Origin of the sequence: Kitasatospora sp. NPDC088351, assembly GCF_040685575.1 — a bacterium.
Taxonomy (GTDB): domain Bacteria; phylum Actinomycetota; class Actinomycetes; order Streptomycetales; family Streptomycetaceae; genus Kitasatospora.
The window spans coordinates 1-57671 of sequence record NZ_JBFBIL010000042.1; the positions used below are offsets into that span (position 1 = coordinate 1).

Here is a 57671-nt window from a genome sequence, read left to right on the forward strand (position 1 = left end):
ACTGCAGGGGGGACCCTGTGGGAGAGTAGGACGCCGCCGAACAATCATTCCAGAGAACCCCCACCCGATTCCGGGTGGGGGTTCTCTGCGTTTACGGCTGTGTATTGCTGTGTATTTACGGCAGCGCGCGCAGGGCACGGCGGCAGCGGGGGTGGTGCTAAGTCCACCTCGGAACTGGGGTAGGACGGCCAGTGCCTCGGGCCGGCGGTGCAGGGAACACTGAGTCAGGACGATCGGTACCGGCATCAGGAGCACCCTTGACAACAGCGAGCCGAATGAGCGGCACGACGATGCGCGCCCAGACCGAGGCAGCCTTCCTGTCAGGTCGCCGGGCGCTGGCCCGGCTGGCACTGCTGGCGGTGGCGACGGTGCCGGCCATCGCGGTGCCGCTGGCGACGGCGCTGCTGGTGGGCGGGGCGGTCGCGTCGATCCTGCAGTACTACCTTCCGGCGGCGGTCCTGGTCGGTGTGCTGGTGGGGACGACCGCGGGGCTTGCGGCCGGCGGCCTGTTCGTCCGGCGCACGGCGAACCGGACGCGTGCTCAGCTGGAGCGCTGGTACGGCATCCGGCTGCCCGTCGAGTACGGCCCCCGGCCGGCGCTGGAGCTGGACGAGCGCGGTTACTGGTGGACCGGGTACTCGTATCACCGGTCCCACGCCGTGGCGAAGGTCGGGCAGCTGTTGCACTGGGCGGCCCGGGACCGGGCGACGCGCGCCGAGATCGGCTGGCTGGTGGTCAACCCGCTCGCGGCGGCCGCCCTGGCGGGCCCGGTGGCCGCTCTGCTCCTGATCGGTGCCGGCTACACCGTCGCGCAGCCGGTCTTCATGAACGGATTCGGGCCGTTGCCCCCGACGCTCGTCGGTCTCCTGGTGAACTCCGTGCTGGGGATCGCGCTGATCGTGCTCGGTGTGCTGGTGGCGCCGTACGCGGTGCGGGCCTACGCGGAGCTGGCGCGCAGGGTCCTGGACCAGGACGGGTGGTCCTCGCACGCCCAGCTCGCCAAGCGGGTGGCGGAGCTGACCGAGACCCGGGCGGACGCGGTGGGCAGCCAGGCGGCCGAGCTGCGGCGGATCGAGCGGGACCTGCACGACGGTGCGCAGGCCCGGCTGGTCGCGATCGGAATGACCCTGGGCACGATCGAGCACCTGATGGACACCGACCCGGCCGCCGCCCGGGAGCTTCTCTCGGAGGCCCGGCAGTCCTCCGCGCGAGCGCTCCAGGAACTGCGCGACCTGGTCCGCGGCATCCACCCGCCGGTGCTCGCGGAGCGCGGACTGGGCGATGCCGTCCGGGCGCTGGCGCTGGACAGCGCGCTGCCGACCGAGGTCTGCGTGAGCCTGCCGGACCGCCCGCCGGCGCCGGTCGAGGCGGCTCTGTACTTCAGCATCAGCGAGCTGCTGGCCAACGCCGCCAAGCACTCGGCCGCGGAGCAGGTCTGGGTGGACATCCTGTACCGGGCCGGCACACTGCGGATCACGGTGACGGACGACGGCATCGGCGTGGCGGACCCCACCCGGGGTACCGGCCTTCGCGGGATCGAACGGCGATTGGGTACCTTCGACGGTGTCCTCGCCATCGACAGCACGTCGGGCGGTCCGACCACAATCACCCTGGAGCTGCCGTGCGAGTTGTCCTCGCCGAGGACCTCTACCTCCTTCGCGAAGGCCTGATCCGGCTGCTGGAAGCGCACGGCTTCACCATCGCGGCCGCCGTCGAGACCGGCCCTGAGCTGCTGGACGCGCTGCTGACGCACCGTCCCGACGTGGCGGTGGTCGATGTGCGGCTGCCGCCGACGCTCACCGACGAGGGACTGCAGGCCGCGCTCAGCGCGCGCCGGGAGATCCCGGGCCTGCCGGTGCTGGTGCTGTCGCAGCACGTCCAGCAGCTGTACGCACGGGAGTTGCTGGCGGACGGCACCGGTGGGATCGGGTACCTGCTGAAGGACCGGGTGTTCAATGCCGGCCAGTTCATCGACGCGGTCCGCCGGGTGGCGGACGGCGGTACGGCGATGGACCCGGACGTGATCGCGAAGCTGATGCAGAGCACCGCCCGCCGCCCCGGTCCGCTCCAGCGCCTGTCGCCGCGCGAGCGGGAGGTGCTGGAGCTGATGGCGGAGGGCTGTTCCAACTCGGCCATCGCGGGCCGACTGGTGGTCAGCGACGGCGCGGTGGCCAAGCACATCGCCAATATCTTCACCAAGCTCGAACTCGCCCCGGCCGACGACGCGAACCGCCGGGTGCTCGCCGTGCTGGCCTATCTCAACGGAACGGTGGAGCGGAGCGGCTGACACCCCACCGGGTCCGCGTCCCCCGCGTGCGGCGGGCAGTGACACCCCGGGCTGCGAGAACGCTGAAACAGGTGTGCGAGTAAACTCCGGGGGGCCGAGCCCGGAGGTTGCTCAGCCGTCCGGCGCCCCGACACGTGGGAATCGGCAGCCGAGGCAGCGTACGGCAGCAGCCGACATCCAGGGGTTGATAGACGTAATGGCACGCCCATCGCTCACCAAGGCCCATCGGGTCCTGCTCGGCATGGTCGCGGCAGGGGCCTGCCTGATCTCGGGCATCGGTTTCGCGGGCTCGTACAACGCGGTGCGGGACCTGGCGGAGGAGAAAGGTTTCGGCACCTTCTCCTACGCGTTCCCCATCGGCGTGGACGCCGGTATCGTCGTCCTGCTCGCGCTGGACCTGGTCCTGACCTGGCTGCGGATCCCCTTCCCACTGCTGCGGCAGACCGCCTGGCTGCTGACGGTCGCCACCATCGCCTTCAACGCGGCCGCCTCCTGGGGCGATCCGCTGGGGATGGGCATGCACGCGGTCATCCCGGTGCTCTTCGTGGTCGTCGTCGAGGCCTCCCGGCACGCCGTCGGCCGGATCGCCGCGATCACCGCGGACCGCCACATGGAGTCCGTCCGGCTGATGCGCTGGGTGCTGTCGCCGGTGCCGACCTTCCGGCTCTGGCGACGGATGAAGCTCTGGGAGCTGCGCTCCTACGACGAGGTCGTCCGGCTGGAGCAGAACCGGCTGGTCTACCGGGCCCAGCTGCGCTTCCGCTACGGGCGCGGCTGGCGCCGTTCGGCGCCGATCCAGGCGCTGCTGCCGCTCAAGCTGGCCAAGTACGGGGTGCCGCTCGACCCGGCGGTACTCGACCGGCTGGACGACGAGACGCGCGAGGCCCGTGAGGCCAGGGAGCTGGCCGAGGGCCGTCCGGTGGCCGCGGCCATCCCATCGGGCGCCGCCGCCGACACCCAGCCGCAGCCCGGGCCCTCTTCCCCGGAGCAGCAGTCCCAGCCCCAGCCCCAGCCCCAGCCCCAGCCCCGACCTCAGACCCAGTCCCAGCACCCCGAGCCCGAACCGGCTCCGGCCGCCGTCGCGGCGGTGCCCGCCGAGGTGGCCGCGCCGGTGCTCGCCAAGCTCGCCGCGGTACGGCTGCGCGCCGCCCAGGAGCCGGCCGGGGACGCGGAGCAGGCACCGCCGCCGCCGAGGGAGGAGCTGAACGTCTGGACCGAGCGTCCGGTGCGGACCACCGGTCACCAGGACGACGGCACGACGGGCGGCCGGGTGCCGGGCCAGGCCTCCCCGTGGTTCAAGCCGCCGCGCCCGTCGACCCCGCTGCCCGTCCAGCAGGGGGTGGCGCAGGCCGACACCGCCACCCACGGCCACCCGGACGACGCCGAGTACGCCGACTTCCCGCAGGAGCCCGTGCTCCCGCAGGGTCCCGGCTCTCCCGAGGACACCGACCACCCGCGGCAGCCGGGCCACCCGGAGGACTCCGCGCCGCGCACCGTGCCGTCCCGGCTCGACCCCGAGCTGTGCTTCGAGGCACTGGTGACGTACATCGACACCTTCGAGCACCATCCCGACCCGCAGCGCCTCGCGGACTGGCTGACCAGGGAGTACGGCGTGACCGGCACCCGTCCGGACGGTTCGGTGAACCCGAAGGACGTCGCCGAGCTCTTCCCCGAGCTGCGCGACCGCTACGCCGCCGCCGGGAGGGAGTGACGCGTCGCGGCCGCCCGTCCACCGGGCCGCGGGCCATTGACGCCCGATTCCGGCGGGGCTACCTTCGCCGCAACAAATTGTTGAACTGATGGTTCGGCATGGAGGAGCGCGGATGTCGCAGGTCGCGGCGGACGGTCAGGGGCCGGTGGGCGGAGCCTCGTTCTCCCGCGCCGCCCGGGCCGCCGTGGAGGCGCTGCTCGCCCCGGTCGACGCCGACCTGACGCGTCGCTACCCGGGCGACCCCGGTACCCGGCAGCCGGTCCACACCGTCTACGTCCCGGCCGACGCCTTCACCGCCGGCACCGTCCGCGACTGGGGCCGCCAGGCCCTGGAGGCCTTCGACACCCACGCCGGCACCCCGGCCGAGCTGGCCCGGGCGCTCGGTGTACCGGACGACGCCCTGCTCGCGGACGTGCACGCCCGGGTCCGGGCCAAGCTGGTGCGGGAACCGGTCGAGGACCTGCGGATCGACTTCGAGGACGGCTACGGGCCGCGGCCCGACGCCGAGGAGGACGCGGCCGCCGTCCGCGCCGCCGGGCTGGTCACCGCCGCCGTGGCGGACGGCGGCGCGCCGCCGTACCTCGGCATCCGGATCAAGTGCCTTGAGGCGGCCGTCCGTGACCGCGGCATCCGCACCCTGGAGCTGTTCCTCGCCACCCTGCTGGCCGACGGCGGTCTGCCCGACGGCCTGGTCCTCACCCTCCCCAAGGTGACGTACGCCGAGCAGGTCACCGCGCTGGTCCGGCTGCTGGAGGACTTCGAGCGCGGCGCCGGCCTGCCGGCCGGGCGGCTCGGCTTCGAGATCCAGATCGAGACCACCCAGGCCGTCCTGGGCCCCGACGGCCGGGCCACGGTCGCCCGGATGATCGAGGCCGCCGAGGGCCGGGCCACCGGTCTGCACTACGGGACCTTCGACTACAGCGCCTCCTGCGGGGTCGGCGCCGCCCACCAGAGCCTGGACCACCCGGTCGCCGACCACGCGAAGGCGGTGATGCAGGTGGCCGCGGCCGGTACCGGCGTCCGGCTCTCCGACGGCTCGACCAACGTCGTGCCGACCGGCTCCACCGCCCGCGTGCACGCCGCCTGGAAGCTCCACCACGACCTGGTCCGCCGCTCGCTGGCCCGCGCGTACTACCAGGGCTGGGACATGCACCCGGCGCACCTGCCGACCCGCTACGCGGCCGTGTACTCCTTCTACCGCGAGGGTCTGGCGGCCGCCGCCGCCCGGCTGGCCGCCTACGTCGCCCGGACGGGCGGCGAGGTGCTGGACGAGCCCGCGACCGCCCGGGCGCTCAGCGGCCATCTGCTGCGCGGTCTGGACTGCGGCGCGGTCGACCCGGCCGAGGTCACCTCGCTGACCGGCCTGGACCGCATCCGGCTGGAGACCCTGGCCGGCCGCTGACCGGCCGACCCGCCGTCGACACGGCTTAGGCTGGCGGTACCGCCCGGACGTACCCGGCCGGTACCGCCAGCCTTCGTCGTCTCCGGGAGAACCACCGCGCCATGTCCGCCACGCCGGAGCCGACCCCCAGGACGTACCTCACCATCCGGCGCGACGGCAGCCACGAGACCGAGATCAAGAAGTCCCGGTTCATCTGCCATCTCGCCCGGGTCGCCGACGAGGAGGAGGCACAGGCGTTCATCGCCGGCATCCGCAAGCGGTACTGGGACGCCCGGCACAACTGCACCGCCTTCGTGGTCGGCGACGAACAGCGGCGCGAGCGCTCCAGCGACGACGGCGAGCCGGGCGGCACGGCCGGCGTGCCCATGCTGGAGGTGCTGCGCCGGCGCGGGCTGACCGACACGGTGGCCGTGGTGACCAGGTACTTCGGCGGGATCAAGCTCGGTGCGGGCGGCCTGGTGCGGGCCTACGGCAACGCGGTGTCGGCGGCGGTGGACGAGGTGGGCCTGCTGGAGCGGCGGCCGGTGGCGCTGCTGGCGGTGACGGCCGGGCACACCCGGGCCGGCCGGGTGGAGAACGACCTGCGGGCGGCCGGGTACACGGTGCGCGACCTGGCGTACGAGGCGGCCGGGGTGCGGATCGAGGTCGGCGTGCCGGAGCCCGAGGTGGCGGACTTCCACACCTGGCTGGCCGAGGCGACCGGCGGTACGGCGGTTGCGGTGGCGGCGGGCCGGACGTATGTCGAGGTGCCGGTCTGAACGTCGGACCCGTCGAACCGTCGGGTCCGTCGAATCCGACGGATCCGACCGGCGCGATGGTTTCGGACAGACTTTCGGACAGATCGGGGCCGGCTGGTTTCGACTGGCCGTCGCGGTTGCCTAGCCTGGTCCGACCGCCGATCAGGAAGCCGACCGAGATGACCCTCGTTCAGACCATCACCCTGCCCCCGGGGGCCAGCACCGGCTGGCACTACCATCCGGGCCGGGTCGAGGTGGTGGTGCTGTCCGGGACGTTGACCCGGACGCTGTACGACGGGCGGGTCGAGGTCACCCGTGCCGGGGGCTCGCTGGTCGAGGAGGCCGGCTCGGTCCACATCCACGTGGGCCGCAACCACGGGAGCGTTCCCGTGGTGCTGATCGCCAGCTACGACACCCCGGCGGGCTGCCCGCTGGCCGTGCCGGTGGCGGAGCCGGCGTGGAGCCGCAGCGGTACCGGGCCCGTCGGCACCTGAGCCGACCGCTCCCTGAGTCGCCCCCTGAACCGGCCCGCTGAGCCGGACGGCGACCGAAGCAGATGACGGCCCGTTCCGGCGGGCCGCTTGAGCAGATTCACTCGAACGTATTGACGTGGCCCGGAGTTGGAACTTCCGCTCCGGGCTGTGGCGTTTCCTGGGCAAGGATCCGGCCGAACCGGACGAAATGACCTCATCGATGGAGGACGAGAGACCCCACCCCGCACCACGGAGGTATGCGCATGACCTCGGACCGCTTCCCGTCGCCCGCCCGAGCCGAGCTGTTCGCCCCCCGGGGGCCCGCGACGCCCTACCGGATGACCGTCACCACCGCGCTCCCGCACGCCGATGCCGTCGCCCTGGCCGACCAGGGCCTGGGCGCCTGGCTGAAACAGGAAGGCTGCGAGGAGCCCCCGCCGGCCGTCCGGGAGCCCGTCGGCCCCGACACCCCTGACGCCCCGGACACCCCCGCCGAGCGCCTGCGGCTGGGTGACCGTGTCCTGCTCGACCGCGACCACGGCCCGCTGCGCGGCGGCCCGGGCACCGGCCGGTACCACCGCCGCCGGCTGCGCACCCCGGCGCCGCACGGCACCCACCAGCTCACCCTCACCATAGCGACCGGGGCCGAGGGCCCCACCTGGGTCCGGCTGGAGGCCGAGACGCACACCACCGGAAGCGGTGTGCGGACACCCTGCCGAGTGCCCGTGCCCGAGCTCGCCCGTACCCTGCTGCCCCTGCTCGACGCCACCGACGGCCCGGCCGCCGTCCACCTCTCCCCGCAGGTGCTGACCGCGGGCCAGGTCGGCGGTCTGATCGACGAACTCTGCGACCCGGAGCGCCGGCTGCCCACCGTGGTCGCCAGCGTCCCGGTCAACCTCGGGCTCGACCAGTGGCTCGCCGATGTCGTCCGCCCGCTCTGTCACCAGCTGCCCGGCCTCGCGACCGCCTACGTCCTGGACCCGGGCGCCCGCACCGAGTTCAACGTCGCCCTGGAGTACCACACCGTGTACGGCGGGGCGGTGCGCACCTACCTGCCCGAGGTCGACCCGGCCTCCCGGCAGGACGGCGCCCGGCACCCGGTACTGGCCCGTCAGCGGATAGAGGAGGACATCCGCCGCGCGGCCGGGCTGCTGGCCCGCGAGCCGCGCCGGCTCGCCGCCGAACAGCCGCTGCCGCCACCGCTGGCCGCCGTCCCGGTGCTCCGCGTGGCCCCGCCCTCCGGGGCGCGGGCGGACGCCGACCGGGCCGCTGCCGACGCCCGGGCCGAGCTGGCGGCGCTCGTCCGTGAGGAACGGCAGGACCGCGCCGAGCAGCAGGCCAGAGCCGACGAGCTGGAGCTGGTACGGCACAGCCTGCGCCGTGAGCGCCGCCGCGACCGCCGGCGGCCGGCGCCGGGTGACGAACAGGCCGGGGCACGCCACGGCGGTGCCCCGGTGCGGGGGATGACCGGCCGGCTCTGCGCCGGCCCCGGCGGTGCGGTCCTGCCCACCATGCCCGGCGGGCACTCCGGTCCGGTCGGCCCGGCCGGTTCCCCCAGCCACTGGATCGACGCCCCCGGGACGTTCACCGAGCTGATGACCAGACTGGGCGAGTTCCCGCTGCTCTCCTTCACGGGGGACCAGAAGACCACGCTCGCCCTCGACGGACTGCAGTGCGCCGGGGCCTCCTGGGCCCGGCTCACCTGGGACGGCCTGACGGCCCTCCAGGAGTACGCCGAAGCGGCGGTGCGCGGCGAGGCGGGCGGCGACTTCAAGCAGTGGTGCGAACGCACCCCGGCCGGCTGCCACCGCTTCCCGCCCCGCAAGGCGGTGCGCGGGGAGTCCCGGACGGTGTTCAGCCACACCAAGTGGAAACGGGAGCGGATGCTGCCGGTACCGGAGTGCGTGGACGTCTCCCGGCGTGCCTTCATGGGCGCACACCTGAGGATCGGCGGCGGTCGCACCGCACCCCGGCTGCACTACCTCGACGACTGCTCGGGCAGTGGCCGGATCTATGTCGGCTACATCGGTCTGCACCTGACCAACACCCGGACCAACTGAGAGGCTTGGCTGCCCGGTGCGCCCGTTCGGTGGACAATGTCCCGCAGGGGCAGGGCCGCGGGGTCGCCGGCCGCCCCGGGCAGGCGCCGGACGAGCATGGGGGAACGACGACCGATGCAGTACTCAGCAGACGGCCAGTCCGACGGCACCGCCACCGTCCCCGTGCCCCAACCGGGCTTTCTGGCCTCGGTCTTCCGTGATCTCGGCGCCGACGGGCCGGGCGGTGGCGAGGGGGACGCCGACGCCGGCGGTCGCAGCGGTGGCCGGGCCGACAGCCATGACGGTGGCGGTGGTGGCGGTGGTGGCGGTGGTGACGGACCGTCCGGGGAGGGCGTGGACGAGTCCGTCGCCGCCCACGCCCGGGCCGCCGCCCTGACCCACCACCGCACGCTCGCCGTCCGGACCGAGCGTGAGCGGCTGGCCGACCTGCTGCGGCGGGCCGCGCTGCCGGTCTCGGCCATGGACTTCGAGAGCCAGCTGCGCCGCTACGAGCCACGTCCCTACCGGGCGGCCGGCCCGGAGGCGGAGGCCGACGGCGCCGAGCCGCGCTGGGCCGACTTCGCTCCCGCCGAGCCGCCCGCGACCGACCCCGACGCGGCGCCGACCCGCCGCCTGCTCGACTCCGGTTACCAGCGCGAACTGGCCCAGGCCCGGCTGGCCCACCAGCGCGCCCTGCGGGAGTGGCGCACCCGGCAGGCCGAGGCCGGCAGCCCGGCCGCGGACGAGTCCCGGCGGGTCCACGAGGAGGCCGAGCAGGCCAGAGCGCGCGCGGTGCGTGAGTACAACCAGACCCTGGAGGAGTGCCGGCGGGCGTACCGGCTGGCCGAGCCGGCCGCCGTGGAGTCTCTGCTGGAGCGAGCGCTGGCCGCCGCCGAGACGGCCACCCAGGACCTCCCCGCGCCCTGCCGGGCCGTCTTCCGCCCGCTCACCCGCACCGCCGTGCTCGACCTCGACCTGCCGCCGCTCGACCTGGTGCCGTCGCTGACCGGCTACCGGCTCGGCGCGGACGGCGACATCCTGCCGGTGCCGCGCCCGCCGGCCGACCGGGCCACCGACTACCTCCGGCTGGTGGCCCGGCTGGCACTGCGCGCGCTGCAGGCCGCCGACGCCGTCGACACCGACGAGATACTGGCCGGGGTGGTGCTCAACGGCTGGCTGCGCGACCCCGGCGGGGCGGAGCCGCTCTGCCTGGTGAGCGTGGACGCCGACCGGGACGCGCTGGCCAGGACCAGACTGCTGCCGCCCGCCGCCCCCTACGAGGAGCACGACGGCGAGGGCGTGTACGCGGACGCCGAACAGGACGAGGCGCTGGTCCGGCTGCGCCAGCTCGGCGCCGCCGTCACCCCTGATCCCTACGCCCGGGCGGGCGTCGAACCGGCCGCCGTGGCGGGGGCCACGGTGCCGTCCGCGCCGGACCTCTCGGCGAACGAGTTCGCCCAGCTGGTCCGCGAACTGCTCACCTGCGGCGGGCTGGCGCAGTGGAGCGTACGGCTGCGCGGCCCGGCCGGGCTGGTGGCCACCGGCGAGGGGGCACCGGACAGCGCGCTGCCCGGCCGCTGGGTGGTCTGGGCCTCCCGGGGGCCCGGGCCGGTGGGGGAGGAGGAGATCAGGACGCTGGCGGAGGCGGTCCGCGAGGAGTCCGCCGAACGCGGCCTGCGCCTGACGACCGGCCGCTTCACCGACGAGGCCCTCGACCTCTCCGGGGAGGACGGACACCAGCACATCCACCTGGTCGACGGCGAGGGCGTACGCGAACTCGCCTGTACCCACCTCGGCCTGCCGCTCGCCGTCGGCCGGTAGACCGGCGGGCGCCCGCCGGGCCGGACACCGTGGTGCCTCACCCCGTCGGCCCGTCCGACGGGCGCCGGGCCGGGAGCGGCGTGACGCTGGGGGCGCGGGTGCCGGGCTGACCGGGCCCGGCCGGGCGGCGGCGCCCCGGGTAGCGGCCCGCATGGCCCGGCCGAGGGGTTGCCCGGCACCGGTCGGTGGTCGGCCCGGGCCCGGGCGGGACGCGGGGGAGGCGGGATGGGCGCGGTACCCGGTACAGCGGTACCCGGTGCGGGGGAGCGGCGGTGACCGCCGTCCTGGTCGCCGCCGGGGCGTTCCTGATGAAGCTGATCGGCGGTTACGTCGCCCAGCGCACCGGTGACCGGCGCCATCTGGTGCTCGGCTTCGCCGCCGGGCTGATGCTCGGCGTGGTGGCCTTCGACCTTCTGCCGGAGTCACTGCACGAGGCGCCGGCCGAGATCCACGGAGTGCCCCAGGCCCTGCTGATGTTCGCGGCCGGGTTCCTGACCATCCATGTCATCGAGCGCGCGGTCGCCATCCACCGCGGCCACGAGGGCGAGTACGCCGCCCACACCCACGGCCACCACCACGTCCAGGACCAGGTGACCACCGCCTCCGGCAACGGCTACCAGGGCGTCGGAGTGACCGCCGCGCTGGCCCTGGTCGGGCACAGCGTGATGGACGGCTTCGCGATCGGCGCGGCGTTCCAGGCCGGGACCACGGTCGGGACGGTGGTCGCCATCGCCGTGGTCGCGCACGACTTCGCCGACGGCTTCAACACGTACACGATCACCCGGCTGTACGGGAACGACCGGCGGCGGGCGCTGACGCTGCTCGCGGCGGACGCGCTCGCCCCGGTGACGGGCGCCGCGATCACCCTGCTCTTCACCATCCCCCACCATCTGCTCGGCCTCTACCTGGGCTTCTTCGCGGGCTTCCTGCTCTATCTGGCGACCTCCGACATCCTCCCCGAGGCGCACAGCCCGCACCCCTCCCGCAGCACCCTGCTCTGCACCCTCGTCGGGGTGGGCTTCATGTGGCTGGTGATCGGCCTCGCCGGATAGGGCCGGTCCGGCGGATCTCCGCCGGGCCCGCCCCGACCGGCCGGTCAGCAGGCCGGGGCGGACCACCGCTCCCGCATCGCGGCCAGCGCCTCGGTGATCGCCGGGCGCCGGGAGGCCTGGGTGCGCCAGAGGGCGAACACCCGGCGGGCGGGCTCCGGTACCACCGGCCGGGAGACCACCCCGGGCGGGAGGGCGCCCCGGCCGAGCCGCGGTACCAGGCCCATGCCCAGGCCCGCCGCGATCAGCGCGATCTGGGTCTCGAACTCGCCGACCTGGTACCGCACATCGGGCTCCTCGCCGGCCTCGCGCAGGGTGCGAACCAGCCAGTCGTGGCAGATGTTGCCCGGTGGCACGCTGATCCAGGGCTGCCCGCAGAGCCGCCGCACCGGCACCACGGCCGACCCGGCCAGCGGATCCCCGGCGGGCAGCAGCAGATCCACCGGGTCCGCGCCGAGGTCCATCCGGGAGAGCCCTTCCTGCACCGGCAGCGGCACGGTCGGCCAGTCCTGGACCAGCGCCAGGTCCACCTCGCCCCGTGCCACCAGCTCGGCCGCCGGGTACGGATCGCTTTCCAGCAGCCGGACGTCCAGCTCGGGGCAGCGCGCGCGCAGGTCGGCGAGCACGCCCGGCATCAGCCCCCGCGCGCCGGTGGCGAAGGCGGCGACCAGCAGCCGTCCGACCGCCTGGCCGCGCTGCTCCTCCAGCCGTACCTCGGCCCGCTCCACCAGCCCCAGCACCGCCTGCGCGGTGGCGGCCAGCTCGCGGGCGGCGTCGGTCAGCACCACGCCGCGGCCCTGACGCTCCAGCAGCACCGTCCTGGTCTCGCGCTCCAGCTTGGCGATCTGCTGCGAGACCGCCGACGGGGTGAAACCGAGCGAGGCCGCCGCTCCGCCGACCGAACCGTGCACGGCCACCGCGTGCAGTGCCCGCAGGCGCCCCAGATCCATCATGCAGCAATGTTAAACGGTTACCTTCAGAACTCATCGCTGGTGCTACACGATTTCGGCGGCCATGCTCGACCCATGACCACCGCACCCGCCGCCCCGGGCGGCAGCATGAGCCCGCGTCACATCGCCCTGGCCGTGCTGGTGGCCGCCGTCTGGGGCCTCAACTTCGTCCTCATCCACGTCGGCCTGGAGAACTTCCCGCCGCTGCTCTTCTGCGCCCTGCGGTTCGCCGTCGTGGCCGTCCCCGCGGTCTTCTTCGTCGGCCCGCCCAAGGTGGCCCGGCGGTGGGTCCTCGCGGTCGGCCTCACGCTCGGGGTGGTCAAGTTCGGCCTGCTCTTCCTGGGCATGCACGCCGGGATGCCCGCCGGGCTCTCCTCCCTGGTCCTCCAGGGCCAGGCCGTCTTCACCGTGCTGTTCGCCGCCGTCCTGCTGCGGGAACGGCCCGGCGGGCAGCGGCTGGCCGGACTGGCGGTCGCCTTCTCCGGCATCGGCCTCAGCGCGGTCGACCGCGGCCTCGGCGGCCCGCTCGGCGCCTTCGTCCTGGTCGTCCTCGCCGCGCTGGCCTGGGGGCTCTCCAATGTGCTGACCCGCCGGGCCGCGCCGCCGGACGCCCTGCGCTGGATGGTCTGGGTCAGCGCCGTTCCGCCGCTGCCGCTGCTGGGGCTCTCCCTGCTGGTCGAGGGCCCGGCCGCCGACCTGCGGGCGCTGCGCGACATCACCCCCGCCGGCCTGGGCGCGATCGGGTACGTCGGGCTGGTCTCCACTCTGTTCGGCTTCGTCGCCTGGAGCTTCCTGCTGCGCAGCTACGACGCCACCGCCGTCGCGCCCTACTCGCTCCTGGTCCCGGTGTTCGGGATGTCCTCGGCCTGGCTGCTGCTCGGCGAGCGGGTCGGCCCGCTCGCCGCCGGCGCCGCGCTGCTGGTGATCGCCGGGATCGGGATCACCGCGCTGCGCCCGGGGGCGCTGTCCGCCGTGGTGGCGTGGCGGCCGCGTAGCGGCTCTCGGCGGAGCGCAGCACTCGCAGCAGCACGTCCTGGTCGGCGGGGCTGACCTGGCCGAAGTACTCCTGCGCCACCTCGTGCCGGACCTGCCCGATCCGCTCCACCGCCGACCGGCCGGCCTCGGTCAGCAGGATCCGGACGGCGCGTCGGTCGGCCGGGTCCGGGCTGCGTTCGACCAGGCCCGCCTCCTCCAGCGCGTCGACCACGGTGGTGGCCGAGCGGGGGGCGATGTGCAGCCGGTCCGCGAGGTCGCTCAGCCGCATCGCCCGGTCCGGCAGCTCGCAGCCGGGTGCGTGGGCGAGGGTGCGCAGGGCGCGGCCCTGACCGGGGGTGATGCCGTAGGGCTCCAGTCGCTCGCTGGTGCGGCGCCGGATCCGTTTGATCGCCCGGGTCATCGCGTCGGCGAGCTCGGCGGCGGTGTCCTGCGGGGCCGGCGCCGGGGCGTCCGGCGGGTCCGGGGTGGGGGAGGAGCTCGCCGCGTCGTCGGTCGGCGTGGTGGTCATGGGCGGTCTCCTCGGCAGGTGTCCGCCCCAGGGTATCGGCCGGTTCCGGCCGTGGGGCGGGGGCGTGGACCGGCCCCGGGCGCGCGGATCCGGAAAGATGTTGAGCAAGGCTCAGTATCTGGGTTAGCGTAGCCCCGAGTGAGGGCACCCTAAGTTCCCTCCCAGGATCCTGGAGGACCAGTGCCCCGCTCCGAAGCCCGCGTCACCACCGACCGTTCCGCCCGCTACGCCAAGCAGCTCGCCAGCCACATGGGCCGCAAGATCGAGGCCCACTGGTCCGAGGAGACCGGCCGCGGCACCCTCGCCTTCGGCGCCGGCACCGCCACCCTGGAGGCCACCCCCGACGCGCTGCTGCTCGCCGTCGAGGGCGAGACCGAGAAGCTGCCCGGCCTGGAGGACGTGGTCGGCCGCCACCTCGTCCGCTTCGGCAGCCGCGACGAACTGGTCGTCGAATGGCACCGTGACAACGGCGAGCCCGGTCTCGTCCACCGCAACGACGAGCCCGCCGAGGGCTGACGACTACGCCCGCCGCCCGGCTCCCCGGGGCAGCCGGCGGGCGAGAGCCCACAGCACCAGGCCGCCCAGGCACCAGCTGGCCACCACGTCCAGCAGCCAGTGGTAGTCGCTCCACAGCAGTCCGAGACCGACGCCGACCGAGAGCAGCACGGCGCCCGCGGTCAGCCGCCGCCCCGCGCGGGCGCCGACGGTACGGGCCACCAGCAGCGCGGCGACGCCGTACGCCAGGGTCGCGGTGGCCGTGTGCCCGGACGGGTACCAGCCCCACTGGTCCGCCGCCAGCGGCACCCCGAACGGGCCGGGCCGGGCGAACCAGGCCTTCGCCGGGACGACCAGCAGCGGGATCAGCCCGGTCGTCAGCACCGCCACCACCGCCGGCAGCCACCAGCGCGGCACCCCGGCCCGGCGGGACCGCCCGGCGGCCAGCGCGCCACCGGCGAGCAGCACCGGGACCGCCGGGACGGAACTCCCGAGGTCCGACAGCGCCTTGCCGAGGTGGTTGAGCATGGTGCTGTGCAGGTCGTGCCTGGCCGCCCGGACGGTGTGCCGGGCCCAGTGGTCCAGACCGAGCAGCGGGCCGTCGACGGCCACCTGCCAGGACACCAGCACCAGCACGACCGCGAGCACCAGCGGCAGCGCGACCGATCCGGCCAGGCGGCCCACGACGCGAGATGGCCGCCCCGGAGCAGGGGGGGTAGCTCCGGGGCGGCTCTGACGATCGCCGTTCCGTGCGCCCCGGGGGGTGTGGGCCGGACGGTCGGTCGATCGGTCTTCGGTGTGCGCCGCCTTCTCCGGGGCGGCCCGGTCGTCCTCGCGGACGACTCGCGGATCCGCCGGCGAGGGCGGTGCCGCGGACCGGTCCGCCAATGGCTGAGGCTCGCTGTCCATCTGTCATGACCCTACGTCAACGGATTTGCCCCGCCGAGGAGCTTCGGCGATTCCGCACAGCATCTTCACCGCCCGCCGGGCCAGGCCGCGGCGTCCCCCGTACAGCTGCCCGAACCGGCTCGAACCCGCTCGAACGGCCGAACGTAACGAACCGGCGGTGCAGACCGAACGGCCCGCGAGGACCAGAGGTCCCCACGGGCCGTTCAGCGCTGTCCGGACATCCCTCCGGCGGGTGTGTCACCTGTCGGGCTCCACCGGCTCAGAGAGCGGCGAAGGCGCCCTCCAGGATGTCCAGGCCCTCGTTGAGGAGGTGCTCCGGGATGACCAGCGGCGGCAGGAAGCGCAGCACGTTGCCGTAGGTGCCGGCGGTCAGCACGACCAGGCCCTCGGCGTGGCAGGCCTTGGCGATGGCCGCGGTGGCCGCCGCGTTCGGCTCCTTGCCACCCGGCTGCACCAGCTCGACGGCGATCATCGCGCCGCGGCCGCGGACCTCGCCGATGATGCCGAACTTCTCCTGCATCTCCCGCAGACGGCCCAGCATGATCTCGCCGATCCGCTGCGCCTTGCCGTTGAGGTCCTGCTCCTTCATGGTCTCGATGGCGCCCAGCGCGGCGGCGCAGGCCACCGGGTTGCCACCGTAGGTGCCGCCCAGGCCGCCGGCGTGCGCGGCGTCCATGATCTCGGCGCGACCGGTCACCGCGGACAGCGGCAGACCGCCGGCGATGCCCTTGGCGGTGGTGATCAGGTCCGGGACGATGCCCTCGTCGTCACAGGCGAACCACTGGCCGGTACGGCAGAAACCGGTCTGGATCTCGTCCGCGACGAAGACGATGCCGTTGGCCTTCGCGAACTCCACGATCGCCGGCAGGAAGCCCTTGGCCGGCTCGATGAAGCCGCCCTCGCCCTGGATCGGCTCGATGATGATCGCGGCGACGTTGTCGGCGCCGATCTGCTTGTTGATGGTCTCGATGACCTGCGCGGCGGCCTCGGCGGCGGCGTTCTCCGCACCGGTCAGCCAGCGGTACGGGTAGGCCACCGGCACCCGGTAGATCTCCGGGGCGAACGGGCCGAAGCCCTGCTTGTACGGCATGTTCTTCGCCGTCAGCCCCATGGTGAGGTTGGTCCGGCCGTGGTAGCCGTGGTCGAACACCACGATGGCGGTGCGCTTGGTGTAGGCGCGGGCGATCTTCACCGCGTTCTCGACCGCCTCGGAGCCCGAGTTGAACAGCGCGGTGCGCTTCTCGTGGTCGCCCGGGGTCAGCTCGTTGAGCTGCTCGGCCACGGCCACGTAGCCCTCGTACGGGGTCACCATGAAGCAGGTGTGGGTGAAGGCGGCCAACTGCTCGGTCGTCCTGGCCACCACGGCCTCGGCGCTGTTGCCGACGTTGGTCACGGCGATGCCGGAACCGAAGTCGATCAGCGAGTTGCCGTCCACGTCCTCCAGGACGCCCCCGTTGGCACGGGACACGTACACCGGCAGGGTGGTGCCGACGCCGGCCGCCACCGCACCCAGCTTGCGGGCCTGCAGCTCCTGCGACTTCGGACCGGGGATCGCGGTGACCAGGCGGCGCTCCTGCGGGAGCGGCGTTGCGGCGCTCATGGGTTTCTCCAGACTTCTCGGCTCGGTGCTTCGCAGGCTACGGCCGCCCTCCCCGGCCGGGCATGCGCCACTCGGTAGCACTCAGCCGTCCGACTTGTCCGAGGCGGCCAGCGCGGGTAGTGCGACGGCCCGGCGGCTTCGCTCCACTACATTGAGCGCGGGCGTGTCGCCGGTGCGGCGGCATGGGTATGGCGGCACCGACGACGTCGGGCCGGGCGGGCGAGGGAGCGGGGCCGTACATGGGACTGGACGGGGCGCGGAGCCACGGCGAGCGGGCGACAGCCCCACCCCCTGCACCCATGCCCCACCAACGCCCCCACCGCCCGACGGGTGCGGCCGGGCCCGCCTTCGACCTCTCCGCCTGGGTCGCGGCCCCGCGGCCGGAGGCCGCCCCCGGCATCTACCGGCAGGGCTACCGGCAGATCGACCCCGACCGGGCGGAGGCCGGCAGGGTTCCGACGTGGCCGTTGCTCCTTCGTGCGGTGCTGAACGCAGTGGTGGGGTGGTTCGCCTACCTGTACGGAACACAGTTGCTGACGTATGTACTCGTCTGGTTCGGGGGGCAGACAGGCATCGGGCCCCTCGCCGAACCGTCTGAGTCCGAGGCCATGCTCACCCTCCTGGTCGTCAACGCGGTCGTCCTCGCCGTCGTGATCAAGGTCTTCGGCCGGATGGGCCGCTGGCCGGAGGTGTGGCGGCGCTACGTGGCGCCGCTGCTGTCGCGCACCGTGACCCAGGAGGCGCCCGCGGCGGACGCCGAGGTGGCGGAGGCGGCGGCCCGGTCGGCCGACCCCTGGGTCGTGCTGCGGGCCGGCGGGGCAGGCGTGGCCGCCGGGCGGCTGGACGGGGAAGCGGTCGGCGACATCGACTACGTGCGGATTCGGCAGGCGTGGGAGTTGGCGCAGGCGGATCCGGTGTTCGTGCCGGCCTTCGTCGCCCAGGTGGCGGCCCGCGGCGCGGCGGCGTTCGCGCACCCCTCCGAGGTGCGGGAGCTGCCGGGGCGGGACGAGCAGCACGATCTGCTGCTGCGTCAGGTCCGGCTCGGCACCACCCAGGACGTGCCGAAGAACCCGCTGACGCACCGGGCCGCCGGCTTCGCGCTGGACCCGGCCGTGCTCGGCACCTCGCTGCTGGCGGTCGGCCCGGCCGGGACGGGGAAGACGGCGCGGCTGGCCCGGCCGGTGGCCGAGGCGCTCTGCCTGCAGGCACTGGCCGGCACGGCGTGCGCGGTGGTGATCGGATCGGCGGAGGCGGACCTCGGGCCGGACGCCTGGTACGACGTGGTGATCGCCCCGGGCGACCCGGGCTCGGCGTACGGCCTGGACCTCTACGGCGCGGCGCGGGATCCGGACGAGGCGGCCGCCCGGCTGGCCGAGGCGCTGCTGCCGGACGAGTTGACGGCCCGCGCGGAGAGCGCCCGGACGGCGCTTCAGCAGGTGGTCGGCCCGTTCCACGCCGCGTACGGCCGCTACCCGGGTGTGCGCGAACTGCGGGCGCTGCTCGGGGGTGAGACGGAGGCGCTGGGCGCCCTGGCGAAGGCGCTCGGGACGGCCGGCCGGCTGGCCCTGTACGAGCGGGACCTGGCCCACCGTGAGCGCCAGCGGGGCCGGGCGGACGATCCGGGGGCGCTGTTGGCGGACCGGTTGGCGCTGCTGGACCGCCCGGCCTTCGAGGGGGCGTTCGCGACCGACGGGACCGGTCGGCCGCCGTTCGCGATGCGGGTGCTGGACCACCCGCTGCGGGTGCGGGTGAAGCTGCCCGAGCGCGGTCACCCGGAGGCGGCGCGGATGCTCTCGCGGCTGGTGGTGGGCCAGTTCGTCCAGGCCGCCGGCGTTCGCGAGGACCGGTCGCTCTTCGCCGGCCTGGTGGTGGACGACGTCTCGGCGGCGCTGGACGCCCACACCGTCCGGGGTCTGCAGCGGATGCGCGGGGCCAACGCGGGCGCCGTGCTGCTGCTGCGGACCCTGGTGGACCTGCCGGAGGCGCTGCGGGCGCCGCTGTTCGGCGCGGTCGGCTGCCGGATGGCGTTCCCGGGGATCGCGCCGTGGGACGGGCGGCTGTTCTCCGAGGCCTGGGGTACGCATCTGGTCCGCGAGACGGCGGTGACGCACACTCCGGACACCTCGGGCGGCCTGCTGCGCCGGGCCGGGCGGCTGGGGCGCAAGGCGTTGTCGGGGACCACGGCGCAGACCGAGTCCGTCACCACCCGGGAGGTGGAGCGGCTGCGCTGGTCGCCGTCGGACCTCGCGCACGCGCTGCCGGCGGGGCACGCGGTGGTGTCGCTGACAGCGGTGTCGGGGGAACAGGTGCCGCCGTTGCTGGTGGACCTGCGGGACTGAACCGGCGGGCCGCGTTCCGCCGGGACGGCGCCCCCAGGTATCGCCTCGGAGGTGGATTCGGCAGTGCCGGTTGTCCGGAGCGTCCATAATGAAGGGGAGAGACCCTCGTCAGACCCTCCGCCCCTCTCCTCGCCCGGCCGCAACGGCGCGGTCGGGTCGTTCCCCCGAAGGTGCCATGCCTCCCACACTCGCCTCCGTCGTCCGCAACACCTCGCTCCATCTGACGGTCCTCGCCGGTGGGGACCATCTGGAACGGCCGGTCCGCTGGGTGCACACCAGCGAGCTGGACGATCCGACGCCGTTCCTCGAGGGTGGTGAGCTGCTGCTCACCACCGGGATCAAGCTGGGCCGCACCGCCGCCCGGCTCCAGGCGTATGTGCACCGGCTGGCCGACGCGGGCGTGGTGGGGCTGGGCCTCGGCGTGGGCCTGTCGCACACGGAGGTGCCGCAGCCGCTGGTGGACGCGGCCGCCCAGCGCGGGCTGCCGCTGCTGCGGGTGCCGGAGCCGACGCCGTTCATCGCGATCAGCAAGGTGGTCTCGGCGGCGCTCGCCGCCGAGCAGTACGAGGCGGTGACGACCAGCTTCGAGGCGCAGGAGGAGCTGACCCGGGCGGCGCTCGGCAAGGACGGCACCACGGCGGTGGTCCGCCGGCTGGCGGCCCGGCTGGGCGGCTGGGCGGCGCTGTACGACGGTTCGGGCGCGCTCTCGGTGGTGGCTCCGGACTGGGCGGCCCGCCGGGCCGGCCGGCTGGCGGCCGAGGTGGACCGGCTGCGCCGCCGTCCGGCGCCGTCGAGCGCCGCGTTGCAGGGCCGTTCGCCGGGGATAGACACGGCGGACGAGGACTACGTGGTGGTCCAGTCGCTGGGCGCGGACCGCCGGGCGAGGGGTTTTCTCGCGGTCGGTACCGAGGACCGGATCACCCCGACCGAGCGGTATGTGCTGAACGCGGCGGTGGCGCTGCTGACCCTGACCCTGGAGCGTTCCCGGGAGCTGCGGCAGGCCGAGGAGCGGATGGGCGCCGCGCTGCTGCGGATGGTGCTGGCGGGCGAGGTGGGGACGGCCCGGCAGGTGGCGGTCGGGCTGTTCGGCGGTCTGCCGGAGGGGACGATACGGGTGATGGTGGCCGGTGCCGCGCAGGGCGTGGACGCCGCGGAGGCGCTCGGGGAGCTGGGCGACCGGGCCGAGCAGGCCGGCGCCCGGGTGGGGGAGAAGCTGCTGGTGGCGCGGGAGGACGGCGCGCACGGGCCGCGGCTGATGGTGCTGGCGCTGGACAACGGCGCGGTGCACCGGGCCTGTCTCGGCGCGGTGGAGGAGCACGAGGGCCTGTCGTTGGGCGTCTCGGCGCCGGCCGGGCTGGAGGAGTCGGGTACCGCTCACGCGCAGGCCGAGCGGGCGCTGGCGGTGGCGCTGCGCGGTGGCCGCCGTTCGGTGGACCACGAGGAGGTCGGCGCGGGTTCGCTGCTGCCCCTGCTCGGCGAGGACGCCGTGACGGCCTTCGCGGAGGGGCTCCTGCGTCCGCTGCGCGAGCACGACCGCACCGCGCGCGGCGACCTGGTGGCCTCGCTGCGGGCCTGGCTGTCCAGACACGGGCAGTGGGACGCGGCCGCCGCCGATCTGGGCGTGCACCGGCACACCCTGCGCTACCGGATGCGGCGGGTCGAGGAGCTGCTCGGCCGTTCGCTGGACGACACCGATGTGCGGATGGAGCTCTGGCTGGCGCTGCGTTCCGGCGAGGAGTGACGGGAGCGACCGGAACGGCGGAAGCGGCGGAAGTCGCGGGAGCGGCGGGCCCGCTGGACGTGGTGGAGTGGCGGCGCCCGCGAACGCTACTCGGTGGCCAATCCGGTCGGCGCGCCGCCGCCCCTACCCTCGGTTCAGGTCCCACGTTCGTGGGGCCCTGAGGACGACGAGGAGAGGGCCGGTACCACGGTGACCACCACGTACGATTTCTGGCTGGCCGGCCGCCGGGCGAGCGGCGACACGGACTTCGAGGTGTACAACAGCTGGGACGGCCGCCTGGTCGGCAAGGTCGGCATCCCGAGCGAGGCCCAGGTCGAGGAGGCGCTGGACGCCGCCGTCGCCGCGCTGCCGGTGTTCGCCGCGACCCCCGCGCATGTCCGCGCCGCCGCGCTGGACCACGTGGCCAAGCGTCTGGCCGAGCGCACCGAGGAGATCGCCCAGCTGATCACCGCCGAGAACGGCAAGCCGATCAAGTGGGCCCGCGGCGAGCTGGGCCGGGCCGTCTCCGTCTTCCGCTGGGCCGCCGAGGAGGCCCGCCGTACCAACGGCGAGACCATGCGGCTGGACACCGACCCGGGCGGCACCGGCCGCTTCGCGGTGGTGCGCCGCTTCCCGCGTGGTGTGGTGCTGGGCATCGCCCCGTTCAACTTCCCGCTGAACCTGGTCGCCCACAAGGTGGCCCCGGCGATCGCGGTCGGCGCCCCGATCATCCTCAAGCCGGCTCCGGCCACCCCGCTCTCCGCGATGGTGCTGGGCGAGATCCTGGCCGAGACCGATCTGCCGGCCGGCTCCTGGAGCATCCTGCCGGTGCCGAACGACCGGATGCCCGCCCTGGTTCAGGACCCGCGCCTGCCGGTGATCTCCTTCACCGGTTCGGACAAGGTCGGCTACCAGATCATGGACTCGGTGCCGCGCAAGCACACCACCCTGGAGCTCGGCGGCAACGCCGCGGCCGTGGTGCTCGCCGACTGGTCCTCGGAGGAGGACCTGGACTGGGCCGCCGCCCGGATCGCGATGTTCGCCAACTACCAGGGCGGCCAGTCCTGCATCTCGGTGCAGCGGGTGATCGCCGACGCGTCCGTCTACGACGCTCTGGTGGAGAAGGTCGTGGCCAAGGTCAAGGCCCAGGTCACCGGTGACCCGAACGACGAGGCCACCGAGGTCGGCCCGCTGGTGGACGAGAACGCCGCCAAGCGGGTGGAGTCCTGGGTGGACGACGCGGTCGCCAAGGGCGCCAAGGTCCTCACCGGCGGCACCCGCGAGGGCGCGACCTACGCCCCGACCGTGCTGGCCGAGCTGCCGGCCGACGCGATCCTGGCGAAGTCCGAGGTGTTCGGCCCGGTCCTGTCGCTGCACCGGGTGGAGGGCACCGACGAGGCCTTCGCCGCCGTCAACGACTCCGCCTTCGGCCTGCAGGCCGGCGTGTTCACCCATGACCTGCAGACCGCCTTCCGCGCCCACCGGGAGCTGGAGGTCGGCGGCGTGATCATCGGTGACGCCCCCTCCTACCGCGCCGACCAGATGCCGTACGGCGGCGTCAAGGACTCCGGCGTCGGCCGCGAGGGCGTCAAGTACGCGATGGACGACTACACGGTGGAGAAGGTCCTGGTCCTCACCGGCCTCGACCTCTGATCCGGCCGTAGCGGGGGCCCGGCACCGCGCGCGGTGCCGGGCCCCCGGCGTGTCGTGGCGGCCTCAGCCGCGCCCGGTCACGGCCGCGACGGCCTCGGCCACGGTGGTGTCGCCCGAGACCAGTTCCAGCGTCCGCCCGGCCGTGCCCGGTTCGTGCAGCAGCGCCGCCAGCACGGCGGCCACGTCGGCCCGGTCCACCGCGCCGCGCCCGGCCGAGGGGGCGAGCCGGACCAGGCCGGTGCCCGGGCCGTCGGTGAGCCGGCCGGGGCGCAGCACCGTCCAGTCCAGCGTGGTGCGGGCCCGGACGGCGTCGTCGGCCGCGCCCTTGGCCCGCAGGTAGGTCTCGAAGACCGGGTCGGCGGGGTAGCGGGCCGCGGCGTCGGCGCCCGTCGAGGAGATGATCAGGTAGCGCCGGACGCCGGCGAGTTCGGCGGCGTCGGCGAGCAGGACGGCCGCGTCGCGGTCGACGGTGTTCTTCCGGGCGGCGCCGCTGCCCGGACCGGCTCCGGCGGCGAAGACCACCGCGTCGGCGCCGGTGAGCAGCCGGGCGAGCTCGGGGGCGGTGGCGGCCTCCAGGTCGAGCGTCAGCGGCTCGGCGCCGGCGTCCACCAGGTCCCCGGCCTGTTCGGGCCGGCGGATGATCCCGGCGGGCCGGTCGCCGCGCTCGGCGAGCAGCCGCTCCAGCTTGAGCGCGATCTGTCCGTGGCCCCCCGCGATGACGGTACGCATGGCTCCGACGGTAGCCGGGGGGTGTCCCGGCGTCCTGTGGAGGCCGCCGGGCAGGACACAATGGGCGCATGACTTCGCTTGCCCACCCGCAGCTGCGTTTCACGCCGACCGTGCAGGACCCGTCCGCTCCCCGGGAGCTGGTGATCCTCGGTTCCACCGGGTCGATCGGCACCCAGGCCATCGACGTGGTGCTCCGCAACCCGGACCGGTTCTCCGTGGTCGCCCTGTCGGCGGCCGGCGGCCGGGTGGAGCTGCTCGCCGAGCAGGCCCTGCGGCTGGGCGTGCACACGGTGGCGGTCGCCGACCCGGCCGCCGAGCCGGCGCTGCGCGAGGCGCTGGCCGCCAGGGCCGGCGGCCGTGCGCTGCCCGCCGTGCTGGCCGGTCCGGACGCGGCGACCGAGCTGGCCGGGATGGAGTGCCACTCGGTGCTGAACGGCATCACCGGCTCGATCGGGCTGCGTCCCACGCTGGCCGCCCTGGCGGCGGGCAGGGTGCTGGTGCTGGCCAACAAGGAGTCGCTGATCGTCGGCGGCCCGCTGGTGAAGGCGGTGGCGAAGCCGGGGCAGATCGTGCCGGTGGACTCGGAGCACGCCGCGCTGTTCCAGGTGCTGGCCGGCGGTACCCGGGCCGAGGTCCGCAAGCTGGTGGTCACCGCGAGCGGCGGCCCGTTCCGCCGGCGGACCCGCGAGCAGCTGGCGGGCGTCACCCCGGCGGACGCGCTGGCGCACCCGACCTGGGCGATGGGCCCGGTGGTCACGGTCAACTCGGCCACCCTGGTGAACAAGGGGCTGGAGGTGATCGAGGCGCACCTGCTGTACGACGTGCCGTTCGACCGGATCGAGGTCGTGGTCCATCCGCAGTCGGTGGTGCACTCGATGGTGGAGTTCACCGACGGTTCCACTCTGGCGCAGGCCAGTCCGCCGGACATGCGGATGCCGATCGCGCTGGGGCTGGGCTGGCCGGACCGGGTGCCGGACGCGGCGCCGGGCTGCGACTGGACCAAGGCCGCCACCTGGGAGTTCTTCCCGCTGGACAACGAGGCCTTCCCTGCGGTGGAGCTGGCCCGCGAGGTGGGCTCGCTGGGCGGTACCGTGCCGGCCGTTTTCAACGCCGCCAACGAGGAGTGCGTGGACGCGTTCCTGAACGGCCGCCTCGCTTTCACGGGAATCGTGGACACTGTTGCCAAGGTCGTGGCCGAACACGGCACCCCGGCGTCGGGAACTTCTCCGACCGTCGAGGACGTCCTGCACGCGGAGGACTGGGCCCGCGCCCGGGCCCGCGAGCTGGCGGCCGGCTGACGACGGCGCACGACCCCTGACGACGACGAGCGGAGCGGCATGACGGAGGACCAGCGGTGGCAACGGTTTTGACGGTGGTCGGCATCCTGGTCTTCGCGGTCGGGCTGCTCTTCTCGATCGCCTGGCACGAGCTCGGCCACCTCTCGACGGCGAAGCTGTTCGGCATCAGGGTGCCGCAGTACATGGTCGGCTTCGGTCCGACCATCTGGTCCCGGCGCAGGGGTGACACCGAGTACGGCATCAAGGCGATCCCGCTGGGCGGGTACATCCGCATGATCGGGATGTTCCCGCCCGGCGAGGACGGGCGGATCACCCAGCGCAGCAGCTCGCCCTGGCGGACGATGATCGAGGACGCCCGGGAGGCCTCCTACGAGGAGCTCCAGGAGGGTGACGAGCAGCGGCTCTTCTACACCCGCAAGCCGTGGAAGCGCGTCATCGTGATGTTCGCGGGCCCGTTCATGAACCTGATCCTGGCTTTCGGGCTGTTCCTGACGGTGATGATGGGCTTCGGCGTCACGATGGCGGTGCCTACCATCCGCACCGTCTCGGAGTGCGTCGTCAAGGCCGGCCAGCCCACCGACGAGTGCCCCGCGGACGCCCTGCCGGCCCCGGCGTTCAAGGCCGGGCTGAAGCCGGGGGACAAGGTCCTCTCCTTCGACGGGGACCGGATCGGCAGCTACGACCAGCTCCAGGCGGACATCCGCAGGTCGGCCGGGAAGACCGTGCCGATCGTGGTGGAGCGCGGCGGGCAGCAGCTCACCCTCACCCCGACCATCGCCGTCAACGACGTCCAGAAGTACGACGCCAACAACATCCCGCTCAAGGGCCAGACCGTGCAGGCCGGCTTCCTCGGCTTCACGCCGAGCAGCGGGGTCGTCCGGCTGGGCTTCGGCCAGTCTCTCGACCGGATGTACGACATGGCCGAGGGCGGGGTGAAGTCGCTGGTCGCCCTGCCCGGCAAGATCCCGGGCCTCTGGCATTCGGTGGTGGACGGCACCCCGCGGGACGCCGACTCGCCGATCGGCATGGTCGGCGCGGCCCGGGTCAGCGGCGAGGTCTTCTCGCTCGAGATCCCCGGCAGCCAGCGGATCGCCACCTTCGTGAACCTGCTGGCCGGCATCAACCTGTCGCTCTTCCTGTTCAACATGCTGCCGCTGCTGCCGTTGGACGGCGGTCACATCGCCGGCGCGGTCTGGGAGTCGATCCGCCGGCGCACCGCGCGTCTGTTCAAGCGGCCGGACCCGGGCCCCTTCGACGTCGCCCGGCTGATGCCGCTGGCGTACGTGGTGGCCAGCGTCTTCATCGGCTTCACCCTGCTGGTGCTGGTCGCCGACCTGGTCAACCCGGTCAAGATCAGCTAGCCGGCGGGTGTGCCCGGCCCCGGCCGGGTGCCGTACCGTTGGAGGCCGGGTACGCGGACATCGGCGTGCCCGGCCCGGCTGTCCCTACCCGCCGGACCGACGACCTCAACCCCGGGGAACCCTGCGCACATGACCGCGATCTCGCTCGGTATTCCGTCCCTGCCGCTCAAGCCGCTCGCCCGGCGCCGTGTCTCCCGGCAGATCATGGTCGGCAACGTACCGGTCGGCGGCGACGCCCCCGTGTCGGTGCAGTCCATGACCACCACGGTGACCTCGGACATCAACGCCACGCTGCAGCAGATCGCGCAGCTGACCGCCTCCGGCTGTCAGATCGTGCGGGTCGCCGTCCCCTCCCAGGACGACGCGGACGCGCTGCCGATCATCGCGAAGAAGTCCCAGATCCCGGTCATCGCCGACATCCACTTCCAGCCGAAGTACGTCTTCGCCGCGATCGACGCCGGCTGCGCCGCGGTCCGCGTGAACCCGGGCAACATCAAGGCCTTCGACGACAAGGTCGGCGAGATCGCCAAGGCCGCCAGGGCCGCCGGGACGCCGATCCGGATCGGCGTCAACGCGGGCTCGCTCGACAAGCGCCTGCTGGAGAAGTACGGCCGGGCCACCCCCGAGGCGCTGGTGGAGTCCGCGCTCTGGGAGTGCTCGCTGTTCGAGGAGCACGACTTCCGTGACATCAAGATCTCGGTCAAGCACAACGACCCGGTCGTGATGATCAACGCCTACCGTCAGCTCGCCGCCGCCTGCGACTACCCGCTGCACCTCGGCGTGACCGAGGCCGGTCCGTCCTTCCAGGGCACCATCAAGTCCGCGGTCGCCTTCGGCGCGCTGCTCGCCGAGGGCATCGGCGACACCATCCGGGTCTCGCTCTCGGCCCCGCCGGCCGAGGAGATCAAGGTCGGCAACCAGATCCTGGAGTCCCTCGGCCTGCGTCAGCGCGGCCTGGAGATCGTCTCCTGCCCGTCCTGCGGCCGCGCCCAGGTCGACGTCTACAAGCTCGCCGAGGAGGTCACCGCCGGCCTGGAGGGCATGGAGGTGCCGCTGCGCGTCGCGGTCATGGGCTGCGTCGTCAACGGTCCCGGCGAGGCCCGTGAGGCCGACCTCGGGGTCGCCTCGGGCAACGGCAAGGGCCAGATCTTCGTCAAGGGCGAGGTCATCAAGACCGTCCCCGAGTCGAAGATCGTCGAGACGCTGATCGAGGAGGCCCTCAAGCTCGCCGAGCAGATGCAGGCCGACGGCGTCGAGGCGGGTGCTCCGACCGTCGTCGCGGGCGAGTGACCACGCGGGTGGTTTGATCGCGGTGTTTTCCGAAGGCGGGGCCGTCCGTGCGCGGACGGCCCCGCGGCCGTAGCCGGGTGGGGCCACGGGATAGGGTGCGGCCAGAGTCGTCTAGTGAGGTGCTGTCTCGATGCTCGATCGAGGTGCGATGCTCCCCAGCTCGTTCCAGGCCGCCCGGGCCCTGGCGACCACCCGCGTCCTGGAGGCACCCGACCTCGCGGACACCCTGGAGGTGCTCCGCCGGGACCCGGTCGCCAACGCCTTCGTCGCCACCCGGGTCGAGGCGGTCGGTCTCGATCCCTGGCGGCTCGGCGGCGAGATGTGGGGCTGGTACGACGAGCGCGGTGAGCTGGACGCGCTCTGCTACGCCGGGGCCAACCTGGTCCTGGTGAACGCCGGGCCGCAGGCCGTCCAGGCCTTCGCCGAACGCGCCCGCCGGCAGGGCCGCCGCTGCTCCTCGATCGTGGGCCCGGCCGGGCCCACCGCCGCCCTCTGGGCACTGCTGGAACGCAGTTGGGGCCCGCCCCGCGAGATCCGGGCCCACCAGCCACTGCTCGCCACCGCGGTGCCGTCGGCCGAGATCGACCCCGACCCGCTGGTGCGGCGGGTGCGGCGGAACGAGATCGAGACGCTGATGCCGGCCTGTGTGGCGATGTTCACCGAGGAGGTCGGGGTCTCCCCGCTGGCCGGCGACGGCGGGCTGCTCTACCAGGCCCGGATCGCCGAACTCGTCTCCGCCGGGCGCTCGTTCGCCCGGATCACCGAGGACGGCCGGGTGGTGTTCAAGGCCGAGGTCGGGGCCGTCACGGAGGGCGCCTGCCAGATCCAGGGCGTCTGGGTGGCCCCCGAGTACCGCGGTCAGGGCCTGTCCGAGACGGGCATGGCGGCCGTGCTGGACATCGCCCTGCGCGAGGTCGCCCCGGTGGTCTCGCTGTACGTCAACGACTACAACCTGCGGGCCCGGGCGGCCTATCGGCGGGTGGGCTTCCGCGAGGTCGGCGCCTTCATGAGCGTCCTGTTCTGACCTCCGCCCGCGGGCGGGCCGGACGGGTAGTAACGTCCGGGGCATGGATCAGCTGACCGGGGTGACGATCGAGGCCATCGACCTTGCGACGTGGGCGCCGCAGGCCCTCGATGTCCAGGCGGTGGCGTTCGGGCTGACGCCCGAGGAGGTCGCGGTACGGCTGCACATCGTCGGGCGGCACGCCCAGCAGCCCGGGGTGATCGCGCTCGGCGCGCTGAGCGGCGGCCGGCTGGTCGGCTTCGGGTACGGGATGCCCAACCACCGCGAGCACTGGTGGAGCAGCGTGATCGAGCCCTACCTGGAGGCGCGCGGGTACGGCGACTGGCTGGACGACGTCTTCGCGGTCACCGAACTGCACGTGCTGCCCGAGTTCCAGGGGCAGGGGATCGGCTCCGGTCTGATCCGGACGCTCTGCGAGCGGTCCGGGCGGCCGCGCAGCATCCTCTCCGCGATCGACGCCGAGACGCCCGCCCGCCGCCTCTACCGCTCGCTCGGCTACCGGGACCTCGCCCGCGCGGTGCACTTCCCGAACACCGACCGCCTGTACGCGGTGATGGGCGCCCCGCTGCCGTTGCGCGGGCCGGGTCAGAGCACTCCGGCGAACTCCAGGTAGAGCTCGGCGTCCTCCCGGCGGCCCGCCGCCAGGGCGCGCAGGCCGAGGTCGGCCGCGCGGAACAGCGTCCAGCCGCGCAGCCGGTCCTGTTCCACCTCCAGGGCGTCGGAGAGCTGACGCAGCCGGCGGCGGGCCGCGGCGGCCGCGCCCGGGGAGCCGATCAGGGTGTCCGCCCGGTCCAGGGCCAGCCGGGCCAGGTCGTAGGCGCGTTCGCCGACCAGTGGGCGGGGATCGATCGCCAGCCAGGGCGCGCGGTCGGCGGCGAGCACATTGCCGTGGTGGAAGTCGCCGTGCAGCAGGAACATCTCGTCGGCGGAGGCGAGCAGTCCCTCGGCGGTCTCCAGGGCCTCGGCCACCAGGGCGGCGGCCTCGGCCGCGCCGGGCAGTTCGCGGTGGCGGCGCAGGCCGTCGGAGCCGACGGCGACCCGGCCGGCCAGGCTCTGGTAGGGGTGGCTCTTGGGCGCCGGCGTCCAGAGCCGGCGCAGCAGGCTGGTGGCCTCCAGCATCGCCTTCGGCTCGGCCAGCGAGCGCAGCGGGATCTCGCCGTGCAGCCGCTCCAGCAGCAGCACCCCCTCGGCGGGGTCGGCGTCCAGCAGCAGGACGGCGCCGCGGCCGGCCCAGTGGGTGAGGGCGGCGTGCTCCTGGGCGGTCTCCGGGGTGAGCAGGCCGGCCTTGAGGACGGCGGGGGTGAGGTCGTCGCGTCGGACGTACCCGATCAGGCTCAGCGCGCCCCCGGGGTCGAGCACCCGCTCCAGGGTGAGGTTCCAGCGGGCCAGATGGGTGGCCACGTGCGCGGGCAGCCCGGCCAGCCAGCGCCGCCCCGCTTCACCCTCGCCCTCGCCGACGCTGTGCGTCAGCCAGGCGGGGACGGTGATCTGCCCTGGTGCTGCCGACATGCTGGCCTTCCGGTTGGCGCTTCCCCCGTGGTACTACCCGTCCATTGTCGGCCATATCTGCGAAACCGCAGGTCAGCGACGCGAAGGGGATGAGCGGGGGAAGCCCGGCGGGCGGCGGGACCGCAGGTCAGGCGGTCGGTGTCGGGGTCGTGCCGGGGCCGGTGGTGCCGGGGGTGGGGACGGCCGGGTCGGGGAGGCCGGGGAAGGGGGTGGCGGCGGCGCCCCAGCGCCGGGCACGCAGGGCGCTGTCGCGCAGGGAGTCGGCGGCGGTGGCGCGCTGGGGGCCGGTGGTGGCGGCGACCAGGTCGGCGTAGACGGCCGCGAGGCGGGTCTCGATATGGGCGGCGAGCCGGCCCGCGCCCGCCGCGTCGGTGACGGCGAACGGCAGCTGGTACCCGGCGGCCGCGGCGCTCGGGGTGACGCCGACCCCGCCGAGCACCCGCTGCCAGGCGTCCCGCCGGGCCTGGTGGGCGGCCAGGGCGGTCCGGGCGTCGGCGCGCTGCTGGTCGTCGGGGAGCCGGGCGCCGACCACGCCGTAGCCGTAGACGGCGGCGTGTTCGGAGCTCAGCGCGCGCTGGAGGGCGGTGACGGCCTCCGGGCTCAGCCCCGCCCCACTGGCGGCCGCCGAGGGCGAGACCGGCCCCGACGGGGAGGGCGAGGAGGAGGACGGGGCGGTGGTGGGAGCGGCGGACGGTACGGGCGGTGGCGGGGCCGGGGTGGTCGGCGGGGCGTCGTCGCCGAGGGCGACGGCGTGCAGGACCCCGGCGGCGGAGACGGAGGCGAGCAGCCGGGCCAGCTGGGGCGAGGCGGCGCCGAGGTCGGCGAGCCGGGCCTGCGCGGTCTGCCGTTCGAGCGAGGCGAGCGCGGCCTCGGTACCGACGGCCGAGGTCGGTGCCGTGGACGGGGACAGCGACAGGGACGCGGACGCGGAGGAGGCGGCGGTACCGGGGGAGACCGAAGCCGTCGGCAGCCCGGCGGCCAGCGCGGCCCGGTGCTGGACCACCTCGGCCCGCAGCGGCTGGAGCTGCGCGGCCTGCCCGGCACCCGGACCGGCCAGCAGGGCGTCGTACCCGGCGAGCAGGGTGTCGGTGTCGGTGACGGCGCGCAGCCGGACCGGCTCGTCCGGGTCGGGGCGGCGGCGGTCGCCCGGCCCGCCGCCGTCGCCGTCGTGGGAGCCGGTGCAGGCGGTGAGCGCGCCGCCCGCGGTGAGGAGCAGCCCAAGGGCCAGGAAGGTCCGTCGGCTGGGCGGCTGCATCGTCGTCACTCCGGGGCGTGTACGGGAGGACGGCCTGCCCGCCTGCCCTCGTTGGCGTGAATGATTACAGAATCCTCACGTAGCCGGGCACGGATTCGATCACACCGCGTCCCGGCCCGCCGGTGTGACCTTGCTCGCAGTGGGTGTCGCGCGGGCGGCCGTGCGCTGCCCGGAATCGGTGGTTGGCGGCTTCACCGGATAGGCTTTGGGCCGAGCTGCCGCGACCCGGTCTGCGCCCGACCGGCGCCAGGGGACGCGGAGCGACCTTCTGACAACAGCAGACGCGGCCGAGGAGTCCACCCGGATGAGCACCACCCACACCGACCGGCTGCGCGCGTTGCTGGAGCCGCTGGCCGCTCAGTCGGGCCTGGACCTGGAGGACGTCAAGGTCACCCGGACGGGCAGCCGCCGCCAGGTGCAGATCGACGTGGACGCCGACGGCGGCGTGGACCTGGACGCCATCGCCGAGTTCAGCCGCGTGGTCGGCGAGGCCCTGGACGAGTCCGACGTGATGGGCTCCGGCGCGTATGTGCTGGAGGTCGGTTCGCCGGGCGCGGAGCGTCCGCTCACCGAGCCCCGCCACTGGCGCCGGGCCGAGGGCCGGCTGGCCAGGATCCACCTGTCCGACGGCGGCGAGATCGTCGCCCGGGTGCTGGAGGCGGACGAGGACGGCGCGCTGGTCGAGGTCCAGCCGGTGAAGGGCCGGGGCCGGGCCAAGGAGCGCCGTCTGGAGTACGCCGAGGTGGCGCGGGCCCGCGTCCAGGTGGAGTTCAACCGCAAGGACGAGCAGCTCCTCGACGAGGCCGAGGACTTCGCGGACGCCTCGGCGGACGACGACGCCCCCGAGGAGGGGGACGACGGTGCGGAGTGACGACCTGCGCACCGACCGCACCATGTACGTGACGAAAGACGAGGAGGCGTAGCCGTGGACATCGACATGAGCGCCCTGCGCACGCTGGTTAACGAGAAGAACATCCCCTTCGACCTGCTGGTCGAGTCCATCGAGTCCGCCCTCCTCACCGCGTACCACCGCACCGAGGGCTCGCGCCGCCGCGCCCGGGTCGAGCTGGACCGCAAGTCGGGCCATGTCACCGTGTGGGCGACCGAGGACCCGGCCGAGCTGGAGGAGGGCGTCGAGCCGAAGGAGTTCGACGACACCCCGAGCGGCTTCGGCCGGATCGCGTCCAGCATCGGCATCCAGGTGATGATGCAGCGTCTGCGCGACGCCGCCGACGACCAGACGTTCGGCGAGTACGCGGGCAAGGAGGGCGACATCGTCACCGGTGTCGTCCAGCAGGGCAACGACCCGAAGAACGTGCTGGTGGACATCGGCAAGCTGGAGGCCATCCTGCCGCCGCAGGAGCAGGTCCCGGGCGAGGACTACCGGCACGGCACCCGTCTGAAGTGCTACGTGGTGGCGGTGCGGCGCGGTGTCCGCGGCGCCTCGGTGACGCTCTCGCGCACCCACCCCAGCCTGGTGAAGAAGCTGTTCGCGCTGGAGGTCCCGGAGATCGCGGACGGCAGCGTGGAGATCGCGGCGATCGCCCGTGAGGCCGGTCACCGCACCAAGATCGCGGTCTGGTCGCGCCGGGCCGGGCTGAACGCCAAGGGCGCCTGCATCGGCCCGATGGGCAGCCGGGTGCGCGCGGTGATGGGCGAGCTGCACGGCGAGAAGATCGACATCGTGGACTGGTCGGAGGACCCGCGGGAGATGGTCGCCGCCGCGCTGTCCCCCGCACGGGTGACCAGTGTGGAGATCGTCGACTTCGCCCAGCGCTCCGCACGGGTGATCGTGCCGGACTACCAGCTGTCGCTGGCGATCGGCAAGGAGGGGCAGAACGCCCGCCTGGCCGCCCGCCTCACCGGCTGGCGGATCGACATCCGCCCGGACACCGAGGGGCAGCCGGAGAACGGCGGCCGGGAATCCTCGGACCAGTAGTCAGCGTCGTCACAGGCCCCCCGCCGGTCCTTCCCGGATCGGCGGGGCGGCGCCATGTCCCTTCGGAGGGGTAGACTTGCCTTCGTCTGGCCGGACGCATGTCCGAGCACGCCCGGAACGCACCTGCGTGGGCTGCCGCAAGCGAGCGGCCAAGCACCAGCTGTTGCGTGTCACGGCGGTTGAGGGCGTCTGCGTCCCCGACCCCCGTGGCGCACTGCCGGGCCGGGGCGCGTACCTGCACCCCGAACCGGCCTGCCTCGACCTCGCGGTCCGCCGTCGGGCGTTCCCCCGGGCCTTCCGGCTCCAGGGCGCGCTCGACACGGAGCGGCTCCGCGAGTACATCGAGGAGCGGGCAGGCGACACCCCGGGGCCCTGAGTCCACTCAGGCCCGCCCGGTGGGCACCTTCCGCTACGGCCGCCGCTCTGCGGCGGAGAACCACCGCAACAAGCACAGCGCTCGGGCAGCCGCGCGCCGTGCCACCAGTCAGGTACCTCGCGATGTGGAAGTAGGTCGAGATTGCGATGAGCACTCGATGAGTACGCGATGAGTACGCGATGGGTACGCCCATGAAGTAGCGACGGTCCGGCGGACGAGACACCCCGGACTCATAGACAGGAGTGAAGTGGCTAAGGTCCGGGTTTACGAACTCGCCAAGGAGCTTGGCTTGGAGAGCAAGGCCGTCATGGCCAAGCTCACCGAGCTCGGCGAGTTTGTCCGTTCGGCGTCCTCGACGATCGAGGCGCCGGTCGTACGCAAGTTGACTGACGCGCTGGGAGTGGCCCCCACCGGTGGCGGTTCCGCTGCCAAGCCGGGCCCGCGCAAGCCCGCGGCGCCCCAGCCCGCCGGTGGCTCCGCCGCCGGCGCGGCCGCACCCAAGCCGGGTGCCCCGACCCCGGGTCCGCGCCCTGCCGCGACCCCGGGCCCCCGTCCCACCCCGGCCGCCGCGGCTCCCGCCGCCCCGGCCGCGCCCGCCGCGACCCCGCGTCCCGCCGCGGCGCCGACCCCGGGCCCGCGCCCGGCGGCTCGCCCCGCCGCTGCCGCGCCCGCGGCCCCGGCTGCTCCGGCGGCCGAGTTCTCCTCGCCGGCTCCGGCCGGCGACGCCCCCGCCGCGCGTCCGGCCGCCCAGGCCCCGCGTCCGGCGGCCGGTCCTGCCGCCGGTGGCGCCCGTCCGGGCCCGCGTCCGGCCGGTCCGCGTCCGGGCAACAACCCGTTCACCTCGGGCAGTGCCACCGGTATGGCCCGCCCCGGCGAGCGTCGTCAGGGTGCGCCCGGTGCCCGTCCGGGTGCCCCGGGTGCGCAGGGCGGCGACCGTCCGGCGCGTCCGGGTGGCGACCGTCCGCGTCCGGCCGGTGCCCCCGGCGCGCAGGGCGGCGACCGTCCGGCGCGTCCGGGCGGTGACCGTCCGCGTCCGGCCGGTGCCCCCGGTGCCGGTGCCCCCCGTCCGGGTGGCGACCGTCCGCGTCCGGCCGGTGCCCCCGGTGCCGGTGCCCCCCGTCCCGGTGGTGCCCCGCGTCCCGACGGCATGCCCCGTCCGGCCGGTCCGCGCCCCGGTGGCCCGACCCCGTCCGGCATGCCGCGCCCGAACCCGGGCATGATGCCGCAGCGTCCGGCTCCGGGCCCGCGTCCCGGCCCCGGCGGCCGTGGTCCGGGTGGCCCCGGCGGCCGTCCGGGTGCTCCGGGCGGTGCCCGTCCCGGCTTCGCCGGCCGTCCGGCCGGTCCGGGCTCGCGTCCGGCCGGTGGCGGCTTCGGCGGCCCGCGTCCCGGTGGCGGTGCCCCGGGTGGCGGCGGTGGCTTCGGCCCGCGTCCGGGTGGCTTCAGTGGCCGTCCCGGCGGCCCGGGTGCCCGTGGTGGCACGCAGGGCGCCTTCGGTCGTGGCCCGGGCGGTCGCCCGGCTCGCGGTCGCAAGTCGAAGCGGGCGAAGCGCCAGGAGTACGAGGCCATGCAGGCCCCGTCCGTCGGCGGTGTGATGCTGCCCCGCGGCAACGGCCAGACCGTTCGCCTGTCGAGCGGCGCCTCGCTGATGGACTTCGCGGAGAAGATCAACGCCAACCCGGCCGCGCTCGTCTCGGTGATGTTCAACCTCGGTGAGATGGTCACCGCGACCCAGTCGGTCTCCGACGCGACCCTCGAGCTGCTGGCCGGCGAGATGGGCTTCATCCTGGAGATCGTCAGCCGGGACGACGAGGACCGCGAGCTGCTGGAGTCGTTCGACATCGACTTCGGTGCCGACGAGGGCGACGAGGACCAGCTGGCCCCGCGCCCGCCGGTCGTCACCGTCATGGGTCACGTCGACCACGGTAAGACCCGCCTGCTGGACGCCATCCGCAAGTCCAACGTGGTGGCCGGCGAGGCCGGTGGCATCACCCAGCACATCGGTGCCTACCAGGTCGCGACCGTCGTCAACGGCGAAGAGCGTCCGATCACCTTCCTCGACACCCCGGGTCACGAGGCGTTCTCCGCCATGCGTGCCCGTGGTGCCAAGTCCACCGACATCGCGATCCTGGTGGTCGCGGCCAACGACGGTGTCATGCCGCAGACGGTCGAGGCGCTGAACCACGCCAAGGCCGCGGGTGTGCCGATCGTGGTCGCCGTCAACAAGATCGACGTCGAGGGCGCGGACCCGACCAAGGTCCGCGGTCAGCTGACCGAGTTCGGTCTGGTGGCCGAGGAGTACGGCGGCGACACCATGTTCGTCGACATCTCCGCGCGCCAGGGTCTGAACATCGACCAGCTGCTGGAGGCGGTCGTGCTGACCGCCGACGCCTCGCTCGACCTGCGGGCCAACCCCGACCAGGACGCGCAGGGTATTGCGATCGAAGCCCACCTCGACAAGGGCCGCGGCGCCATGGCGACCGTGCTCGTGCAGCGCGGTACCCTCCGCGTCGGTGACTCGATCGTGGTCGGCGACGCCTACGGCCGCGTCCGCGCGATGCTCGACGAGAACGGCAACAACCTCGCCGAGGCGGGCCCGTCCCGTCCGGTGCTGCTGCTCGGTCTGACCTCGGTGCCCCGCGCCGGCGACAGCTTCATCGTCGTCGACGAGGACCGCACCGCCCGTCAGATCGCCGAGAAGCGCTCGGCCCGCGACCGCAACGCCGCCTTCGCGCAGCGTCGGGTCCGGGTGTCCCTGGAGGACCTGGACAAGGCCATCGCCGCCGGCTCCATCGAGCAGCTCAACCTCATCATCAAGGGTGACGTCTCCGGTTCGGTCGAGGCCCTCGAGGACGCCCTCGTCAAGCTGGACGTGGGCGAGGAGGTCGAACTCCGGGTCCTGCACCGCGGTGTGGGTGCCATCACCGAGTCTGACGTGGACCTGGCGATGGGCTCGGACGCCATCATCATCGGCTTCAACGTGCGCGCCGAAGGCCGTGCGCGTACCGCGGCCGACAAGGAAGGCGTGGACGTCCGGTACTACTCGGTCATCTACCAGGCGATCGAGGAGATCGAGTCGGCCCTCAAGGGCAAGCTCAAGCCCGAGTACGAGGAGGTGCGCCTCGGCTCCGCGGAGATCCGCGAGGTGTTCCGCTCCTCCAAGTTCGGCAACATCGCCGGTGTCCTGGTCCGCGAGGGCCTGCTGCGCCGCAACGCCAAGGCCCGCCTCATCCGCGACGGCAAGGTCGTGGCGGAGAGCCTCACCATCGAGGGTCTGCGCCGCTTCAAGGACGACGCGACCGAGGTCCGCGAGGGCTTCGAGGCCGGTGTGACCCTGGGGTCGTTCAACGACATCAAGGTCGACGACGTCATCGAGACGTACGAGATGCGCGAGAAGCCGCGCGCGTAGGCGAGTGGCTGCCGGGGCCGGTCGACGGGTGGTATTTCCGTCGACCGGCCCCGGTCTCGCTGTGTAGGGTCCGGGGTAGTCAGATGTAGCAGTATCAGCCCGGTTCAGGGCTGCCCCCGAGGCCTCCAGGTCGGCGAGACCTGTCATACATGTTCGTGGGAACACTCACCTTCGACCTGCTGCTGGGCGACGTCCACTCGCTCAAGGAGAAGCGTTCGATCGTGCGGCCCATCGTGGCCGAACTGCAGCGCAAGTACAGCGTGTGCGCTGCCGAGACCGGGAACCAGGATCTGCACCGCCGGGCCGAGATCGGTCTGGCGGTGGTGTCCGGCGACGCCGGATACGTCACCGAGATCCTGGACAGCTGTGAGCGGTTGGTCGCCGGCCGCCCCGAAGTCCAGTTGCTCTCCGCCAGGAGGCGCTACCACGGCGACGACGATGACTGAGATCTGTGCGCGGCGGCGGAAGTCGCCGTTCTCACACAGATCAGGACCGAGAGCGCCCACAAGGCTGGGCGCGGGCCGGTACTTTGGGGCGTGGGCCCCGACGGGTGCGCAGCTCACCCGGGTACCGGGCCCACTGCACGAGGAGGCAACGTGACCGACACCGCAAGGGCGCGCAAGCTCGCCGACCGCATCCAGGTGGTCGTCGCCCAGACCCTGGAACGGCGGATCAAGGACCCCCGGCTGGGGTTCGTGACCATCACTGACACCCGGGTGACCGGCGATCTGCGCGAGGCCACCGTCTTCTACACGGTCTACGGCGACGACACCGAGCGCGAGGCCACGGCCGCCGCGCTGGAGAGCGCCAAGGGCGTGCTCCGCTCCGAGGTCGGCAAGCAGACCGGGGTGCGTTTCACCCCGTCGCTGACCTTCGTCGCGGACGCCCTGCCGGAGAACGCCCGGAACATCGACGACCTGCTCGACCGGGCCCGGGCCATCGACGCCGCGGTGCGCACCACCGCGGCGGGCGCGACCTACGCCGGCGGCGCGGACCCGTACAAGGTCCCGGCGTCCGAGCGTGACGACGAGGACGAGTAGTCATGGCGGGTGAGCCGGCGCAGGCCGGTTCGGCGGCAGGAGCGGCAACCACGGGGGCGTCATCCACCAGCACGGTGGAGGGTGCCCTCGCGGTGCTTCCGGGGCCGCGCTCCGAGACGCCCGGGTTCGAGCTGGTCTGGCAGCAGGTGGTCGCCGAGATCCGGCGGGCCTGCTCGATCGACCTGATCTGCCACATCTGCCCGGACGGTGACGCGCTCGGCTCGGCCCTGGCGGCCGCCCTGGCGCTGCGCGGGCTCGGTCACGAGGTGCGGGTGTCGTTCGGCGACGACCCGCAGATCGTGCCGGAGTCGCTGGCCTTCCTGCCCGGCCAGGAGCTGATCGTGCCGGCCTCCGAGGTGCCCGACACCCCGGAGCTGGTGCTCTGCTTCGACGTCGCCGCGGAGAGCCGGCTCGGGCTGCTGCACGGCAAGGCCTTCGCCGCGCCCGTGCTGGTGGTGATCGACCACCACGCCTCGAACCCCGGCTTCGGCACCCATCAGCTGATCGACCCGTCCGCGCCGGCCACCGCCGTCCTGGTGGACGAACTGCTGGGCAGGCTCGGCGTCGAGCTCGACCACGACCTCGCCACCTGCCTCTACACCGGCGTCGCCACCGACACCGGCTCCTTCAAGTACCGGGCCACCACGCCCGCCACCCATGAATTCGCCGCCCGGCTGCTGGCCACCGGGATCCGGCACGACCTGATCTCCCGGCAGCTGTGGGACACCTCCTCCTTCGGCTACCTCAAGGTGCTCGCCGGCGCGCTCGACCGGGCCGTCTACGAGCCCGACGCGGCCGACGGCCTGGGCCTGGTGTGGACCTGGGTGCCGTACCAGGACCTGGTGCTCTTCAGCGTCACCGTCGAGGAGATCGAGGGCCTGATCGACATCCTGCGACGCCCGGCCGAGGCCGAGGTGGCGCTGGTGCTCAAGCAGGACCCGGACGGCACGCTGCGCGGCTCCTCGCGTTCCAAGGGCGCGGTGGACGTCGCCGCCGCCTGCGCGGCGCTCGGCGGCGGCGGGCACACCTACGCGGCCGGGTTCGCCGCCCGGGAGGACGTGGCCGCCGTGGTCGAGCGGTTCCGGGGCGCGCTGCGGCCCGTCCGCTGACCACTTCCAGCAGAGCTTTCCTCCAGTAGAGCCTTCACAGAAAAGAACAGATGAAGCGCAAGGGAACCGGCCCCGACGGCCTGGTCATCGTGGACAAGCCGGAGGGCATCACCTCGCACGGGGTGGTCGCCAAACTGCGGTGGCTGGCCGGCACCCGCAAGGTCGGCCACGCCGGCACGCTGGACCCGATGGCCACCGGCGTGCTGGTCATCGGGGTCGAGCGGGCCACCCGGCTGCTCGGCCATCTGATGCTCACCGCCAAGACGTACGAGGCGACCATCAGGCTCGGCCAGACCACCGTCACCGACGACCGGGAGGGCGAGGTCACCGCGTCCGTCCCGGCCGACGGTGTGACCGGGGAGGCCGTCGACGCCGGGATCGCCGCGCTCACCGGCGAGATCATGCAGGTGCCGTCCAAGGTCAGCGCGATCAAGATCGACGGCAGGCGTTCGTACGCGCGGGTGCGCGAGGGCGAGGAGTTCGAGCTGGCGGCCCGGCCGACCACGATCCACTCCTTCACCGTGCACGAGCGGCGGGCGGCCGTCGCCGAGGACGGTACGCCGGTGGTCGACCTGGACGTCACCGTCGAGTGCTCCTCCGGCACCTACATCCGGGCGCTGGCCCGCGATCTCGGCGCCGGGCTCGGCGTCGGCGGCCACCTCACCGCGCTACGGCGCACCAGGGTCGGCCCGTACGGGGTGGAGTCGGCGCGGACCCTGGAGCAGCTGGAGGAAGGGGTGACCGGCGGTACGGGGCTGGAGGTGCTGCCGATCGGCGCGGCCGCCGCGGCCGCCTTCCCGCGCTGGGACCTCGACGCCGAGCAGGCCGAGCTGCTCTCCCACGGTGCCCGGCTGAAGGCCCCCGGGCTGGGGGTGGACGGACCGGTCGCGGTGTTCGGGCCGGACGACCGCTTCCTGGCCCTGGTGGAGGAGAAGGGCGGGCAGGCGAAGCCGCTCGCCGTCTTCGTGGGCTGACCCGGCGGGGCCGCGCAGCAGGCGGATTCGCGTCCAAGTTCACTCGCACAGGGGAGCGCGCGAGGTGAACGCCGGTGGTGAACGGCGCAGGCGCGGTCGGGCCGCGCCTGCGGCGGGCAGGCTCCCCGGCGGCGAGCAGGTCGCCGTGACGCGTCCGCCCCCGGGCCGCCCGGCCCTGCGGGGAGGGCTGCGCGCATGCCGGGATTCCTGGACGGCGACGAGGTGGCGGACGATCCGGGGCGGTACCTGCTGCGGATCCGCGACCTCGGCGGACGGCTGCACGGGCTGGGGTTCGTCGTCGACCCGCAGGGCACCGTCCTGACCGCGCACGAGAGTGTCGCGGGCCTCGACCGGGTCGTCCTGCACACCCCCGGCGGCCAGACCCGCGTCCTCGGCCCGGAGAGCGTCCTGCCGCTGCCCGGGCACGGGCTCGCCCTGCTGCGCACCGACGCCGTCGGCGGGCTGCCGGTACCGCCACTGCCGGTCGCGGCGGCGGGCGGCGGGCCCGAACCGGTGGTGCCCGGGCTGACCGGGGACGACACGGTGGTGGCCCTGCGCTGCGACGCCCTGGGGGTCACCGCCGCCGGCTACGCCCGGCCGGGCGGCTTCCACCTGCTCGGCGGGGTACTGCTGCTCGATGTGCCGGCCGCCGACGGCGTGCTGGTGCCGGCCGGGGCGCCGGTGCTGGACGCCCGCAGCGGCGCGGTGGTCGGCCTCGCCGCGCCCGCCCTGCGCGGCCCCGGGCGGGCCGGCGCGCTGCCGGCCGTACCCGCGACCGGCGGGCCGGGGGAGCCCGCGCCGGAACTGCTGGCGGCGCTGGCCCGGAACGCGGTCGGCGTCCCGGCGTACGGCACCGCGCTCAACCTCGCCGGGGTGCTGCGGCTGACCGCCGCCCGGCTGGCGGCCGCCGGCGCCGGCCCGGGCCGGGTGGCCGCCCTCGCCGCCGACCGGGTGGACCGTCCGGACGGCCTGGCCGGGGAGGAGCCGTCGGCGACGGTCACCGCCCTGGTCGGCCCGGCCGGCAGCGGCCGCACCACCGAACTCGCCGCGCTCGCCGTCCGCCGTGCCGACGGCGCCCACCCGCTGCCCACGCTCTGGCTGCGCGGCGCCGACCTGCGGGCCGAGGACGCCTCACTCGCCGACGCGGTGGAGCGCGCACTGGCTCTGGCGGCGGCGGAGCTGGGCACCCCGCCGCCGGGACCGGCCGCCGTGGCGGAGCTCTGCACGGCGGCGGGGCGGCCGCTGCTGGTGGTTCTGGACGGTCCCGAGGAGGCCCCGGCCCCGCTCGGCGCCCCCTGGCTGCGGGCAGCGGGGGAGTGGCTGACGGCCTGCGGCGCGCGGTTGCTGACGGCCTGCGGGGAGGAGGCCTGGGAACGGCTTGCGGCGGTCCCGGCAGGCGGCCAAGTGCCGGATGCCTCGGGCGGGTTGGCGGCCACCCCGGCCGTCCACCCGCTGGGCCCGCTGCCCGCCGAGGCGGCCGACCGGGTGCGGCGGCGGTACGGGGTGCCGCCCGGCCTGCTCTCCCCGGGGGACGCCCGGCACCCGCTGGCCGTCCGGCTGGCCGGGGAGCTGTGGGCGGAGGGCCTGCGCGGCCAGCCGGTGCGCCGGGGCGAGCTGTTCGCGGCCCACCTCGACCTGCGTTGCCTGCGGGTGGCCCAGCGGCTCGCCGAGGACGGTGGCCTCCGCCGCCCGGGCGCCCACCGGCGGGGCAGCGCCCGGCCGCCCGGCCCCGGGCACGGCCGGGTGCGGCGGCTGGCGGCGGCGGTGGCCGGCCGGGTGCACGAGGCGTCCCGGCGGATGCTCGGCGCGGAGCAGGGCGGCCTCGGCCGGGCGGCGTTCGAGGAACTGTTCCCGGCCGCCGGCGGCTGGGCGACGGCGGTGCTGGCGGAGGGCCTGTTCGTGCCCGCCGGTCCCGGCTACCGGCTCGCGCACGGCGAACTGTCCGACTGGCTGCAGGGCCTGCACCTGGACCTGGACGCGGCGCTGCGGCTGCTGCTGGGCGAGGCCGAGGACACCCGGCCGCCGGGCGGCGGCCCGGGCGTCCCCCGGCACCGGATCGGCCCGGTGGTGGCCGCGCTCCGGCGACCGGCCGAGACCTGGGGCGCGCCCGCCCTCGACCCCTGGCTGCACCGGCTCTGGCGGGCCCTGGACCTCCGGCCGCCCGGCAGCGAACCCGGCTGGTGGGCGGGCCGGTTGCTGGCCGCCGGGCTGGCGGCCAGCCCGGACATCACCGAACACCGCGCCCTGCTCGCCCAGTTGGCCGGACGGATCGCCGAACACGCCGCCACCGCAGGCGGGTTCGAACGGCTGCCGGAGGACGGCCTGGGCCGGTTCGGCCCGGCGTTCTGGACCGGCCTCGGGCTGCCCGCCGGCCTCGAACTGGAGCTGCTGCGCCGGCTGGTCACCGCGGACGGACCCGGGCAGCCGTTCCTGACCGTGGTGACCGCCCGGCTGCGCACCGACCCGGCCGCCGTGATCCCGCACCTCTGCGGCTGGTTCGACGACCCGCACGGCCTGCCCGCCCGCCCCGGTACCACCCTCGCCGACCTCGCCCACGACCTGCTGTACGCCCACCGCAGCCTCGCGCTGGACGATCTGACGGAGGCCCTCGCCGACGCCGCGCACCCGAGGGCGGACGCGCTGCTCACCGTCCTCGCCGCCGAGGAGCCCTCCGCGCTCTGCCGGGCGGTGGACCGCTGGAGCCACGACCGGCGCCCGGCCCGCCACGTCGCCGCCGCCGTGCACGCCCTGCGCGCCGCCCCGCACGCGCACGGCGCCGCGGAGCGGCTGCTGCGGTTCACCGCGCTGACGCTGCTCGCCCGCGAGGAGGAGCCCGGCCTGCACGGCGCCGCGCTCGCCCTGCTGGTCCGGGACGGCGGAACCAGGGCCGCCCACCTCCCGGCGGCCCTGGCCCGCTACCGGAGCGGCGGTGACCCCTTTCTCACCGCACGGGCGCTGGCCCCGGCGCTGGAGAGCGACCCGGACGCCGTCCTCGCCGCCCTCGCGGACCGGCTGCCCGAGCCCGGCGCGGCGGTCGCCGAAACCCTGCGGGTGCTGGCCGACGCCCGCTCGCCGCTGGCCGTCCGGCGGGGCGCCGAGCTGGCCGCCCGGCTGCTGAGGGAGCGTCCGGCCCTGGCCGGGCCGATCGCGGTGGACTACCTGGGCCGCCGGCTGGAGCGCGGCGCCGCCGGGCCGGTCGCCCGGCTGGAGCTGCGGGTGCTGCTCGGCAGCGCGCTGGCGGCTCCGGCGGCGGCCGTCCGCCGGCCGTTCGCGGAGGTGCTGTCGGCCCCCGTCGCCGAGGCCGGCGCGGACGCCCTGCGGTGCGAACTGCTGGACACCCTGCTGGTCACCGAGGGCGACCCGGTGGTGCTGACCGCCGTCGTGGAGCGGCTGGCCGAGCACTGCGCGGCCGAGCGCCCGGAGCGGGCCCGGGCGGTGCTGGTCCGGGCGGCGGCCGCACTGCCGGCGGCGGACGACCTGCTGGTGCGCTGCGCCGGTCGCTCGGCGGCCTTCGCACTGCTGCTGGCGCGGTGGCCGGACGGCGGCGCCCCGGCCGCGCCCGGCGGGCCCCGGACGGCCAGGATGCGGGGCCTGGTGGCGGCCGGCCGTGACCCGCGGTACGCCGCCGCCGAGGCCGAACGCACAACCGCCCAGCGGTCCGGACAGCCGCCGGTACGCCCAACCCGCATTCCGGTGCCGAACCAGGGGCAGGCGCATGGCACGCTATAGGGGTTCGGGTTTTGAGCGTTTGAGCGTACAGAAGGTACGCGCCGTACGGATCAAGGAGCGGTCAGGGTGCAGCGCTGGCGTGGCCTGGAGGAGATCCCCGCCGACTGGGGGCGCAGCGTCGTCACCATCGGCTCGTTCGACGGTGTGCACCGCGGGCACCAGCTGATCATCAACCGGGCGGTCGGGCGCGCCCGTGAGCTCGGGGTCCGCTCGGTCGTGGTCACCTTCGACCCGCACCCGAGCGAGGTCGTCCGCCCGGGCAGCCACCCGGCGCTGCTCGCCCCGCAGCCGCGCCGGGCCGAGCTGATCGAGGAGCTCGGGGTGGATGCCGTCCTGGTGCTGCCGTTCACCGCCGAGTTCTCGCAGGAGGCCCCGGAGACCTTCGTCCAGCAGGTGCTGGTGGACGCGCTGCACGCGCGCGGTGTCATCGAGGGACCGAACTTCCGTTTCGGGCACCGGGCGGCCGGCGACGTGGCGCTCCTCGCCGAGCTGGGCCGGGCGGCCGGCTTCGACGTCGAGGTCGTCGACCTCCAGGTGCGCGGCACGGCCGGGGACGGCGAGCCGTTCTCGTCCACGCTGACCCGGCGGCTGGTCGCGGCCGGCGACATGGCCGGCGCGGGTGAGGTGCTGGGCCGCCCGCACCGGGTCGAGGGCGTGGTGGTGCGCGGCGCGCAGCGCGGCCGCGAGCTGGGCTACCCGACGGCCAATGTGGAGACGGTGCCGCACAGCGCCGTCCCGGCCGACGGCGTCTACGCGGGCTGGCTGACGGCCGACGGGGAGCGGATGCCCGCCGCGATCTCGGTGGGTACCAACCCGACCTTCGACGGCACCGCCCGCACCGTCGAGGCCTACGCCATCGACCGGGTCGGCCTGGACCTGTACGGGCTGCACGTGGCCGTCGACTTCCTCGCCTATCTGCGCGGGATGGAGAAGTTCGACTCCATCGAGGCGCTGCTGGACCGGATGGCCGACGACGTCAAGCAGGCCCGCGAGCTGACCGACGGGCTCTGACCGACGCGCTTCGGGCGCGGCCCGTCGTATGGGCGGCAAAAGGGCCCGCCGACCGTTCCGTACGGTCGGCGGGCCCTCGTGCGTCACTGCTGCGGCTGCTGGGGCGGCGGCGGGTAGCCGTACCCGGCGGGCGGTGCGGGCGGCGGGGGCTGCCGGTCGTCGGGCCTGGGCCCCTCCGGTCCGGCGGCGGGCCAGGCGGGCGGGTAGCCGTAGCCGACGGGCGGCGGCGGGGGCTGCTGCTGCCAGCCCGGCTGGGGCGGCTGTGCGCCCGGTGCGCCCGGCTGCGGGTAGCCGTAACCGGGCGGGGGCGGCGGGGCCTGGCCCGGCGGCGGGGCCCACGGCGCGCCGGGCGCGGGCGCGCCGCCCTGGTGGCCGCCGGGACCCTGCTGGTACGGCGGCGGGGCCTGCTGCGGGTAGGGCTGCTGCTGCGGGTCCGGGTAGGGCTGGGCCTGGCCCGGGTAGGGCGCGGTGCCCTGCTGGGCCTGCTGCTGCCAGCCGGCCTGCTGCTGGGCGGCGGCCTGGTGGGCGCGGATGATGTCCTCGCCGACGAGGGTGGCCAGGTCGAAGTAGGCCTCGCGGACCTTTGGCCGCATCATGTCGAGGTTGACCTCGGCGCCGGCCGCCAGGCTCTCGTCGAACGGGACCACGACCACGCCCCGGCACCGGGTCTGGAAGTGCGCGACGATGTCCTCGACCTTGATCATCTTGCTGGTCTCGCGCACCCCGGACACCACCGTGATGCTGCGCTGCACCAGGTCGGCGTAGCCGTGGGCGGAGAGCCAGTCCAGGGTGGTCGAGGCGCTGGAGGCGCCGTCCACGCTCGGCGTCGATACGATGATCAGCTGGTCGGCCAGGTCCAGCACCCCGCGCATCGCGCTGTAGAGCAGGCCGGTGCCGGAGTCGGTCAGGATGATCGGGTACTGGCGGCCCAGGACGTCGATGACCTGCCGGTAGTCCGAGTCGTTGAAGGTCGTCGAGACAGCCGGGTCGACGTCGTTCGCCAGGATCTCCAGGCCCGAGTTCAGGTCCTGCGAGGTGAACTGACGGATGTCCATGTAACTGCGCAGGTGCGGGATGGCCGTCACCAGGTCGCGGATGGTCGCGCCGGTCTGGCGCTTGACCCGGCGGCCGAGGGTGCCGGCGTCCGGGTTGGCGTCGATCGCGATCACCTTGTCCTGGCGCTCGCTGGCCAGGGTCGCGCCCAGCGCGGTGGTGGTCGTGGTCTTGCCGACGCCGCCCTTGAGGCTGATCACGGCGATCCGGTAGCAGCTCAGCACCGGGGTGCGGATGATCTCCAGCTTGCGGTTGCGCTCGGCCGCGGCGGCCTTGCCGCCGAACTGGAAGCGCGGCTGCTGGCGTTGCTGCTTCGGCTGGCTGCGCAGCAGGCGGTCCGAGGACAGCTCGACGGCGGCGGTGTAGCCGAGCGGCGCGCCGTGCGCGACCTGCTGCGGGGCGGCGGACTGCTGGAACGCGGCGGGCGCCTGCGGGACGCCGGACTGCTGCTGCCACGGCTGGCCCGGGCCCGGCGGCTGGGCCTGCTGGTGCGGGAGCGGCTGCTGGTACGCGGCCGGCTGCGGCCAGCCGCCCTGGCGCGGGTCGACCGGGGCGGCCTGCGGGCCGGGAGCCTGGGGCGCCTGCGGGGCCGCGGCCTGCGGGGTGGCCCAGGCGGGGGCCTGCTGGCCCTGGGGGTGCGGCTGCGGCGGCTGGGCCTGCTGCGGGTAGGCCTGCTGCGGGTACGGCTGCGGGGCGTACGGGTCGGCGTACGGCTGCGCCTGCTGCGGGGCCGGGGGCTGCGCGACGGGCGGTTGGGCGACGGGCGGCTGGGCCGGGCCCGGCTGCTGGTACGCCGCGGGGTCCGTCGGCGGCCAGGGCTGGGCCGGGGCCTGCGGGTGCTCCGGAGCGGGCGCGGGCGCCGGGGCCGGCGCGGGAGCCGTCGGCGTGGCGAACGGGACCTGCTGCGCCTCGACCTGAGGCGCGGGCGCGGGCGCGGGGGCAGGGGCCGGGACCGCCTCCGGCACGGGCACCGGTGCGGGAGCCGGAGCCGGAACAGCGGCGGCCGGCGGCGCGGCGGGACCGTCCGCCGGGAGGGCGAACTGCGCGGCCGGCCCGGCCGGTACCGGGGCGGCGGCAGGCACCGGAGCCGGTGCGGGCACGGGATCCGGGACGGGCACCGGCGCGGGCACCGCCGCCGGCGCGGACGCGGCCTGACCGCCCCCCGCCGCCGGAGCGCCGGCCCCGCCCGGCGGCCCGGGCGCCGGCCCCGGCGCCGTCGGGGCGCCGCTCGCGGGCTCGGCCGCCGGAGCCGCCGCGGACTCCGTCTGCACGTACCAGGACGGGGGAGTGTAGTCAGGCGTGTCGGACCAGTCGTCGTCGTCCTCCGCCGCGTTGTCGCCGACGTAGACGCCGTCCCGATCGCTGCTCACCTAGGGCTCCCTCGTGTTCGCCACCGCTCTTTCGCGGTGCCGTTGCCGCATCAAAGACTAGGCCGTGAGCCACCTTCCGATGAAGGCGGAGTCTCATCCGGTCCGGGCCCGCGACCCCGGCGCGCGGCCTCAGTCCATCCGCCGCGGAGCGCCCAGGACCTGCTGCTCGGCCGGCCCGGGGACGGTCCGCACATACTGACGGCGCATCCGGGTCGCCCAGAGCGTCAGGTCCTCGCCGAGGCCGGGCAGCGCGGTGACGTCCTGCGGGTCGAGCGAGAGCACCCGGCCGATCAGCTCGGCCTCCTGCGGGGAGACCCGCTGCACCCCGACCAGGTCGGCGGAGTTGAGCACCCGGCCCGCGTTGGGCCCCAGGTACGGCAGCAGGGTCAGGGTGGTCTGCCAGGGCGCGGCGGAGAGCCGGCTGCGCGGCGGCCGGGCGCCGAGGTCGCGCACCACCAGCACCGGGGAGGCCACCGAGGCGCCCTGCGGGCCGAGGCGGCCGACCTGGTGGACCGTCACACACGGCTGCCCGCCGCCGGCGGCCTGCGCCATCGGGCCCCACAGCTGCGCGCGGCCGGTCTCGACGGCGACCCGGGCGCCGGTGGCGGCCGCCCGCAACGCGATGACCTGCGCCGTCCAGACCCCGCCGACCAGGACCAGGTCGTACGCGGTGGGCCGGAACAGGCCGAGGACGGCGGGCTGCCCCTGCGGGTCCTCGCCGATCACCACCCCGTCGTCACCGACCGGGAAGGAGAGCGCACCGAGGTCCCCGGCGGTCAGGACGTGCTTCTCCCGGCGCGGGCCGCGCAGCCCGAAGCCGGGCAGGACGCGGGGCCGGACCGGGTGCTGTTCGGCGCCGGGCTGCGGACCGGGGACGGGATAGGTCTGGTACGCCATCAGGAGGTCCCTCCCAGGGGCAGGGTGGCGAGCAGGCCGGGGGCCTGCTCCAGGTCGAGCCGGGACAGGCCGAGGCCGACGCCCTGCGCGCGCGCCTCCACCAGCCGCCCGACCTGGACCACCTCGCTCTCGCTGCGCCCGGTCAGCCGGACGTGCCCGCTGATCGTCACCGAGCCGCCGGTGCCGTGCCCGGCGGTCAGGCTGAAGGTGCTGGCCAGCGCGGGGGTGCCGGTGACCAGGTTGACCAGGTCGGGGGCGGCGATCCGCCCGGGGGCGCCGCCCGGCCGGCTGAGCTGCGGCCACCGGGAGATCCAGTAGGTGCTGTGCCAGCGGTCGTCGATCCGCCAGAACCGGTTGCCCTCCTGGGTCCGGCGGCCGCTGCCGCCGCCGCTCGCCGTGCCCTGTCGTCCGGCCACGGCGAGCGGGTTGGCGCAGGTGGAGATGGAGAGTGCGGCGATCAGCTCGCGTTCGTCCAGCACGGTCGCGTGGAAACCGGCGCTGTTGAGCCGGCCGGCCAGCTGGTCGGTGACCCGCTGGAGGGCCTTGCGGGCGCCCTCCTCGCCACCGCCCCGGGCCCGGACGGCGGTGGCGGCCCGCTCGGGGTCGAGCTTGAGCGCCACCCAGGTCAGCCGCAGTCCGGGGGTGGTGGTGCCGGCCGGGAGCTCCTGGTAGGCGCGGGTGGCCAGCGACTGTTCGGGCAGGTGCGGCGCGGGCGCCGGCTGGGTGTGCTGGACCAGTTGGACCGACTCCAGCGTGATGTCGTCCACCCGCAGGGCCGAGCAGATCACGTCCAGCGGCAGCGGCAGCGCGGTCCGCACCGGGCGCAGCGGCTGGTCCTTGGCCTGGACGAGCAGCACCGAGCTGAGGAAGGTGCCGTCGCCGACCATGCCGGTCTCGCGGCGCACCGGGCGGCCGCCGAGGTCGGTCTCGGTGGCGTGGGTGCAGGTGCGCAGCGCGGGTTCCAGCTCCAGCGCCGGGGCGAGGGCCGGGTCGGTGCCGGCCGGGAGCGTGCTGGTGCGGGCCTGCTTCCGACGGGCCTTCAGGGCGGCGCGCACCCGCAGCGCCTCGGGGATGGTGCGGCCGCGCAGCGGGACGACGGCGAGCACGACCAGCGCCAGCGCGACCGCGCCGAAGGCGCCGGCGACCGGCCTGCTGATCGTCCATCCGACCGCCACGAGCGCCACCGCGACCTCGACCAGCACGAGTTGCTGGAGCCTCAGCCGCCCGCCGAGCAGCCCGGGCCTGGGGTGGACCCGTACCGGGACGGGGGCGCCGGGGCCGTCGGCGGGCGCGGTGGCCGGGCCCGGCTCGCGCTGCGCCCGGCGGCCGGGGCGGCGCGCCCCCCTGCCCGGTGCCGTGCTGCGGCCTCCTGGAGCGGTCTGGCTTGGCATCCCCCGAGTGGCCCTCTCTGATCAGTTGTCGCGGCCCGGCTGGCCGGTTCGCGAACCGTACCCGTACCGTACTCACCGTCTGCTGCCGCATCGTAGAGGGTTCGAGGGTGCTCTCGCCCGGCGGGTGCGGACCACGGGGTATGTCGGTCAGACAGGGGAGACGACGAGCATGGCATCGCGCCGCGACGAGCTGAACGCCTACACCTTCGCGCGCAAGCGCACGGTCGGGGCCTTCCTGCTGCCCGGGGGCGGCGGAAGTGACGAGGACGCGCCGCGTCCGGTCAAGGCGATCCTGCCGAGCGTCGTCGTGGCGGCCCTGGTGGTCGGCGGGTTCGGGGTCTGGGGGGTCTTCAAGCCGAGTGCGCCGGTGAACTGGGATGACGGCAAGAACGTCGTCCAGGGCAAGAGTTCGACCACCCGGTACGTGGTGCTGACCGATCCGGACGGCCGGACCAAGCGGCTCCACCAGGTGCTCAACATGTCCTCGGCGCGGCTGGTGCTGCCGGTGGACGCCAAGGTGGTGGTGGTCGCCGACGAGGTCCTCGACAAGTACCCCAACCACGGTCCGACGATCGGCATCCCGTACGCGCCGGACAAGTTGCCCACCAAGGACAACGCGAGCAGGCCGATGAAGTGGTCGGTCTGCGACCGCCCCGGCTCGGACGACAAGCAGGAGACCGTCAACCAGGCGGTGTTCGTGGCGGCCGGTGCCGAGGCCGCGGCGCTGGAGGCCAAGGACCGGATCCTGGACACCGACCAGGCGCTGCTGGTGCAGCAGAAGGACGAGCAGCAGGTGGCCGCGCAGCCGGGCCCGGGTGAGCCGCCGCTCAAGCAGAGCACCCTGAACATCTACCTGGTGGACGCGCAGGGCCGTAAGCACGCCATCGGTGGCACCCAGACGGAGGACAAGGAGAAGAGGTCGCTGATAACGGCGATCTTCGGACCCAACGCGGAGCCGCAGCGGGTGAAGCGGGAGTGGCTGGACACCCTGGCGACCGGCAGCGCGATCCAGTTCCCGCAGGTCGAGGGGGTGGCCGCGGAGCCGCAGGCGCCCAACTCCTCGGTGGCGCTGGAGAACCAGGCGGACCGCAAGGTCGGTCGGCTGGTGCGTTACGGCGACCGCAACTACGTCGTCGGAAAGACCCAGTTGTTCCTGGTCACGCCGTTCGAGGCGCAGTTGATCCGTCAGAACCCGGCGTACCAGGGCCTCTACAAGTTCGACCAGGACAAGCAGCCGCGGATCGACGAGCTCACCCCGGCCGACCACGCGACGTACGGCAACGGCACCAGGCTGAAGAACCCGGGCGAGGACTGGCCGCTCAGGACGGGCGCGCCGGCCAACAACTGGCAGGCGCCCGCCGGGGCGCGCAAGGTCGTCTGCAGCACCTTCGACGGGGTCGCCGAGGACGGCAAGACGCCCCGGCGCAGCGTCTGGGCGGGGCAGGATTACCCGGCGCAGTACAGCAACGGCGCCGGGTCGGCCCATGTGACGCCCGGTCACGGCCTGTTCTACCGCGCGCTGGACAACGGGACCGGCGGCTCCGGCAGCGACTTCCTGATCACCGAGACCGGCCTGCGCTACTCGGTCCCCGCCAACGGCGACGGCGGCAAGGCCGGGACGGCCGCGCAGCCCGGCCAGAGCGGCACGCCCAAGGCGCCGTCGACGGCGCCCAGTACGCCGGCCGCGGCACCGCAGCAGCCGCAGCCGCAGGAGGAGGCCGGCGGCAACCAGGCCCGGCTCGGCTACCAGGGCGTGCAGCCCGTGCCGGTCCCCCGGGAGTGGTCGAACCTGGTGCCGGCCGGACCGGCGCTCAACGCCAGGAGCGCGGCGCAGCAGCAGAACGCCTGACCCGCCCTGCCCGGCAGGGGAATTGGCGGACCCGGTCCGGTGTCATGGTCCGGTAACCGCCGTCCGGCCGGGGTTGGGTGAGCTGCGTGTGCCGACTACAGTGCTGCTGGGCATCACACGGGTGATGCGACGGGCGGGCCGGGAAGGCCCCCCGGACACAATGTCTGTCTCATGGGGGACGGTAGAGCATGGGTCAGTTCAAGACGACCGCTCAGGAGATGCTGGCGTTCGCCAAGCACATGGATCAGGTCATCGGCCAGATCGAGGGCGAGATCCGCGCGTTGGACCAGCTGGTGACCAACATCACCGGTGGGTGGCAGGGCCAGGCGGCCACCGCCTACAAGGGCCTCCAGGCGCAGTTCAACGAGGACGCGGTCGAGCTCAACAAGTCACTGCGGGCGATCAAGAGCGCGATCGAGCTGACGACCAAGCAGTACTCGGCCACCGACGCGGACCAGCAGGCCCAGTTCAGTGCCGGCAAGGTCTGATTCCTCGCTCTGACCGGCCATCCGTCGGAGCGCCCCGGTCGATGACGGGGTGCTCCGGATCCTCGACAAGGAGACATCGTGTCCGACTCGCACATCCTCGTTAACTTCGAAACCGTCAAGCAGGCCGGCGCCGACGTGCGCGCCACCGCGAAGCGGATCGAGAGCCAGCTGGAGGAGCTGAAGAGCGGCGTCAACAAGATCGCCTCCAGCTGGGAGGGCGCGGCCCAGCAGGGCTACCAGGCCCACCAGGCGAAGTGGGACCAGCGCGCCACGCACCTGCAGCAGGTCCTGACCCAGATCGCCGGCTCGCTGGACAAGGCCGCGGACAGCTACAACGCCACCGAGCGGAGCAACGCCGGCCTCTGGGGCTGACGAGGGTCCCGCCCCGGCCGGGGCGGTGAGCGACTCCGCCGCGAGGGGCGGGTGCCCGGCATCCGGGCACGCGCCCCTGGCACGCGATCACGGGTGGACGACATGAGGGGTGGCAGGGTGTCCGGAGTCAGATACCGGAAGGCGGCCGTGACGCTGGCCGCGCTCACGGTGCTGGGCGGTCCGCTGGCCGCCCCGGCGTCCGCCGACGCACCCCAGCCCGGTCTGGCCGCCGCCGGCGACTGCCCCAACCCCGCGCCCAATGTGCAGGTCGTGCCGTGGGCGCTGCAGCGCGTGGTGCTCGACGAGGTCTGGCAGGGCGGGCAGACCACGGGCGCGGGCGTCACCGTCGCGGTGATCGACACCGGGGTGGACGACCAGAACCCGCAGCTGGCCGGCAAGGTCGTCGACGGGGGTTCGCTGCTGAAGGACAAGGAGAAGGGCACCGTCCTCGGCACCGGCAGGGAGGACCCGGTCGGCCACGGCACCAAGGTGGCCGGCATCGTCGCCGCCGCCCGCAGCGACCGGACCGGCTTCGTCGGGCTGGCCCCCGGCGCGACCATCCTGTCGATCCGTCAGAACGACAGCGAGGGCAGCGGCGACGTCTCCACCCTCGTCGAGGCGATCTACAAGGCGCTGCAGGCCGGTGCCAGGGTCATCAACATCTCGCAGGACGTGCGCGGCGCCGGCGGCACGGCCTTCGCCGGCTATCCGGAGCTGAAGGCCGCCATCGACGCCGCCGAGGCGAAGGAGGCCGTGGTCGTCGCCTCGACCGGCAACGACGGCAAGGAGGGCGACACCTATCCCGGGGCCTTCCCGACCGTGCTCGCCGTCGGCGCCTCCGACCGCAACAACGAGCGCGCGGGCTTCTCGCAGTACGGCGAGTTCGTGAAGGTCGCCGCGCCCGGTGTCGACATGCTCTCGACCGTCCCCAAGGGCGGCCAGTGCGTCGACAACGGCACCAGCTTCGCCGCCCCGTACGTGTCCGGGCTCGCCGCGCTGCTGATCGGCGCCCACCCGAAGTGGAAGGCCCGGCAGGTCCGCGCCTGGATCGAGCAGACCGCGCAGCGCACCGAGCACGGCCCGAACCGCTTCATCGGCTGGGGCGTGGTGGACCCGCTGAAGGCCGTCACCAAGGCGCCCGAGGTGGCACCGGAGAAGGCTTCCGAGGACACCCCCGTCGAGCTGGCCGCCGCCCCGATCGTGCCGCGGCCGGTCGGCCTCGGCGAGACCCAGGCCGACCGCGACGGCCGCACCGCGACCTATGTACTGGCCGTCGGAGGCCTGCTCGTCGCGCTGCTCATCGGCGGTGGCGTGGTGCTCAGGGACCGCCGTCGGAGCCCCGGGGACTGACCCGGGAGCCGTTCGAAAACCCATCCGGATCCGTCTGTAACATCCGGCCCCGCTCACCGCATCCAAAAGATGTCAGTGACAGTCGGCGGGGGGACAGGACGGATGCGGCGGATCGGCGCCACACGGCAGGCCAAGGACGCGGAGTTCCTGGAACTCGTGTCGGGCCGGACCGGTCATCTGTACCGCTCGGCCTGCCTGCTGACCAGCGGAGACACCCACCACGCGGAGGACCTCGTCCAGGAGGCCCTCGGCCGGATGTACGTCCTCTGGCGCCGCAGCGCGTGGACCGGCGGACGGGACCGGATCGTCAATCCCGGGGCGTACGCCCACACCGTGATGGTGCGCACCTTTCTCGCCCAGCAGCGCCGCCGCTCCAGCACCGAGCGCCCCACCGGTGACCTCCCCGAACCGGAGGTGCGCGAGGCGGACAGCACGCTGCGGCTGACGCTGCTCGGCGCGCTCGCCCGGCTGCCGGCCAAGGACCGGGCGGTGCTGGTGCTGCGCTACTGGGAGGACCGCAGCGTCGAGGAGACCGCCGAGGTGCTGCGGTGCTCCTCCGGCGCGGTGCGCACCCGTACCTCCCGCGCGCTGTCCCGGCTGCGCGGCCTGCTCGGCGACTCGTTCGCGGAGCTGGCCGCCCGCTGAGCCGACCGGGCCCGTTGAGTCCGCAGATCCCGCTGAGCCCGCTGAGTGCCCGAGCTCCGCCACCGACCGACCCCGTGACCGAAAGAAGCGGTGATCACCCATGTCCGAGCAGGACAGATTCGAAGACGACGTCGTCTACGCCCTCACCCGTACCGGTGAAGGCTTCCGCACCGAGCAGGCCCCGCTGGTCTCCGGCGGCCTGGACCGTGGCCGCCGCCGCTGGCGCCGCCGCTCGGCCGCCGCGGTGGTGAGCGGTACGGCCGCCCTGGCCGTGGTGGCCACCGGCGCGGTGTACCTCTCCGGCTCCGCCGGGAACTCCCCGGCCGGCACGGTGCTCACCGCGGCCGCCGAGCCGGCGGCCGGCAGCGGCACCGGGGCCGGAGGCGGTACGGGCTCCGCCTCCCCGACGCCGTCCGGCTCCGCGACCGCCGAACCGCCGGTGATCACCGGGGACGAGGTGCTGGCCACCTTCAAGGCGCTGCTGCCGAAGGGGACGGTGTCCAACGGTTCCGGGCGGGGTACCGACGACAGCAGCGGACCGGGCAACGGCACCTTCGCGGCCGCGGACCTGGTTCTCGACGACGGTCAGGGCAAGTCCTTGATCTCGGTCGCGATTCAGAAGCACCGCAAGGGCCAGTCGCAGCCGCGCACCTGCCCGGCCGACCTCAAGACCGCCCGGCTCGACTCCTGCGCCGTCACCGTCCTGCCGGACGGTTCCCGGCTGCTGCTCAGCCAGGGCTACGAGTACCCCGATCACCGGGCCGACACCAAGCAGTGGCTGGCGCAGCTGGCCGGGCCGGACGGCCGGGAGATCCTGGTGAGCGAGTGGAACTCGCCGCAGGAGAAGGGGGCGCCGGACAGCCGCCGCAATCCGCCGCTCGGCCTCGACCAGCTGAAGTCCGTGGCCACTGACAAGTCCTGGGACCGGATCGTCGCGGCGGTCCAGTACGACGGGGTCGACACCGAGCCGCTGGACACGGGCCTCTCGCTGGAGGACCGCGAGGCCGTCTTCGCCGGGCTGCTGCCCGCCGGGGCGCGCGTGACCGCCCGCGACGGCAGCCAGATCTACGCCACCTTCCAGGTGAGCAGCGGGACCACGACCGGCCCGGTGATCCTGAAGGTCGAGAACTGGTCGAAGCAGGCCGGCGACACGCAGCTGGGGGAGCTGTTCAAGGACGCGACCACGCTGCCCGACGGGACGAAGGTGGTCGAGTACGGACCTGGTTCCGCCAAGGCGGGCTCGGCCCAGCCGATGGTGGACACCCTCCACCCGGGCGGCCTGCGGGTCATGGTCACCCTCGGTTCCGGCCCCGCCAAGGGCGGTCGGACCGCGGGCGTACTGACCCTCGACCAGCTCAGGGCGATCGCCACCAGTGCGCAGTGGAAGCTCAGGAAGTGACCACGCCGTAGGAGACGGCAGTGCCCCGGGCCAGGGGGAGCCCGGGGCACTGCCGTGTGGGGGAGGGGTGGGGTCTCAGGCCTGCTGCTCGTCCTCGGGGAGGCTGATCACCCAGTGGCTGTCCTGCCGGGGGCGCAGGTAGAACAGCCAGTAGAGGGTGGCGGCGGCGGTGATGCCGCCGGTCCACAGCAGGGGTTCGGTGTCCAGCTGGGTGATGATGTAGACCAGCAGCGCGATCAGCACCACCGGGACGGCCGGCCACAGCGGCATCCGCCAGGCGGCGGCGTGCTTGTGGTGGGCGCGGCGGGAGAGCAGCGCGGCGATCGCGACCAGCAGGTACATCCCGGTGACGGCGACGCCGGTGATGTTGCTGAGCAGCTCGCCCGGGACGAAGCAGAGGGCGGCGCCGGGGAGGCCGACGGCGAGGGTGGCGACCCACGGGGAGCCGAACCGGCCCAGGGTGCCGAAGGCCTTGTTGACCGGCTCGGGCCAGGCCTTGTCACGGGCGGAGGCGAACAGCACCCGGGAGTTCTGGATCACCATGACGATGCCGGCGTTGATGATGGCCAGCGCCACGCAGAGGCTGATGAAGGTGCCGACGGCGGAGTTGCTCCAGGCCGTGACCATGCCGGAGATGTCACCGGAGCTGAGGGTGGCCAGGTCGGGGGCGCCCATGGTGATGGCGGCGACCGGGATCAGGAGGACGGCGGCGGAGATGCCGAGCGTCCACAGCACCGTGCGGGAGACGTTGCGGCGCGGGTTCTCCAGCTCCTCGGAGAGGTAGACCGCGGTGGAGAAGCCCTGGGTGATGAAGAGCGCGATGCCGAGTGCGCCGATGATGGCGCCGATGCTCACCGTGGTGGTGGCGCCGCCCTCGCCGGCGACCACGCCGTGCAGCAGGCTGGGCGCGTCGCCGTTGGCGTGGGCGAAGCCGAGCACCGAGACGACACCGGCGGCGATGACCTCCAGGACCAGGAAGATGCCGGTGATCCAGGCGTTGGCCCGCAGGTCCAGCAGACCGGCCAGGGTGGCGGCCAGCATCACCGCGGCGCCCGCGATCGCCTTGTCGACGTGCAGCACCGGGGCGAGGTAGTCGGCCGTGCCCAGGGCGATCACCGAGGGGACGATCATCACCACGATCAGCGAGAGCACGAAGACCAGCCAGCCGGCCAGTCGCCCGGCCAGGGTGCCGACCATCGCGTACTCGCCGCCGGCGCTGGGGATCAGGGTGCCGAGCTCGGAGTAGCAGAAGGCGACGGCGATACAGAGCACCGAGCCGATCGCGATGGCCAGGGCGGTGGCGCTGCCGATGCTGGAGAACAGCTCCGGGACGATCACGAAGAGCGTGGAGGCCGGGGTGACACAGGACAGCGTGAGCAGGGTGCCGCCCACGACGCCGATCGAGCGCTTGAGCTTCTGGGGGGAGGCGGTTGCGCCCTCGGTCGCCGCAGCGGGGGCTACGGCGAGTGGTGGGCGAAGCGTGTCGGTCATGTGGCTTCCGATCGGCTCTGTGCGGTCCTGGAGAGGGAGCGGTATCGCCTCCGCCGGCTGGCTGCTCTGGGTCCTGGTTCTGAACGCTCCCTGGCCGCCATGGAACCTTGGCCGTATTGATTGCGTCAATGGCGGAATTGCTTCGGAATCCGTTGCGGCAGGCGGCATAAACATGCGATCTGATGATCACTCACGGTCATTGTCATGCATGTCCGACTTGTTACTTTCGCCGCACCGTGCCTGAATCCAAGGTGAACGGAGTGTTGCAAGCGCCCATTCAAAGGCTGGGGTGGGGTGTGGCAGCGACTGCCCAGGCGCCCCTCCCGTGTCCGCCGTCCTCCCAGGCCACAACGGGAACCGCAGCGACACGCCGTAAAGATCTAGGTAACGTTTCAGTAGCTGGGACGCCGAAGGGGCCGGGCTCCTCCGAACCCGACCCCTTCAATCACCCTCCGTGACCGCCGCGCGAGGCGGCGCGGCGGACGGCGGCCCGTCCTACGCCGACGGCAGCCAGCCCGTCTGCACCATCTGCCCGCTGCTGATCCGGCGCGACACGTACACCCCCCGGCCCGGCGGCAGCGGCTGCGGCTTGACCGTGCCGAGCAGCGCGCCCTCGTCCTTGTTGCC

At 74.3% G+C, this 57671-nt stretch carries 47 protein-coding genes (1 of these 47 running past the window's edge); 35 read left to right on the forward strand and 12 right to left on the reverse strand.

Annotation, left to right across the window (positions count from 1 at the left end; translation table 11 throughout):
• Window positions 1–275 precede the first annotated feature (275 nt).
• The 9 genes from AB0P06_RS25540 to AB0P06_RS25580 all read left to right on the forward strand — a co-directional run bounded on the left by AB0P06_RS25540 (window position 276) and on the right by AB0P06_RS25580 (window position 11522).
• A complete protein-coding gene (locus tag AB0P06_RS25540) occupies window positions 276–1670 on the forward strand; it encodes a histidine kinase (RefSeq protein ID WP_363611130.1) in 1395 nt (464 codons plus the stop codon).
• On the forward strand, window positions 1622–2287 hold the full coding sequence (locus AB0P06_RS25545) for a response regulator transcription factor (protein WP_363611132.1): 666 nt from the start codon (window positions 1622–1624) through the stop codon (window positions 2285–2287). The genes AB0P06_RS25540 and AB0P06_RS25545 overlap by 49 nt, the downstream gene beginning before the upstream one ends.
• A 196-nt stretch (window positions 2288–2483) precedes the next feature.
• A complete protein-coding gene (locus tag AB0P06_RS25550) occupies window positions 2484–3998 on the forward strand; it encodes a DUF2637 domain-containing protein (protein WP_363611134.1) in 1515 nt (504 codons plus the stop codon).
• Window positions 3999–4110: 112 nt separating this feature from the next.
• Window positions 4111–5400, forward strand: coding sequence for an aldolase/citrate lyase family protein (locus tag AB0P06_RS25555; protein WP_363611136.1), 1290 nt, complete (start codon window positions 4111–4113; stop codon window positions 5398–5400).
• Between the two features lie 101 nt (window positions 5401–5501).
• A complete protein-coding gene (locus AB0P06_RS25560) occupies window positions 5502–6158 on the forward strand; it encodes a YigZ family protein (protein WP_363611138.1) in 657 nt (218 codons plus the stop codon).
• Window positions 6159–6316: 158 nt separating this feature from the next.
• Window positions 6317–6631 (forward strand): cupin domain-containing protein, encoded by a 315-nt coding sequence (locus AB0P06_RS25565; protein ID WP_363611140.1) that lies wholly within the window; start codon window positions 6317–6319, stop codon window positions 6629–6631.
• A 242-nt stretch (window positions 6632–6873) separates the two neighbouring features.
• Window positions 6874–8670: a hypothetical protein gene (locus AB0P06_RS25570; protein WP_363611142.1), complete on the forward strand. Its 1797-nt coding sequence runs from the start codon at window positions 6874–6876 to the stop codon at window positions 8668–8670.
• Window positions 8671–8784: 114 nt separating this feature from the next.
• On the forward strand, window positions 8785–10470 hold the full coding sequence (locus tag AB0P06_RS25575) for a restriction endonuclease (protein WP_363611144.1): 1686 nt from the start codon (window positions 8785–8787) through the stop codon (window positions 10468–10470).
• Between the two features lie 272 nt (window positions 10471–10742).
• Window positions 10743–11522: a ZIP family metal transporter gene (locus tag AB0P06_RS25580; RefSeq protein ID WP_363611146.1), complete on the forward strand. Its 780-nt coding sequence runs from the start codon at window positions 10743–10745 to the stop codon at window positions 11520–11522.
• A 44-nt stretch (window positions 11523–11566) separates the two neighbouring features.
• Here the strand turns inward: AB0P06_RS25580 and AB0P06_RS25585 are convergent, their stop codons facing one another.
• Window positions 11567–12472: a LysR family transcriptional regulator gene (locus AB0P06_RS25585; protein ID WP_363611148.1), complete on the reverse strand. Its 906-nt coding sequence runs from the start codon at window positions 12470–12472 to the stop codon at window positions 11567–11569.
• A gap of 105 nt (window positions 12473–12577) precedes the next feature.
• Here AB0P06_RS25585 and AB0P06_RS25590 point away from each other — a divergent pair, with 105 nt between their 5' ends.
• Window positions 12578–13519, forward strand: a complete 942-nt coding sequence (locus tag AB0P06_RS25590) for an EamA family transporter (protein WP_363611236.1) — start codon at window positions 12578–12580, stop codon at window positions 13517–13519.
• Here the strand turns inward: AB0P06_RS25590 and AB0P06_RS25595 are convergent.
• Complete coding sequence (locus AB0P06_RS25595) at window positions 13410–13973, reverse strand: MarR family transcriptional regulator (protein ID WP_363611150.1); 564 nt, start codon at window positions 13971–13973, stop codon at window positions 13410–13412. The two genes, AB0P06_RS25590 and AB0P06_RS25595, sit on opposite strands and share 110 nt — an antisense overlap.
• A 180-nt stretch (window positions 13974–14153) precedes the next feature.
• Between AB0P06_RS25595 and AB0P06_RS25600 the strand changes: the two genes are divergently transcribed.
• Complete coding sequence (locus AB0P06_RS25600) at window positions 14154–14489, forward strand: DUF2218 domain-containing protein (protein ID WP_363611152.1); 336 nt, start codon at window positions 14154–14156, stop codon at window positions 14487–14489.
• 3 nt (window positions 14490–14492) lie between these two features.
• Here AB0P06_RS25600 and AB0P06_RS25605 read toward each other — a convergent pair whose 3' ends face one another.
• Together AB0P06_RS25605 and gabT are read right to left on the reverse strand one after the other, a co-directional pair.
• Window positions 14493–15152 carry a phosphatase PAP2 family protein gene (locus AB0P06_RS25605; RefSeq protein ID WP_363611154.1) on the reverse strand — a complete coding sequence of 220 codons (660 nt, stop codon included), beginning with the start codon at window positions 15150–15152 and terminating at the stop codon, window positions 14493–14495.
• 484 nt (window positions 15153–15636) lie between these two features.
• The gene (gene gabT / locus AB0P06_RS25610) at window positions 15637–16977 is read right to left on the reverse strand and encodes a 4-aminobutyrate--2-oxoglutarate transaminase (RefSeq protein ID WP_363611156.1); all 1341 of its coding nucleotides are present in this window, start codon (window positions 16975–16977) and stop codon (window positions 15637–15639) included.
• 299 nt (window positions 16978–17276) lie between these two features.
• Between gabT and AB0P06_RS25615 the strand changes: the two genes are divergently transcribed.
• From AB0P06_RS25615 to AB0P06_RS25625, 3 genes are all read left to right on the forward strand, one after another.
• A complete protein-coding gene (locus AB0P06_RS25615) occupies window positions 17277–19316 on the forward strand; it encodes an ATP-binding protein (RefSeq protein ID WP_363611158.1) in 2040 nt (679 codons plus the stop codon).
• 175 nt (window positions 19317–19491) lie between these two features.
• Window positions 19492–21057 (forward strand): PucR family transcriptional regulator, encoded by a 1566-nt coding sequence (locus AB0P06_RS25620; protein ID WP_363611160.1) that lies wholly within the window; start codon window positions 19492–19494, stop codon window positions 21055–21057.
• 189 nt (window positions 21058–21246) lie between these two features.
• Window positions 21247–22689 carry an aldehyde dehydrogenase family protein gene (locus AB0P06_RS25625; protein WP_363611162.1) on the forward strand — a complete coding sequence of 481 codons (1443 nt, stop codon included), beginning with the start codon at window positions 21247–21249 and terminating at the stop codon, window positions 22687–22689.
• A gap of 63 nt (window positions 22690–22752) precedes the next feature.
• Here the strand turns inward: AB0P06_RS25625 and AB0P06_RS25630 are convergent, their stop codons facing one another.
• Complete coding sequence (locus AB0P06_RS25630) at window positions 22753–23418, reverse strand: NAD(P)H-binding protein (RefSeq protein WP_363611164.1); 666 nt, start codon at window positions 23416–23418, stop codon at window positions 22753–22755.
• Window positions 23419–23486: 68 nt separating this feature from the next.
• Between AB0P06_RS25630 and dxr the strand changes: the two genes are divergently transcribed.
• From dxr to AB0P06_RS25655, 5 genes are all read left to right on the forward strand, one after another.
• Complete coding sequence (dxr, locus tag AB0P06_RS25635) at window positions 23487–24716, forward strand: 1-deoxy-D-xylulose-5-phosphate reductoisomerase (RefSeq protein ID WP_363611166.1); 1230 nt, start codon at window positions 23487–23489, stop codon at window positions 24714–24716.
• A 56-nt stretch (window positions 24717–24772) separates the two neighbouring features.
• A complete protein-coding gene (locus AB0P06_RS25640) occupies window positions 24773–26077 on the forward strand; it encodes a site-2 protease family protein (RefSeq protein ID WP_363611168.1) in 1305 nt (434 codons plus the stop codon).
• 129 nt (window positions 26078–26206) lie between these two features.
• A complete protein-coding gene (ispG, locus tag AB0P06_RS25645) occupies window positions 26207–27367 on the forward strand; it encodes a flavodoxin-dependent (E)-4-hydroxy-3-methylbut-2-enyl-diphosphate synthase (protein WP_363611170.1) in 1161 nt (386 codons plus the stop codon).
• Window positions 27368–27515: 148 nt separating this feature from the next.
• Window positions 27516–28391 carry a GNAT family N-acetyltransferase gene (locus AB0P06_RS25650; protein ID WP_363611238.1) on the forward strand — a complete coding sequence of 292 codons (876 nt, stop codon included), beginning with the start codon at window positions 27516–27518 and terminating at the stop codon, window positions 28389–28391.
• 43 nt (window positions 28392–28434) lie between these two features.
• Window positions 28435–29004 (forward strand): GNAT family N-acetyltransferase, encoded by a 570-nt coding sequence (locus tag AB0P06_RS25655; RefSeq protein ID WP_363611172.1) that lies wholly within the window; start codon window positions 28435–28437, stop codon window positions 29002–29004.
• Here the strand turns inward: AB0P06_RS25655 and AB0P06_RS25660 are convergent.
• Window positions 28977–29900 carry an aminoglycoside phosphotransferase family protein gene (locus AB0P06_RS25660; RefSeq protein ID WP_363611174.1) on the reverse strand — a complete coding sequence of 308 codons (924 nt, stop codon included), beginning with the start codon at window positions 29898–29900 and terminating at the stop codon, window positions 28977–28979. The two genes, AB0P06_RS25655 and AB0P06_RS25660, sit on opposite strands and share 28 nt — an antisense overlap.
• 127 nt (window positions 29901–30027) lie before the next feature.
• Window positions 30028–31155: a ferritin-like domain-containing protein gene (locus AB0P06_RS25665; RefSeq protein ID WP_363611240.1), complete on the reverse strand. Its 1128-nt coding sequence runs from the start codon at window positions 31153–31155 to the stop codon at window positions 30028–30030.
• A 304-nt stretch (window positions 31156–31459) separates the two neighbouring features.
• Between AB0P06_RS25665 and rimP the strand changes: the two genes are divergently transcribed.
• The 10 genes from rimP to AB0P06_RS25715 all read left to right on the forward strand — a co-directional run bounded on the left by rimP (window position 31460) and on the right by AB0P06_RS25715 (window position 44739).
• Entirely contained in the window at window positions 31460–32026 is a 567-nt protein-coding gene (rimP, locus tag AB0P06_RS25670) for a ribosome maturation factor RimP (RefSeq protein ID WP_363611176.1), read from the forward strand.
• Between the two features lie 54 nt (window positions 32027–32080).
• The gene (gene nusA / locus AB0P06_RS25675; protein WP_363611178.1) at window positions 32081–33094 is read left to right on the forward strand and encodes a transcription termination factor NusA; all 1014 of its coding nucleotides are present in this window, start codon (window positions 32081–32083) and stop codon (window positions 33092–33094) included.
• 127 nt (window positions 33095–33221) lie between these two features.
• The gene (locus AB0P06_RS25680) at window positions 33222–33470 is read left to right on the forward strand and encodes a YlxR family protein (RefSeq protein WP_363611180.1); all 249 of its coding nucleotides are present in this window, start codon (window positions 33222–33224) and stop codon (window positions 33468–33470) included.
• Window positions 33471–33717: 247 nt separating this feature from the next.
• The gene (gene infB, locus AB0P06_RS25685; protein WP_363611182.1) at window positions 33718–36876 is read left to right on the forward strand and encodes a translation initiation factor IF-2; all 3159 of its coding nucleotides are present in this window, start codon (window positions 33718–33720) and stop codon (window positions 36874–36876) included.
• Window positions 36877–37025: 149 nt separating this feature from the next.
• The gene (locus tag AB0P06_RS25690) at window positions 37026–37322 is read left to right on the forward strand and encodes a DUF503 domain-containing protein (protein ID WP_363611184.1); all 297 of its coding nucleotides are present in this window, start codon (window positions 37026–37028) and stop codon (window positions 37320–37322) included.
• Between the two features lie 150 nt (window positions 37323–37472).
• Complete coding sequence (gene rbfA / locus AB0P06_RS25695) at window positions 37473–37916, forward strand: 30S ribosome-binding factor RbfA (protein WP_363611186.1); 444 nt, start codon at window positions 37473–37475, stop codon at window positions 37914–37916.
• A gap of 2 nt (window positions 37917–37918) precedes the next feature.
• Window positions 37919–39025, forward strand: coding sequence for a DHH family phosphoesterase (locus tag AB0P06_RS25700; protein WP_363611188.1), 1107 nt, complete (start codon window positions 37919–37921; stop codon window positions 39023–39025).
• A 50-nt stretch (window positions 39026–39075) separates the two neighbouring features.
• On the forward strand, window positions 39076–39999 hold the full coding sequence (truB, locus tag AB0P06_RS25705) for a tRNA pseudouridine(55) synthase TruB (RefSeq protein WP_363611190.1): 924 nt from the start codon (window positions 39076–39078) through the stop codon (window positions 39997–39999).
• 195 nt (window positions 40000–40194) lie between these two features.
• Window positions 40195–43728 carry a serine protease gene (locus AB0P06_RS25710; protein ID WP_363611192.1) on the forward strand — a complete coding sequence of 1178 codons (3534 nt, stop codon included), beginning with the start codon at window positions 40195–40197 and terminating at the stop codon, window positions 43726–43728.
• Window positions 43729–43794: 66 nt separating this feature from the next.
• Entirely contained in the window at window positions 43795–44739 is a 945-nt protein-coding gene (locus AB0P06_RS25715) for a bifunctional riboflavin kinase/FAD synthetase (protein WP_363611194.1), read from the forward strand.
• Between the two features lie 83 nt (window positions 44740–44822).
• Here the strand turns inward: AB0P06_RS25715 and AB0P06_RS25720 are convergent, their stop codons facing one another.
• From AB0P06_RS25720 to eccE, 3 genes are all read right to left on the reverse strand, one after another.
• On the reverse strand, window positions 44823–47162 hold the full coding sequence (locus AB0P06_RS25720; protein WP_363611196.1) for an AAA family ATPase: 2340 nt from the start codon (window positions 47160–47162) through the stop codon (window positions 44823–44825).
• A 129-nt stretch (window positions 47163–47291) separates the two neighbouring features.
• Window positions 47292–48059, reverse strand: coding sequence for a hypothetical protein (locus AB0P06_RS25725; protein WP_363611198.1), 768 nt, complete (start codon window positions 48057–48059; stop codon window positions 47292–47294).
• Window positions 48059–49450 carry a type VII secretion protein EccE gene (gene eccE, locus AB0P06_RS25730; RefSeq protein WP_363611200.1) on the reverse strand — a complete coding sequence of 464 codons (1392 nt, stop codon included), beginning with the start codon at window positions 49448–49450 and terminating at the stop codon, window positions 48059–48061. Before eccE ends, AB0P06_RS25725 begins: the two co-directional genes overlap by 1 nt.
• Before the next feature lie 169 nt (window positions 49451–49619).
• On the opposite strand from eccE, the gene AB0P06_RS25735 reads away from it, so the two are divergent.
• The 6 genes from AB0P06_RS25735 (at window position 49620) to AB0P06_RS25760 (ending at window position 55553) form a co-directional block, all read left to right on the forward strand.
• Window positions 49620–51299: a type VII secretion protein EccB gene (locus tag AB0P06_RS25735; RefSeq protein WP_363611202.1), complete on the forward strand. Its 1680-nt coding sequence runs from the start codon at window positions 49620–49622 to the stop codon at window positions 51297–51299.
• 188 nt (window positions 51300–51487) lie between these two features.
• Window positions 51488–51787, forward strand: a complete 300-nt coding sequence (locus tag AB0P06_RS25740) for a WXG100 family type VII secretion target (RefSeq protein ID WP_363611204.1) — start codon at window positions 51488–51490, stop codon at window positions 51785–51787.
• 78 nt (window positions 51788–51865) lie between these two features.
• A complete protein-coding gene (locus AB0P06_RS25745) occupies window positions 51866–52159 on the forward strand; it encodes a WXG100 family type VII secretion target (protein ID WP_363611207.1) in 294 nt (97 codons plus the stop codon).
• 117 nt (window positions 52160–52276) lie between these two features.
• Window positions 52277–53509 carry a type VII secretion-associated serine protease mycosin gene (gene mycP / locus AB0P06_RS25750; protein WP_363611209.1) on the forward strand — a complete coding sequence of 411 codons (1233 nt, stop codon included), beginning with the start codon at window positions 52277–52279 and terminating at the stop codon, window positions 53507–53509.
• A 69-nt stretch (window positions 53510–53578) separates the two neighbouring features.
• A complete protein-coding gene (locus tag AB0P06_RS25755) occupies window positions 53579–54154 on the forward strand; it encodes a SigE family RNA polymerase sigma factor (RefSeq protein WP_363611211.1) in 576 nt (191 codons plus the stop codon).
• A gap of 100 nt (window positions 54155–54254) precedes the next feature.
• Window positions 54255–55553 carry a hypothetical protein gene (locus AB0P06_RS25760; protein WP_363611213.1) on the forward strand — a complete coding sequence of 433 codons (1299 nt, stop codon included), beginning with the start codon at window positions 54255–54257 and terminating at the stop codon, window positions 55551–55553.
• Window positions 55554–55628: 75 nt separating this feature from the next.
• Here the strand turns inward: AB0P06_RS25760 and AB0P06_RS25765 are convergent, their stop codons facing one another.
• Both AB0P06_RS25765 and eccCa read right to left on the reverse strand, forming a co-directional pair.
• Window positions 55629–57044 carry an APC family permease gene (locus AB0P06_RS25765; protein ID WP_363611215.1) on the reverse strand — a complete coding sequence of 472 codons (1416 nt, stop codon included), beginning with the start codon at window positions 57042–57044 and terminating at the stop codon, window positions 55629–55631.
• Window positions 57045–57539: 495 nt separating this feature from the next.
• A protein-coding gene (gene eccCa, locus AB0P06_RS25770; protein ID WP_363611217.1) for a type VII secretion protein EccCa crosses the window boundary here: on the reverse strand, window positions 57540–57671 show its final stretch. The gene runs 3816 nt beyond the window's last position; the window shows 132 of its 3948 coding nt (coding positions 3817–3948); its start codon lies off the right edge, out of view; the stop codon is at window positions 57540–57542.

Excerpts from the sequence above, each read along its gene's own strand:
- AB0P06_RS25665 (WP_363611240.1), bottom strand. The coding sequence starts at position 31,155 with ATGCAGCCGCCCAGCCGACGGACCTTCCTGGCCCTTGGGCTGCTCCTC.
- AB0P06_RS25650 (WP_363611238.1), top strand. The coding sequence starts at position 27,516 with ATGCTCCCCAGCTCGTTCCAGGCCGCCCGGGCCCTGGCGACCACCCGC.
- AB0P06_RS25555 (WP_363611136.1), top strand. The coding sequence starts at position 4,111 with ATGTCGCAGGTCGCGGCGGACGGTCAGGGGCCGGTGGGCGGAGCCTCG.
- ispG (WP_363611170.1), top strand. The coding sequence starts at position 26,207 with ATGACCGCGATCTCGCTCGGTATTCCGTCCCTGCCGCTCAAGCCGCTC.
- rimP (WP_363611176.1), top strand. The coding sequence starts at position 31,460 with ATGAGCACCACCCACACCGACCGGCTGCGCGCGTTGCTGGAGCCGCTG.
- gabT (WP_363611156.1), bottom strand. The coding sequence starts at position 16,977 with ATGAGCGCCGCAACGCCGCTCCCGCAGGAGCGCCGCCTGGTCACCGCG.
- eccE (WP_363611200.1), bottom strand. The coding sequence starts at position 49,450 with ATGCCAAGCCAGACCGCTCCAGGAGGCCGCAGCACGGCACCGGGCAGG.
- AB0P06_RS25740 (WP_363611204.1), top strand. The coding sequence starts at position 51,488 with ATGGGTCAGTTCAAGACGACCGCTCAGGAGATGCTGGCGTTCGCCAAG.
- dxr (WP_363611166.1), top strand. The coding sequence starts at position 23,487 with ATGACTTCGCTTGCCCACCCGCAGCTGCGTTTCACGCCGACCGTGCAG.
- AB0P06_RS25550 (WP_363611134.1), top strand. The coding sequence starts at position 2,484 with ATGGCACGCCCATCGCTCACCAAGGCCCATCGGGTCCTGCTCGGCATG.
- AB0P06_RS25560 (WP_363611138.1), top strand. The coding sequence starts at position 5,502 with ATGTCCGCCACGCCGGAGCCGACCCCCAGGACGTACCTCACCATCCGG.
- AB0P06_RS25655 (WP_363611172.1), top strand. The coding sequence starts at position 28,435 with ATGGATCAGCTGACCGGGGTGACGATCGAGGCCATCGACCTTGCGACG.
- AB0P06_RS25735 (WP_363611202.1), top strand. The coding sequence starts at position 49,620 with ATGGCATCGCGCCGCGACGAGCTGAACGCCTACACCTTCGCGCGCAAG.
- AB0P06_RS25595 (WP_363611150.1), bottom strand. The coding sequence starts at position 13,973 with ATGACCACCACGCCGACCGACGACGCGGCGAGCTCCTCCCCCACCCCG.
- AB0P06_RS25620 (WP_363611160.1), top strand. The coding sequence starts at position 19,492 with ATGCCTCCCACACTCGCCTCCGTCGTCCGCAACACCTCGCTCCATCTG.
- AB0P06_RS25575 (WP_363611144.1), top strand. The coding sequence starts at position 8,785 with ATGCAGTACTCAGCAGACGGCCAGTCCGACGGCACCGCCACCGTCCCC.
- AB0P06_RS25615 (WP_363611158.1), top strand. The coding sequence starts at position 17,277 with ATGCCCCACCAACGCCCCCACCGCCCGACGGGTGCGGCCGGGCCCGCC.
- AB0P06_RS25725 (WP_363611198.1), bottom strand. The coding sequence starts at position 48,059 with ATGGCGTACCAGACCTATCCCGTCCCCGGTCCGCAGCCCGGCGCCGAA.
- AB0P06_RS25700 (WP_363611188.1), top strand. The coding sequence starts at position 37,919 with ATGGCGGGTGAGCCGGCGCAGGCCGGTTCGGCGGCAGGAGCGGCAACC.
- AB0P06_RS25690 (WP_363611184.1), top strand. The coding sequence starts at position 37,026 with ATGTTCGTGGGAACACTCACCTTCGACCTGCTGCTGGGCGACGTCCAC.
- truB (WP_363611190.1), top strand. The coding sequence starts at position 39,076 with ATGAAGCGCAAGGGAACCGGCCCCGACGGCCTGGTCATCGTGGACAAG.
- AB0P06_RS25710 (WP_363611192.1), top strand. The coding sequence starts at position 40,195 with ATGCCGGGATTCCTGGACGGCGACGAGGTGGCGGACGATCCGGGGCGG.
- AB0P06_RS25760 (WP_363611213.1), top strand. The coding sequence starts at position 54,255 with ATGTCCGAGCAGGACAGATTCGAAGACGACGTCGTCTACGCCCTCACC.
- AB0P06_RS25565 (WP_363611140.1), top strand. The coding sequence starts at position 6,317 with ATGACCCTCGTTCAGACCATCACCCTGCCCCCGGGGGCCAGCACCGGC.
- AB0P06_RS25570 (WP_363611142.1), top strand. The coding sequence starts at position 6,874 with ATGACCTCGGACCGCTTCCCGTCGCCCGCCCGAGCCGAGCTGTTCGCC.
- AB0P06_RS25585 (WP_363611148.1), bottom strand. The coding sequence starts at position 12,472 with ATGATGGATCTGGGGCGCCTGCGGGCACTGCACGCGGTGGCCGTGCAC.
- AB0P06_RS25540 (WP_363611130.1), top strand. The coding sequence starts at position 276 with ATGAGCGGCACGACGATGCGCGCCCAGACCGAGGCAGCCTTCCTGTCA.
- AB0P06_RS25765 (WP_363611215.1), bottom strand. The coding sequence starts at position 57,044 with ATGACCGACACGCTTCGCCCACCACTCGCCGTAGCCCCCGCTGCGGCG.
- AB0P06_RS25660 (WP_363611174.1), bottom strand. The coding sequence starts at position 29,900 with ATGTCGGCAGCACCAGGGCAGATCACCGTCCCCGCCTGGCTGACGCAC.
- AB0P06_RS25590 (WP_363611236.1), top strand. The coding sequence starts at position 12,578 with ATGAGCCCGCGTCACATCGCCCTGGCCGTGCTGGTGGCCGCCGTCTGG.
- AB0P06_RS25755 (WP_363611211.1), top strand. The coding sequence starts at position 53,579 with ATGTCAGTGACAGTCGGCGGGGGGACAGGACGGATGCGGCGGATCGGC.
- AB0P06_RS25630 (WP_363611164.1), bottom strand. The coding sequence starts at position 23,418 with ATGCGTACCGTCATCGCGGGGGGCCACGGACAGATCGCGCTCAAGCTG.